Genomic DNA, 44860 nt, shown 5'->3' on the forward strand with positions numbered 1-44860 from the left:
ATTTCGCTCACGAGCGAAATCGGGTCGATGACCATCCCGTTGCCTAAGACGCATTCTTTCTCCCGCCGAAGGATTCCCGAAGGAATTAAGTGGAGAACGAATTTTTCGCCTTCCACTTTCACCGTATGGCCGGCGTTGTCTCCCCCTTGGCAACGGACGACCACGTTGGCGTCCCGGGTAAGAAAATCGATGATCTTCCCTTTCCCTTCGTCTCCCCATTGGGCTCCGACAAGAACCGTGTTCACTCTGCTCACCCATCCGCGCTAGCGGCCGATGCCCCAATAAGAGAATCCCCAAGCGGCCATTCTGCCGCGATCCAGAAGGTTGCGCCCGTCGAAAACGAGCGGGCTGACCATTCGCTTTTTCATGGCCAGCCAATCCAGATCGCGAAACTCTTCCCATTCCGTAGCTACGACGACGCAGTCCGCTCCGTGAGCCACTTCTTCTCCAGACGCGCAGAGATGGAGCTTGGGGAGGGCCTGCTCGGCCTTCGCCATCGCCTTGGGATCGAAGGCGCGAACCACTGCTCCCTCCTGGAGGAAAGACTCGGCCAAGGACATGGCCACGCTTTGCCGGATATCGTCGGTATTATTCTTAAACGCCAGCCCAAGCAAGCCGATCGTCTTGTCCCGGAGGAGCCAGAGCTCCCCGCGAATCTTCTTCAAGAAATGCTCCCGCTGCTGCTCATTGATCGATGCGGCTTCCCGAAGCAGACGAAAATCGCATCCCAACTCCTCGGCGATCCGAATGAACGCGGAGACATCCTTCGGAAAGCACGATCCGCCCCATCCTACCCCTGCCTGAAGAAAGGAACGACCGATTCGTCGATCCAAGCCCATCCCTTCGGCGACGAGGAGCACGTCGGCCTTCGAAGCCTCGCAGATTTGAGCAATCATATTGATGTAGGAGATCTTGAGGGCCAGGAAGCTGTTCGACGCGTGCTTGATCAGCTCGGCGGAGTTCAAGTCAGTGATGAGCATCGGCGTCCGAAATGGTTCGTAGATCTTCTTCATGATCTCGATCGCGCGCTCCGAAGAAGCCCCGATGACGATGCGATCGGGATTCATCAGGTCGGCGATCGCGGAGCCTTCCCTGAGAAATTCAGGATTGCTCACCACGTCGAACTCGGCCCTTTGCTTGCTGTACCGCTCGATCGTCTGGGCCACCTTTTCTCCCGTCCTTACGGGAACCGTACTCTTGTCTACGACCACCCGATACTCCTGGAGCGTTCCAGCGATCTCGCGAGCCACTTTCTCGACGTAATGCAGGTCGACGCTGCCATCCGCATGGGGCGGAGTCGGCACGGCGATAAAGAGGGCAAGGCAGCTCTCCACTGCTTCCGCTACGGACTCCCCGAAGCGAAGCCGACCCGAGGCTACGTTCCGAGAAATCATGGCTTCCAGGCCTGGTTCATAGAAGGGGACGTTGCCTCCTCGCAAGCTCTTCACCTTCGCCTGATCGCTGTCCACGCAAAGCACGTCGTGGCCCACCTCCGCAAAGCAAGCTCCTGTCGTCAGGCCCACATACCCGGAACCGATAATTGCAATTTTCATTATGGAAAGCGGAAGGCCCGACAAGCCGCCGGCTTGGCTCTCGGACGCAGTTGCTCCTCTAGTTTCTTCCCTTCATCCCGATTCTCACGATCGGCGAACGTCAGCCCCACCCCGGCGATCCCCTTCTCCCGCGGGAAACCGCGCGCCCCGAGACGCTGGAAGAGAGCCTATTTCTCTTAATTGGTGCTCCAATCCAACATCCGCTCGATCGGAATGCGGGCCCGTTCCGCAATCTCCCGAGGTACGACGACTTCCGGCTCGCCAGATTGCAAGCTTCGATAGACCTTTTCCAGCGTAATCTTTTTCATGAATAGGCAGTTGGCGCAGGCACACCGTTCGGTCGGCGCTGGCAAAAACTCCTTCTCTGGAATCTCTCGACGGAGTCGGTGGAGCATCCCCGCCTCCGTGGCAATGATGAAGCTCTCGGCGGGACTCTTTCGGCAAAAGCCGACCATCTTCTCGGTCGAGCAGATCTCGTCGGCCAACATTCGAACGGCAGCATCACATTCCGGGTGGGCGACGATCGGAGCGCCCGGATGGAGCTGCCGCATCCGGGAGAGGCTCGCATGAGTAAACTCCACATGGACGTAGCACCGCCCTTCCCAGAGGCGGATCTTCCTTCCGGTCTGCTGTCTGACCCATTCTCCCAAGTTTTGATCCGGGACGAAGAGGATCTCGTATTCGGACGGAATGCGATTGACGATCGCGACCGCGTTGCTCGAAGTACAGATCACGTCGCTTAGGGCCTTCACCGAGGCCGTGGAATTCACGTAGGTGACCACGAAAAGACGATCGGAAGCTCTCCGCGCCTCGGCCAACTCCTCCGCGCTACAGGAATCTGCAAGGGAGCAGCCCGCCTCCAAATCGGGAAGAAGCACCTTCTTCTCCGGATTGAGGATCTTCGCGGTTTCCGCCATAAAATGAACCCCGCAGAAGACGATCCAGTCGGCGCCGGTCCTATTGGCCTGGTAGGCGAGGCCGAGGGAATCGCCTACGTAATCGGCGATCTCCTGAATTTCCCGAAGTTGATAATTATGCGCCAGAATGACTGCATTCCTCTCCTTTTTGAGGCGCAGGATCTCTTCCTGGAATTGGCTCGCTTCCATCGCAAAAGAGCAACCTATTGTTTCCTTTTACTCTGTCTGCTCCGGGAAAGCTTGTCTAGCGCGTCGTCGCAGCGGGGAGGCAGGGGCTCCCCGCTCGGCGACGAAGAGATGAAAAAACTTTCATCCAACATTTGTCTTCTTTTCATGCTTCTGCGCGAAGATCGGGCAAAACGAAGAGAACCATCTCGAAAAAACGTTGCCCGACGGTTTTTCGCTTTCGGTTATGCATCTTCCCTCAAAGATCCTGGAGATACGAGAGAACCTTCAAAGTCGAGGCATCCGATACTTTCTCCCCGCCTTTGTCGATATCCATGGCATCCCGAAGGGGAAGCTCGTACCTCTTTCCCACATCCAGCGCTCCGTCCATCGTCGAGAGCTTTTTTCCGGCCATGCTCTCGATGGCTTAGGCTCTCATCCCGAAGACGGCGAAGTAGCCGTTGATCCGGACTGGGATCGTGCTTTCCCGCTTCCCTGGAGACCGGATTTGGCCTGGATCCCCTCGCACCTCACCTTTGCAGACGCGCCCTTTCCGGCTTGCACCCGCGCCGCCCTGAAACGATCGCTGGAAAAGGCACGGGATCGGGGCTTCCAACTGCGCCTCGGGATCGAATGCGAGCTCTACTTTCTCCAAAGGAGCGTTTCCGGCCGGCTCCTCTTTCCCAATCCCCGGGAAACTCTTCCCAAAGGGTCTTATGATGCGGGGAGGCTGCTCGACGCGTCGAGCGTCATCGATCCCATCTTGGAGGCGATCGAGAGACTCGGATGGGCGATCTCATCGATGCAGCATGAAGACGGCCGATCCCAATTCGAATTTGTCTTCGACCACTGCGAAGCGCTCGAAATGGCCGACCGATTCGTCTTCTTCCGCTCTCTGGCAAGCAGGATCGCTTCGCAGCACGGGCTCGTAGCCGTCTTCATGCCGAAGCCCTTTGCCGACCAGCCTGGAAATGCCGCCCACTTTCACCTGTCGCTGGCAGATTCCACGACCGGCGCAAATCTCTTCCAAGCGGAACCGGAAGAAGATCCTCACGGCCTCGGCCTTTCTCCCCTCGGATACGCTTTTCTCGCGGGCTTGCTGAGACACGGTCGATCCCTCTGCGCGGCATTCGCCCCCACGGTAAACAGCTACAAGCGGTTGATCAAGAAAGGCGCCATGCAATTCTTCTCCTGGGCACCCGTCTTCAACTCGCTGGGACGGAACAATCGGACCCATGCCTTTCGTATTCCCTTCGGAGGTGGGCGGTGCGAGCTCCGGATTCCGGACTCCTCCTGCAATCCCTATCTCGCGGCAGCCCTTGCCCTCGAAGCCGGAATGGAAGGAATCCAGCAACACCTCGATCCCGGGCCACCGGAGCGGGAAAGCATTTATTTCTGGAAGGAACGCCGGGAAGACTGGCTGCCGCAGGAAGATCTCCTTCCCCGTACGCTCGGTGAGGCCCTGACGGAATTCGCCGCGGATCCTTTAGTGGAAACGGCCCTCGGCCGCACTCTGCGCGAGGAGTTCCTTCGGTGCAAATTTGCGGAGTGGGACGAGTACAACATCGAGATCACGAATTGGGAGTTAGCCCGCTATGGAACTCTGTTCTAAGAAGAGCCGAAGCGACGATCCGTCCCGGAAGAGTTTCCCTCCCCTTCCGCCTCCGAACCCCTGGATCCGGAAAATCCATTTTTCTTCCTACCGGGAGCTCTTACCGATCCAAGATCTTTTGCCCCGTCATCTCTCTCTTGTCCGTCTCGACGCGAACGAAAACGGCCTGGGACCTTCCCCGCTCGCGCTGGAGGCGATTCGGGAGGCTGCGGCCGAAGCACATCGCTACCCTGAGATCGCGGGAGAAGCTTTGCGGGAATCCCTCGCCTCCGAATTCCACGTCACCCCCAAACAGATCGTCTTGGGCAACGGCTCGACCGAGCTTCTCGAACTTCTCTTTCACGCCTTTCTTCGCAACCGACGGGAAGAGATCGTAGTTCCGCGTTACTCATTTCCGCTCTATGAAATGCTCGCTCAGCGCTTCGGATGCCGCGTCCGCGTCGCAGCCGATCGGAACTTCGCCGTTGACTTGGAGAGCCTCCGTCGCACCATCAGCCCGCGTACCCGACTCGTTTTCCTTGCCAATCCGAACAACCCGACGGGAAGCCGGGTGGAAAACGGCGAGCTGCTCGCATTCGTCAAGAGCCTTCCGCCGGGCGTCCTGCTGGCTATCGATGAGGCGTACGCCGATTTCCTGGAGGATCCGCCTCCTCTTGGCGCCGCCATCCGAGACGGCGCTCCCATCGTCGCTCTTCGTACCTTTTCCAAGCTGCACTCTCTGGCAAGCCTCCGCATCGGCTATGCCCTTGCCCCGCAGGAAATCGCCCGCGCGATCCAAAAAGTCTCACTTCCTACCAACACCAACGGGCTTGCGCAGAGAGCCGCCGCCGCTGCGCTGAAGGACCGGCATCACCAGCGACAGTCCAAAGAAGCCGTTTGGATTGGTCGCCTACGCCTCCAGCGCTGCTTCCGAGAGCTCGGGCTCGACTGCATCCCCTCATCCGCCAATTTCGTCATGGTCCGAATTCCGCACGCGGAAAATGTCTGGAAGGGGTTGGTTCAGCAAGGGGTCCTCGTGCGCAGCTTGAAAAGTTGGAAGCTCTCCGGGTGGCTTCGCGTCACAGTCGGTCGTGCCGAGGAATTGCAAAGATTCGAAGAAGCGCTTCAGACCGCGCTTTGCGCGACCCGGGCCCAAGAGACTCTCTTGGTATGACAGGCGCTGCTTCTCGTGGGGAGCGTGGCCCGCGCGGCTTCCTCGGGAAGCGCTCCCTAGCTGCTTTCGGGGCACTCCTGCGCTTTCGTGCATCCTTTTTTGCCTTTGGGCTCATCCTCGTTGCCTTACCCTGTTTGGCGGCGGACGGCTGGGAAGATCAGCGTCTCTTCCTTCCCGAGGAGGGTACCGATACGCATGGCCGGAAACGCTGGTACGACTACGCACTGGATCCCGATCCCGGCTTCTGCACCGTTCGTATCAGTCCGGACTTCGCCGAGTCGGCTCCCAGCCGGATCGCCGTCCTTCCCTTTCTCGATCAAGGAACGGGAAATTATGTGCTCAACGAGATTCGATGGCCGGGACGAAAGGGAGAGGCGTTGGACATATGGCGGTGGACGCACTCCCAACGGCTTCGGCGAATGGTTCACGGATATCTGGCAGCTCGTGAATTCGACCTCATTCCGGTTGCACTGATCGACGCCGCTCTCGCCGTGCACCAAATCACCTCCGACCGACTCCTCCAGAAAGCGGAGCCTCAGGTTCTGGGCCGCATCCTGGATGCGGATGCCCTCGTTTACGGCGAGCTCTCCGTCTATCGCAGCTACTATGCGTTTCTGGCAGCCGGCTGGCGGGTAAAGTTGGCAATCCGGATTGTGTCCGCGATCACCGGTCGCGAAATCTTTTCCGGCACCGCCACCCGAAACATCCTCGGACTCCGAATCGCGACCAACCCGATTGATCTTGCCCTCGCCTCGATCGCCAATCTGGTCCATTTGCGGGATGTGACCCTGCGACGAGGAGAAGACGAGGCCTGCCGCGAACTCGTTCTCCGCGTGCCGCATCCTCCGCGCGCAGCCCGCTCCTTGGCCGATATGGCCCAGAAGGCCCTCCCCATCGCCACCGCTCCCGCGCTCCCCTTGGATTCCGCGTCGGTTCCATCTGCGGCCTTCACCGTTCCCTTGCGCCCATGGAGTCCATCCGCCGCTTCGCCTAGATTGCCTCCTCAGCGTTTCTTTCTCCCCGAGCAGCAGCAATCCACCCATGGGAAGAAGAATCCCATCGATTTTCTGATCGATTTGGATCCTTCCCGATTCCAAACTGTGGCCTCACCTTCTTTGGCGACCGAGCGCCCGTTCCAGCTTTCCATTCTTCCGTTCGTCGACAAGGCGACCCGAGGTCACTTTCTCCTTAATGGAGTCCCGGCAAAAGCGCGTTCCCGAGAGAAGCGGGAGATGTGGCGGTGGACTACGGCGAACCGCCTCCGGCGAGGCATGGCGACCTATTTGGCCCAGAGAGACTTCTGGGTGCAAAGTCCGGTACTGACGGACAAGGTGCTCCAGGGGATGGGTTGGCGGACGGCCGGAGACATCTTCCACGAGAAGCCGGAACAGATCGCGGACTGGCTCGGCGCCGATGCCCTGGTTTACGGCGAGGTCCAGACCTCGGTAGCCATTTACGCCTTTTTATATTCCGCTTGGCGAGTAGGACTTCGGATGAAGATCGTGTCGGGGCGCACCGGACGCACCTTGATCGAGGTCAGCGGTCAGCGGCAAGATTCGACGCTTCTCCCGGCCATCTTTCCGATCGATATTGCAATCTCGTCGGTTCAGGCAGCCGGGTTCCTTCGGGATATCACTCTCAAAAGAGCGGAGGACGAACTCTGCCGAGAGATTGCGCTCCGGATCCCCATCCCCGCCGCTCCTCCGTTTTCCCCTTCCCTCGAAAAGCCGCAAACCGCCTCTTATCCGGCCCCGTCCGAGGCGCATTGAGGAAAAGCATGAAAGAGAGGGAAGCGGCTTGGATACCGTCGGATAGAATGGAAATTTCCTTATACCGCCATGGGACAAGGCGAGGACGCGGCGTCGCCGCTTTTTCTGGAAGGCTGGCGATCGGGCGCATCGGGCGGCCTTTTCTGGAGCCAGACGGTGAAGCGATTCCAATGTTCGGCGGGACTGTCATACCGAATTTCGCCTCCGTGGGCCAAAACGATCTCTCGGCAGAGGCTCAAGCCGAGTCCGCTTCCTGCCGCCTGCGTCCCTCTCACGCTCCTCGCTCGGTAAAACCGTTGAAAGATTGCGTTCTGATCCTCCGCTTCGATGGTCGGACCGGTGTTCGCAACGCTCAATGCGAGCCACGGGCCATCCTCCAGAAGCGTAATCCAAACGGAGCCGCCGGCGGTGCTATACTTCACCGCGTTATCTACCAGATTCCAAAGCAGACGAAGGAGAAGCTCACCATCTCCGTCGACCCTCTGATTCGGAATGATGGAGGTCGCCACAGCGAGCCCTCGCGGACCCGCAAGAATCCGGGCATCTTCCGCGACTTCCTCTACCATTCCGCTCCAATCCAGAGGTTGGAACCGCAGTTGCAGCTGGCCGCTATCGGCATAGGAGAGGAAGAGAAGATTTTCGGTGATCGTCGTCAGCCGTCTTACCTGCTCCAAGAGCGAAAGGAACACTTCCTCTCCCGGATCTTGCCGGCTTCTGGACTTGGCGAGAGCCTCCTCCAGCTCATTCCGAAGAATCGTCAGGGGAGTTCGAAGTTCGTGGGAAGCGTCGGCCGTCAATCGTGCCTCTTGGGCAAATGCCCGTTCGAGCCTCTCCCACATCGCATTGAGAATTTGAGCCAAACGCGCTAGATCTGGATCTTCCGTAGGGATTTCGACTCGCCCCTGCAAGGCGTGCGGACCGATCTTCTCCGCAGCCGCCGCGATCGCTTGAACCGGGCGCAAGGCGTAACCGGAGAGAAACCACCCTCCCCATATAGCAACCGCAAGGGCTAGTGGGAAGGAAAGCAGATAGGCGATTTCCGCCTTTTGCAAGATCGCGTTCAGCTCCCGCATATCTCTCCCGAGCGTCAGGCGATATCCGTCCTGGGTCTTGACCAGAACACGAAAGGTTCGATTTCGCGACGAAACGCATCGAAACCCGTCTCTCGTGAAACGATCTTGCGCCTGGAGAAAGGGCGCTCGATAAAGGACCGTGCCCCCATGATCGATTTCCCAGACGCTGCTCTCCTCGTTTTCCAGATTCTCGGGAAGCCCGCCCCCGGAGAGAGGGCCGGTCTTCCGTAAGGCAAGAGCCAATTCCCGCGCGTCTGAAGCCATTTGGAGATCGGTCTCCTGGACGAGCTTACGGGAGAGTGTCCAGTCGGCTACCGCACCGACCAGTCCGAGCGCAACCCCGACCGTCGCCCCGGTGAGGAGAGCAACCCTCCAGAGCAAAGGGAGTTTTTTCAAGAGCATTCCTCGATCTTATACCCGATTCCTCGGACCGTTTGAATCAGCTTCCGGTTTTCGCCTTCATCGATCTTCTTTCTCAATTTCTGAATATAGACATCGACCAAGTTCGTCCCCGGATCGAAATGGAAGTTCCAGACGTGCTCGCAAATTTCGGTCCTCGTAAAAACCTTGCCGGGAGACCGCATCAAGAGCTCCAAGAGAGAAAACTCCCGGCCCGTCAGCTCGATCTTCCGCTCGTTCCTCATAGCCACCCTGCTGACCAAGTTCAAAGTCAGGTCGCCTACTTGGTAAAGAGAAAGTCCCACTCCGGCCGCTCTTCGAAGGAGAGCGCGCAAACGAGCGACAAGTTCCTCCATGGAAAATGGCTTCGAGAGATAATCATCGGCTCCGCTCTCCAATCCTTCCACCCGTTCGTAAATCTCGCCCCGGGCGGTGAGCAAAAGCACCGGGAGATGGATGCCCCTGCGTCGAATTGCGCGCAGCACGCTTAGACCGTCCCGACCGGGCAGGAGAACATCCATCACGGCCGCGTCGTATGGCTGCGTCGTCAGCGCGATGAGCGCTTCGTCTCCCCGTCCAAGCGTATCGACCACAAAACCACGCTCCTCCAATCCCTTGCGGAGGAACGCAGCGATCTTTTCCTCGTCTTCGACGATCAGTACGCGCATGGGAGGGCGGTTCGCCTCGACCTGTTTCGACGCATTTCGTTACCGTTCCTGCCTCCACCATTCCCCGGAGCTTGCGAGATCGATCGAGTCGAACCCATAGGCGCTGGCGCGACATCCTGCCAATAGGCAAAGATGCGCTCGCTTCCGTTCGAAGAATAGCCCGGCGCCACCTCCCCGTCCAAGCCGAGAAAGGAACGGCTCAACGAGCTCGAGCGAGGGCGAATCGAAAAATCATCCAGAGGGAGGCGATGCAAAGGCAGCTATCGGCCACGTTGAAGCTCGGCCAGTGCCAGGAGCCGACGTAGACATCGATGAAGTCGACGACGAATCCATGCGCAATGCGGTCGCTGATATTTCCAGCGGCACCGGCTGTGAGAAGAGCCGCGATCACGTTTGTCTCCCTACTACTCCAGTCCACGCTTCGGCTCGCCCAGAGACCGGCAAGAAGAATGAAGCTGCCTATTCCGATCCACAGCCAGTTCTGACCTGCGAAAAGACCAAAGATGATCCCGGTATTTTGGACGGACACCAGGTTCAGAAATCCAGGAAGAAGGGAGAGCGGAAAATTCTCCCCCTGCCGCAGAATCAATGTCTTCGTTCCTTGATCGAGCAGGAACAGTCCAAGGAGAAGCCCCCAATAGAGAGGTCCGGGCAATCGTCGACAGGAAGCGTCCGGTCCGGAAGAGGGAGTCCGGCGTTCTCGGCCCTCGGGGAAGAGAACGTTGGAGGAACTCTGCTTGGAGCGAAGCAGGGGAATCATAAAATTCCTTCCCTCTCCAACTCGTTGAGCCGCGCCTCATCCTTTTCATCGATGATCTCGCAAACTCTCGGCAGCTCGAGAAGGACCTCCAGGGAGAGAGGAATCCCGGACGTAGAAAAGCCGGTCGTCTCGACGCTTTTTCGACGCATGGAAAGATAGACCCAGGCGAAGGTCTCCCCTTCCGCGATTCGAAATTGCGGATGTTCCTCCCAAAAAATATCCGACACGGCGCGAATTTCCATTGTCGCCGCTCCTCCGCCGGCTCCTCCCGGGAGCGCCTGCTCCACCCTCTCGAATCGAGCAATCCAGTGAGCAACCAATCTCTCGACCTTCTCCCGGTCGAGAGGTTCCTCGAAAAGCGCGACGAATCCAGACTTCTCAAGCATTGCGCATCGGCATGACGACGTAAAGAAAAGCCTCTTCGTCTTTGAAGACACAGGGACCGGACGCTTCTCTCAGCTGAAGCGCGATTTCGTCCGCCGAACTTTCCCGTAGCGGCTCCATCAGGTACACGACGTTGAACGCAGCACGGATTTGCTCTCCCCCGTAACGGATCGGAACTGTCTCCTTCGCCTCTCCGATTTCCGCGGAACTGCACAGGAGTTCGAGCTCGTCCTTTTGAAAGTGGAGGCGAACCGGAACGAGCTTTTCCCCCGCGACGATGGAAACCCGGCGCAGCGCTGACAAGAATGTCTCCCGCGGAATGTAGATCTTTTCCGAGCCCTCTTGGGGAATTGCCGCGCGGTAGTTGGGATATTTTCCGTCCACGAGCTTCGAAGAAAACACGATCCGTTCGGATTGCAAAAGAAGCCGATTCGATTCGAGCCAGATAGCAACCTTCTTTTCTTCCTCCTCGCTGAGAATCCGCAAAAGTTCGGTGATCGATCGTGCGGGAACGACGCCCTGAATCTCCTCTTCCGCCTCCTCGGAAACGGGACTTTCCATCAGTGCCAAACGCTTCCCGTCGGTCGCAACCACGGTCAATCTTGCCCCTTTCCAACAAATTAGCTCTCCGTGAAGGACGTAGCGCATCTCATCGTTGGACATCGCATAAGCCGTGCGCCGGAGCAGCCTCACGAAAACAGATTCGGGAATGCAAAACGAGGGAGAGTCGCTCAAGGCTGGCGGCGTCGGATAGTCGTTAGCCGGCATCCCGAAGAGCCGGAACGAAGAACGGCCGCCGATGAGGGTGCTTTCTTCCTTCTCATTGGTAGTCAACGTAAGTTCCTTAGCGGCCACCTCCTTGGCAATAGCGAAGAGTCGGCGGGCGGGCAGGGTAGTCCGTCCCGCTTCCTTAACTTCCGCATCAATACGAAGCTGCAAGGTCGTCTGCAGATCGCTCGCAAAGAGAGAGAGCTTTCCTGAGGGATCCGCATCGAGGAGCACGTTGTTGAGGATCGGCAGCGTGGTTCGGCTACCCACAACGCTCTGGGCGAGGTTGAGCGCTTCTAAAAAGGAAGTTCGAACGATTTCACATTGCATGGAGGAACTTGAGTTAAAAGGAAAAGGAATGGCTCTTCATCATCTTCTTCTTACGCCTTCGAAAAGTGAATAACGTAAAAATGCACTCGCGGCGAATGGTTTGCAGATTTGGGGAACTGTGAAGAAGAGACGTCAGATTTTGGGAACTACCATAGAGGAGTTCATTTCCTTCCGCCAAATCGCTGGAGTTGTTCACCGATTTTCTCTGTTTGTTTACGCGGGGTTCTGGAATTTTTCAATCAGCTCGCGTACGAGCGCTTCAAAATGAGGGTCGCTTTGCAATTTTTCCGCCACGACGCGCTGCGCGTGGAGAACGGTTCCGTGATCTCTGCCTCCAAAGTTTTGACCGATTTCGGCAAGGGAGCAGGTGGTGAGCTTTCGGCTTAAGTACATGGCAACCATCCTGGGCAATGTGATGTGCGCCAAGCGTCGTTTGCTCGTCATGTCGGCGAGCCGGATGTCGAAGGTTTCGGCGACCTGCTTCTGGATCAGCTCGACGCTTACCCCTTGAGAAGTCCTGTTGCTGAAGAGATCCTTGAGGAGGATTTGCGCTTTTTCGGCCGTCAGCTTGTCCGGATGGAGAGCGGCAAAGGCGGCGACTCGATTCAGCGCACCCTCAAGCTGTCGGACATTATTTTGAATGCGTTCCGCGATCGTCGAAAGAATTTCGTCAGGTATCGCGATCGACAGGATTCGCATCTTATGGCGGAGGATCGCCAGGCGAGTCTCCAACTGGGGAGGGAGGAGTTCGGCGGTCAATCCCCATTCGAATCGGGAGGTGAGCCGTTTTTCCAGAGTCTGCATGGCGCTCGGAACGGCATCGCTTGTCAGGACGATCTGCTTGCTCCCATCGAAGAGGCAATTGAAAGTGTGAAAAAACTCTTCCTGGGAACGCTCTTTTCCCGCAAGGAACTGGACGTCATCCAGAAGGAGAACGTCTACCTCGCGATACTTTTTGCGGAAGCGGAGGAGTGCCCCCTTTTGAATTGCGTCGATGAACTCGTTGGTAAACTGCTCACAGGTCACATATTGCACTCGGAGGGAGCGATGAAGACGGCGAAGTTCGTTGCCGATCGCCTGCATCAGATGCGTTTTTCCGAGTCCGACCCTACCGTAAAAGAAGAGGGGGTTGTAGGCACGGGCGGGCGCATTTGCCACTGCGCGAGCGGCGGCATAGGCAAATTCGCTGTTGGCTCCCACGATGAAGGTCTCAAACGTATATCGCGGATTTAATCCGGTGGAGGAGAGAGTGGTGCTGCTGCCGTTCGCCCCGACCTCCGTCTTCTCTCCTTTCCTGGGAGCTTCCGAATGGACCGCCTTCTCCGCGGAGGGTGCCGCAGGGAAGGAGACCCGCACCTGCCGTCCGAGAATTTTTGCCAGGGCGGTCGAGAGTTGGGGAAGATAGTTCTCTTCGATCCAATATCGGTAAATGGAATCCGGCGCTTCCAAGATCACTTGGTCATCGGAGAGAGAGAGGATTCGAAGGGGGGAAAACCAGCGGTCTACCGCATCTCGAGAAGCAATTGTTTGCATCTCGGCGCAGACTTTTTCCCAAACCCAATCCAGTTCTGGAGAAGCCTTATTCACAAGTTATTCACAAAAGCGCTTCTTTTTTGCTGCGCTCCTGGGTTCAGATCGTTAAACATTCAGCAGGAATAAGTTAAGTTCCACTGAAAAGGAAGAAGCATCCCGAAGACATCGAAGTAATTCCATTGGTTAGCAAAGTTATTCACGGGATCTTCCAACACGCGGATCGGCTTGTTGTCTGTGGAAGAAAGGATCGTAAGAGCTGGGGAGGATTCGGACAAGGGAATCTCCTAACCTGAAAACTTTTTTTCGTTTCCGTTGACGAATGAAATTTTGGTGCTCCACCTTTCGAAGAAAAGAAGGAGAATCTTCGGATCGGAAGTCGAAGGGAATCGGAGCCCGTTTTAGGAGGAATCTCCTTCTGCATCTCGGCTCGAGAGGGAGGCGAAGAGGGCTTTGCGCATCACGGGAAGAGGGGGCGCATTGCCTGTCCAGAGCTCGAAAGCCAAGGCGGCTTGATGGAGGAGCATGCCAAGCCCATTCGACGCATGGGCGCCTCTCTCCCGCGCTGCTTCGAGCAGCGGGAGTGTCGGAGGCCAATAGCGAAGGTCGAAAACGAAAAGATTCGGCCGAAGGAGTCGGTCGAGAAAGTCACGGTCCTTCAAGAAAAGGGGATCTTCGGTCAGGCAGGAGACAAGGAGGTCGACGTCGGAGGCCGCTCGAAGAAGCGCAGCCTCTTCCCACGGTACGACATCGACTCGGGAACGAACTTTTATCTCTTCGGCGAGCGAGAGAGAGCGGGATGCCGTGCGGTTTGCGAGGCGAAGGAGAGGGCAACCCTCCCAGGAGGCTTGTCGAGCGACGGCAGCGCCTGCACCGCCGAGGCCTAGGAAGAGGATTCGCAACTGGGGAAGTGCCACGGAAAACGCCTCCTCCACGGCAAGCACCCACCCCTTACCATCCGTATTGTGCCCTTCCAGGGTTCCCTTCCGGTGAACGACCGTGTTGACGGCGCCGAGCCGTATCGCGGTGGTCGCTCGTCGATCGCAGAGCCGAAACATTTCCTGTTTGAGGGGAGCCGTGCAGTTCCATCCCGAAAAACCGATCGTTTTGAGCCGATGGACGACCGGCTCGAGCTCGGCGGTGTCGACTTCCACCCGCCCATAGCCCCCGGGCCAGCCGATGGCGGCAAAGGCAGCTTGATGGATTGCCGGAGAGAGGGAGTGTGCGATCGGAAAGCCCAGAACGGCGTACGATTTCGGCCACGGGAGAAGCTTCGGCAGGGTGGAGAGGCGCCAAATTGCGCTTGCGACGTCGGTCATATGGGGGAATGCTCTGAATTTAGAGGGGAAAAGGGAGAGCGACAACGAGATCTCTCGGGAGCGCGCGGCTTTGTCCTCGAGCTTGGTTTGGCAAAAGGAAGCGGAAAACGTAGGGATCACGGGGAGGAACGAGAAGAGGCTCGTTCACTAAGCGATGGCACTTCCGGGAATTTCCCAGGCGCTGCTCCAGTCCTACGAAAGGGATGGAGGAATCAACCGGGCGGATCGGGCGAACCTTCCTTCCAAGCCGGCGGTCGCTCGGCTGATGGAAGACCTGTTGGCTCTGCTTTTCCCCGGCTTCCACTCTCCTCCTCCCGGCTCCCACCGAGAATTGATCGATTTTGTCGAAGAGCGGCTGGCGCGACTCCATCGCGGCTTGACAGAGGAACTCCGGAAGACTTTGGGAGCGAATGAGGAATCCGAGCAAGCCGAGGAAGAGGTCGCTCAATGGTTTTTGGCGCGCCTTCCCGAGACGAGGGAGCGGCTCGCGACCGATGTCGACGCCACATTTTCCGGGGACCCCGCAGCCGAGAGTACAGAAGAGGTCTTGCTCGCCTATCCGGGAGTGGAAGCGATCGCTACTTATCGGTTGGCACATCTTCTCTATCGACGGGGCGTGCCGTTGCTGCCGCGTATGATGACGGAATGGGCTCACAGCCGAACCGGGATCGATATTCATCCCGGAGCCGAGATCGGACCCTACTTCTTCATCGACCACGGAACAGGGATCGTCATCGGGGAGACCTGTCGGATTGGAAGGGCGGTCAAGATCTATCATGGCGTGACACTGGGAGCTCGTTCGACCGCCGGGGGAAGAAAACTTCGAGGAAGCAAGCGCCATCCGACGATCGAGGATTACGTGACGATTTATCCGGGAGCGACGATCCTCGGAGGAGAGACTGTCATCGGCGCGCATAGCGTGATCGGAGGAAACGTCTGGCTCACGGAGCCCGTGCCCCCCTACTCCGTGGTGACATTGGCGCAACAGGAAGCCGAAGTACGCAAACGCGGATCGGATCCTGGACGAAGCATAGGTGCATGAGTCGAATCTACCTCGACTACAATGCAACCTCCCCACTGGATCCCAGGGTCCGGGCGGCAATGGAGCCGTATCTGGATCCTGGAGGCAATCCGTCGAGCTTGCATGCGGAAGGAAGAAGGGCCCGCGCCGTAATGGATCTTGCTCGAGAGAAGATTGCGCGCCTCCTACGGATTCAACCCAGAGAGATCGTCTTCACCGCCAGCGGCAGCCAAAGCGACACCTTGGCCGTCGTCGGTCTGGCGCGAGGCTTGGAGAAAAGAGGAAAGCATTTGATCTGCTCGAAGATCGAGCATCCGGCTGTCGCCAGATCGATGGCATTTCTCGAAAGCGTGGGTTTTTCCGTATCGAGGGTGCCGGTCGATCGTTTCGGGGTAATCCACCTTGAGTCTCTGGAGAGAAGCTTCCGGCCCGACACGACGCTCGTTTCGATCCTATCGGCCAGCAACGAGATCGGCACCAAGCAGCCAATACGAGCGATTGGGGAGCTCTGTAGCGAGCGTGGAATCGTCTTCCACAGCGATGTCGTCCAGAGCGCCGGAAAGGAGGAGCTGCGCCTTGCGGAGTGGGGCGTTTCATCTGCGAGCCTTGCCGCCCATAAATTCGGAGGGCCGCTCGGTGCGGCCTTCTTGTATGTTCGTTCCGGGCTACCGATCGATCGAGTCATTTTCGGAGGAGAGCAGGAGGGCGGTCGATGGGCGGGAACGGAGAACGTCGCCTCGATCGTCGGCATGTCGGAAGCGTTGGAGATCGCCGAGAAAGAAAGGCTCGGCGAGGCCGTCCGGCAGCGCGAGTTGATCGAGACGCTCTGGCAGGGGATCGCCGACCTGCCGGGAGTGGTGCGATGGGGTCATCCGGTGGAAAGGCTCCCGAACACCCTTGCGGTGAGTTGTCCGGAGGTGGACGGGGAAAGCCTGTTGATTGGATTGGACTTAGAAGGCCTCGCGGTCTCGGGGGGTTCGGCCTGCTCTTCCGGCGTCTTGAAGCCCTCCCCCGTTCTTTTGGCGTTAGGAGCGAGCAAGGCGGAAGCCCGTTCCATGGTCCGGTTCTCTATCGGCAAAGGAATCGGGCGGCCGGAAATCGAAGAATGCATCCGTCGATTTCGGAAGGTCTTTCTCAGACAGTGGAGTGGGTAATCTGTTCGCTTCTCGTCGACTGGTTCTGCAAGGAGGAACGACTGCGGTTCGGGAAGAGTGTCGAAAGGCCGTCCCGGAAGGGAAGAAACTCTAAGCCGAGATCCTTTGCGGCGACGGATGGATCGCCGGTATTTCCTTCCTCCAGCATGAGGAGCGGTTCGCGTCCAATGGGGAGGCTCGAGCGGATCCCTTCCACGCAACAAGCCAGGGTGTGAGCAACGGGCCAGGGTATCGGAAGAAAGAGCACGGGACGCGGCCGGACGCTCGCCAAACTTAAGGCGATCCAGCCTGACAGCAGGAGGCTCCACGCCTCCGGACTGAAGCCGCCCAGGATTCCGGCCAGAGCGGCTACAGGGAAGAGCAGGAAGAGGGTTGTAAAGAGAAGGAGGCGCAAGCAAAGACGGGTTCGGGAAGGGATTTGGAAGACCGATAGATGGCTATTCTCCAGGAGAAGCCCACAAATTTCCGCGAGACTCATCCGGTCGGGGCCGCAAAGCACGTATTCTTTTCTGATCGTCTCCGGTAGGACCAATGCTCGGGTGAACGCGGCGACGACGTCTTGAACGGCGATCGGTTGCAGCGGGCTCGCTCCCCCTCCGGGGAGAGGGAGGAGTCCGAAGTAGCGAAAGAGAGGTTGAGAGAAGAGGTCGCGAAAGACCGTCAGAAAATGGTCATCCGGCCCGTAAATGATCGAAGGCCGGAAGATCGTCCAGTGGAGATCGCTCGATCGGACCAATTCTTCGGCGGTCCATTTGGTCTGATGATAGCGGGAGGGAGCGTAGGGCCGGGCACCGAGGGCACTCATATGGAGCCAGCGGCGTACCCCATTTTCCTTTGCGGCGGTAAGCAGCAGCCGGGTTGCCTGGACGTGGGCCTCCCGGTAAGTGGCCTCACGCTGTTCCGTCAAGATCCCAACGAGGTGAACGACCGCATCGACTCCTTGACAGGCCCGTCGGCAGACGTTGGGGTCGAGCGGACTCCCTTCCACGAAGGCGGTATGTTCCGGGAGGCGCGCTGCTGCGCGCTTGGCATCGCGCGTGAGGACTCGGACTCGATAACCGAGCTCCACGAGTCGGCGGACAAGATGCCGCCCTACAAAGCCGGTGCCCCCGGTGACGAGAACGGTTGCCATCTTCTTCCCTCCGCAGCTGTTTCTTATGGGAAGGCCCTTCCTTTCTCCGCAGATTCGATTCCGCGGAGGCGTGGTGGGCCAATGAGCTTGGGTACTCTCGGAGCCGCATCGGTGGCAAGCGAGAAGACTCGTTCCCGCAAGGAGACGGAAAGGAGATTTGCGAAGCGTCGCGAATTCGGCTATTGGGCAGTTTCCATGAAACGACGGCTCGTCCCGATCGCGGTTTGTATCCTCTTTGCGCCTCTGCTCTCTTTTGCCAAAACTCCGCAAACGCGGGGTAGGGAAAGGCCGCCGACGGCGTTTTCGGCGTTAGCGGTGGCGCAGCAATATGCGCCCGATGGATCCCAGGCGAAGATGCTCGCCATCATCGGCCCGCGCAGCAAGACCGCCCTTACTCCGACGGCTTGGGAGTTTGTCTACTGGAATCCAGGCGGTTGGAAACATCTGAAGCGGATTACCGTCGTCGGGGGCCAAGTCCGCGAGGTACGGGAGGGAATCATTGATGTCGCGCGGCGAGGCATCGTGCGCTATAAGGAATCTCAAGCGTTCGACCCGAGCCGGTTAAAGGTTGACTCAGACCGTGCGCTCCAAGTTATTCTGAAGACAGGAGCCGTAGGAAACGCGCGGTTGAGCACCGTCCTCTTCGAGCTGGCGCGAATGGGGGAAGAAGGAGAGCCGTGCTGGGAATTGCGCTTTTATGCGGACCGGCGGGGTATAGAGGCGGACATTGGGGTGGCGCGAGTGGGAGCGATTTCGGGGAAGATTCTTGAGCTGAGGCTCAACCCAAGCCGCGCGACGAACGACTCGTAGTCGCTCCCCGGAAGAAACGAAGGACGGTTTTCCGAGACTGTCGTCTGGGGGAGCGTGGAAAAGTGAACTTATTCCTGCGAGGGTTTTCGCTGGCCGGCACCATCGGCGCTCTTCTCCTTCTTCCGGTTTCTTCGCATGCGGAATTGAGTCCTCTGGCCCCGGAGCCCGATTGGAGTGCATTGGATGCATTCCAAGAGACCATGACGCGGGAGGAGTTTGTTCACTGGGTGAACACGCTCTTCTGTCCGGAGGGCTCGTTTTGGAAGTTCACGGTCATCAACGGTAACGAGGTCACGCTCTTTGGCGACAAGGAGCACACGAGATTGCTCTACCGTCTTCGGCTCGCCCCGGATTTGGAATCACAGCTCCCGCTCCGGGCAACGACCGTGAGCGGCTGGAAGGCCTCCAAGACTGGGGCATCGAACTCGAAGCCGCTGCGAGGTCTGGTGATCTGTCTCGACCCGGGGCATATCGGCGGTCGTTGGGCCAAGATGGAGGAGCGGTTCTTCCAGATCGGATCGGATCCTCCGGTCGTCGAGGCGGAGCTGAATATCCTGGCTGCTCGGCACGCCGCCAAGCTTTTGGAAGCGGTCGGTGCGACGGTAGTGTGGACGAAGCGATTGTTCGAGCCGGTTACCTCTCTGCGTCCCGCCGGGCTTCGCGAGGAGGCCCTCGCCTCTCTCTATCCCGCCGGAGGAGGAGCGGTCGTTCCAGCAAGCTTTTCCGCCGAGATCGAGCGTCGCATCGTCCGGGAAGAGGAGCTTCTCTTTTATCGGAACGCGGAGATCCGAGCCCGTGCGGAGATCATCGCGAAGCTCAACCCCGACCTGACCCTCTGCATTCATTTCAACGCCGACAAGTGGTCGAGTCACCCGACCCGCACGGAGCTCGTCCCTCAGAGCCGGCTGGTCGCGTTTGTCCACGGCAACTATTCCGAAGAAGAGCTGATGTATGATGACCAGAAGTGGGATCTGCTTTATAAGCTCCTCTCGCGCACCAGTATTCCCGAGCAGGAGGCCGCTGAATCGATCGCGCAGCAGATGGCTGCCACTTGGAGCTATCCGCCGGAGAGCTATACCAATTGGAATGCGGCTCGACGGGTGGGTCCAAGTCCCTACGTATTTGCGCGGAATCTCTTGGCCAACCGCATCTATCGCGGACCGGTCGTTTTCGTCGAAGGGCCGTACATGAATGCCCAGGACGCTTACGACCGGATCATTGCGGGAGATTATGTGGGGAGCCGAGTCATTGGGGGTCGAGCCTATCGGAGCATTTTCGCCGAATATGGCGAGATCCTAGCGCGCGGCGTGACCGCCTGGGCGGGAGGAACGACGTCGACGGTAGTTCGCCATTAGGCTGCGTCGCTTAGGATAGGGAGCAGTGGAGGAGAACAATCCGATACCGCTCCCCACCGGGAATCCTTCCCTTCCGGAAAAAGAGGATTCGCTTTCTGTGGGTATCGGGAGAAGGTCCAGCGATTAAACCAGCCCGAGCTGCATCTTCCCCTGCTCGCTGATCATGCTGGGGTTCCAGGGTGGATCCCAGACGAGATCGACGCGAGCATCTGCGACGTTGGGGATTTGCCGAATGCGGGATTGGGCGTCCTGGGCGATGATGACGCCCATGCCGCAGCCGGGAGCGGTGAGCGTCATCTTGACGACTACCTCGAAGGTCCCTCCCTCCCGAGGCAGAACTTGGCAATCGTAGATTAGCCCCAGATCAACGATGTTCACCGGAATTTCCGGATCGAATACTTCTCGGAGCCGATCGTAGACCATTTCCTCGTCGACGTGCGTTCCAGGCTGCGGCTGTTCGGAAGATACCTTTGGAGGAGAGGCTTGACCGATCGCGTCGGCGTCCTTCGCATCCAAGCGCACCAAGCAGCGCGAGTCGTACAAAAGAGTATAGGATCCGCCAAGGGATTGGGTGATCACCACCGGCTTGTCTTTTTGAAGCTGGATGGGAGCGCCGCTAGGAATCTGGACCGCATCGACGGTGCGGGTTAAGAAGACCGACTCTGGTGCCATGCTTTCCCTCTTGCTTCCGTTATTGATTCCGACGGGACGAAAGACTCCATACCGCTTCCGATCGTCGATCGCTTCCCGAGGCGGGCTTGGATGCCGTCCGATCTTGCTTCACCGTAACGTTTCTTTCCCTTCGAGGCAATAGCCGAAAAAGCGTGCCGAACGACCTTTCCGGGACGGCAGCAGAGAGATGCGCTACCGGAGCGAGCACTCGAGTTCCTCTACCATTGCGCTTTTGGCTTCCTCGTCTTCGATCCGGTCGACCACATCGGTCAAGAAACCCAGGACGAAAAGGCGCTGAGCCGTCTCGAGGGGGATGCCGCGTTGGAGGCAATAGAAAAGCTCTTCCGGGTCGACTTGTCCGATCGTCGATCCATGGGTGCATCGAACGTCGTTGGCCAGGATCTCGAGACCCGGCAGAGAATTCGCTTCCGCCTCCGGACTCAAGATGAGATTCCGGTTGCTCTGGTAGGCGTCGGTCTGTTGTGCCTGGGGATCGACATCGATCATGCCGGCGAAGATCGTGCGAGAAGAACCGTAGAGGGCGCTCTTGTAGAGAAGGTCGCTTTTCGTCCTTGGCGCTGCGTGTTCCTGAAACGAGCGCTGGTCGAATTCCTCTCGATCGCGCGCCAGCGTTGCGGAGAGCATGACGCTTTGAGCCCCGGGGCCGAGAAGGCGACTCCGACTCTCGGTGCGCGTGTAGCTGCCGCCTAGATTGAGTTGGAAAGTGGTGGAAGCCGCATCCCGGGAAAGCCGAATCGAGGCGAGATCGAACGAGCAGACACCCTCGGCCCATTTGCGATGGGTGAAAAGATCCAGCTTGGCTCCTGCCCCGAGAAAAAGCTCCTCGACCGAACAGGCGAAGCCGCCCTTGGGGTTTGTGGAACCAAATCGGAGATGCAGCCGCGCATGAGCGTTCTCCTCCAGAATGACTAAGAGGTGCGGAAAGGTCGCCGCATTTGCTTCGGTTAACCAGAAGGAAAGCTCCAAGGGCTCTTTGAGTTCGATCCCGCGCGGGACGTAAAGGAAGGCCCCAGCGGTGGCACAAGCGCGATGGAGGGATTCGAGCTTTTCAGCACCCAGAGCGACTCGTTCCTCGAAAAGGTAGCTTTTCACGAGGTCTGCGGAGCCGACCGCCGCGTCGAGGAGAGGAGCAAAAATGACGCCTCTTTCTCGTGCCTCAGGCGAGAGCGGCCTGGAAAAAAGAAGCGAATCGTTGGCGAAAAGAAACGCGGCTGCCTTTCCCGGAAGAAAGAGCTTCTGCAGACTCGCAAAGGCATCTCCGGAGATGGGGGTCCCTACCGTGCAACCGTTCACAGCAATTTTGTTTAAGTCGGTGAAGCGCCATCGCTCGTCCTTTCGGTTGGGCATTGGTAAGCGTTCGTAGTCGGCCCATGCCGCGTCTTGCAGTTCTTTCCACCATGCGGGAAGTCGCGCCGGCTTGCTCTCTCCGCGGGCAACTTCCGTGATTACTCGTTTGGGCAGATCCACGTCTCCTCCTCGATCCCTAATCAGCCGACGGAGCCTTCCATTTCCAAATCGATCAATCGCTTCAGCTCGACGCTGTACTCCATGGGAAATTCGCGCACTAGGTCATTTACGAATCCATTGACGCTTAAGCTCATAGCTTCGCTCTCCGGAAGGCCGCGTTGCCGCATGTAAAAGATCTGTTCCGCACTGATCTTGCTCACGCTCGCCTCATGTTGGACCGCGCTTCGATTGCCGCGGAGAGTGATCGCAGGATAGGTGTCGGTGCGGGAACTCGTGTTGATCAAGAGGGCGTCGCATTCCGTGTTGTTCTTGCAGCCCTTGAGGTGGTTGGGAATCCGCACCATGCCCCGGTAACTCGACCGGCCTTCGCCGATGCTGATACTTTTCGCGATGATGTTGCTGGTGGTTTCGTCAGCCAAGTGAATCATCTTTGCTCCCGTATCCTGATGCTGGCCGCTATTCGCCAGCGCGATGCTGAGCACCTCTCCCCGCGCCTTACGGCCCCGGAGGATCACGGCGGGATACTTCATCGTCAGGCGCGAACCGATGTTGCAATCGATCCAACGAACCTCGGCATTTTCCATCGCCATTCCCCGCTTCGTGACCAAGTTGAAGACGTTGGGGCTCCAGTTTTGGACCGTGATATACTGGATTTTGGCTCCCGGAAGGGCGACGAGTTCGACGACGGCGCTATGAAGCGTCGCCGTGTCGAAGCGAGGCGCGGTGCATCCCTCCATGTAGGTCACTTCGGAGCCTTCGTCGGCGATGATGAGAGTACGCTCGAATTGGCCGAAGCTTTCCGCATTGATCCGGAAATAGGCTTGCAGCGGATGGCTGACTTTCACTCCCGGAGGGACGTAGATGAAGCTTCCGCCGCTGAAGACGGCGCTGTTCAAGGCGGCGAATTTGTTATCGCCCGGCGGAATGACCTTGCCGAACCATTTGCGGAAGAGTTCCGGATGCTTGTGGAGTCCCTCGGTACTACCGACGAAGATGACCCCTTGGGCGCGAAGCGCCTCCTTCATGTTGGAATAGGCTGCCTCGCTGTCGAATTGGGCTTCGACTCCCGCGAGGAACTTGCGCTCTTGCTCCGGCACGCCGAGGCGTTCGAAAGTGCGTTTCACCTCTTCTGGAACCTCATCCCAGCTCCGGCCGGCCCGTTGTCCATGGGCCAGGTAGTAACGGATTTGCGAGAAGTCGATTTCTGCAAGCTGCTCGCTCGCCCAGTGCGTCGGGAGGGGCTCTCGAAGGAAGATCTCCAGGGCCCGCTTGCGGAAATCGCGCAGCCATGTCGGGTCGTTTTTGGCATCGCAAATGTAATCGACCGTCTCTTCGGAAAGACCAACGCCTGCGTCGTAGGCATACTTCACATCGTAATGGAAGTCCCCCGCGCTCCGATCGAGCTGGAGCAAATCTTCTCCGGCGATTCCTTGTTCTTCGGCCATAATCGAGCCTCCTTGTGTTACAGGAACATTAGCCCTGAGTACCGGTCTCCGCCAGCGGAGAAAGTTTGGAGGAGCCGTATCGTTCTTCCAGAGAACCGTATCCGTGCCGCTCAAGCTCCAGGGCGAGTTCCGGACCCCCGCTCTGGACGATCCGTCCCTCGACCATGACGTGGACGAAATCGGGGGTAATATAGTCGAGGAGCCTCTGGTAATGGGTGATGATCAAAAAGCCCACTTCCGGTCCCCGCAGTCGATTTACCCCATTGGCGACCACCTTGAGTGCATCGATGTCGAGGCCACTATCCGTCTCATCCAATATACCGTAACGAGGACGGAGCATGGCCATTTGCAAGATCTCCGCGCGCTTCTTCTCCCCCCCGGAGAAACCGGCGTTGAGGGGACGCGAACTAAAGTTGCGCTGCATGCCCAGCGCGTCCATCTCTCGGTAGAGTTTCTGATAAAAGTCGGTTACGGATAGCGATTCCCCCTCGGGCAGACGTGCTTGCGCCGCCGCCCGCAGGAAGTTGGCGATGCTTACGCCGGGGATTTCGCAGGGGTATTGGAAAGCAAGGAAGACCCCCATCCTTGCGCGCTCGTCCGGCTCCCGTTCAAGAAGCGGGACGCCATCCAGGAGCACGGAGCCTTGCGTAACTTCATAATCGGGGTGACCCGAAATGACCTTGGCCAGCGTGCTCTTCCCCGAGCCGTTCGGGCCCATGATGGCATGGGTCTGGCCCAAGCGGATTTCGAGGGAGATGCCGCGGAGAATCTCCCGGTCGGCAATCCTTGCATGCAAATCGCAAATTTGGAGGCTCATGAATCGAATGATTTATTTTCTCCCGTTTCGTTGAGCAGAAAGCGTGCCAGTTCATTTCTCCCGGAAATGCCTAGCCATGTCGGAAAACGTGCTACGGTTTGTCAGGACTTTAACATTGCAAAAAGGCGTACAAGCAGCAATTTGTCTTTTTCAATACCAATCATAGGGCGTTCCTAGAGGGGGCGCATCCCGAGGCGCGAGGCGCTTGCAGGGGAAAACGGAGTGTAGCTCAGTCTGGTCAGAGCGCTTGCTTTGGGAGCAAGAAGTCGCAGGTTCGAATCCTGCCACTCCGAGAGCAACGTTGCGATCGATCCTCCGAGGCGAGACGCCTCCCGCGCGGTGAGAAACGGCGCAGGAGGAATCCAGGTTAGCCGTTGGGGGAGCTTCCCTGTCGCGGAACTTCTTCGAAGTGGGCAAGGAGGCGCTCTTTCTCTCTGGCGTGACGAAAGGCAACCTCGCTGCGGATCATCCCCGCCTTCCAGAGTTGGAGGATCGCGTCGTCGACGCGCTTCCCTCCGTCCGGAGCTACTTGGAGATACTCCTCGAGGGAACCAAACGACCGAGCACGGATGGCCGCTGCGACCGCAGGAAGACCGGGAAGAACTTCGAGGAGTACGAAAAAGCCATCGCCGTCCTTGCGTGGCAGGACGATCGGACAAAGAGTCAGACGCAGCGTTGCGGCCAACCGATCGATTTCCAGACCCTTGCCGTTCCGCTCAAGCTCGTGGATTACATTGGCGACCGCGGCAGTGGCTCCCTCGGACTCGTGAGTGGCGAGCACTAGTTTCCCCGACGCCGCCAAGGCGAGGGCCGCCGCGATCTCCTCGGCTCGCCGCAATGGGTCGATTGCGACCATTTCTCCGTCCAGCGCAACGGCCGCGTCGAGAGCGGCGGTCAGTGTGGGGAAGTCCCGGGGAATCTCCCATCGACAGATCCAGCTTGGTCCGAAAGGAAAGGAAAAGCGCGCGGGTTCGACCTCCAATACGAGAATTCGCCAAAACTGAACGCTGCCCAGCCATGCAACCAGACTTCCCAAGAGGCTTGTCTTCCCGGTAGCAATTCCGCCCGCGACCAAGACGAGGCCGCGGATGTCTGCCAAATGACGAAGGGCGGGAGGAAGAAGCCGTTGGTCGATCGGTGGCGGAGGAAGGATCGGCAGAAGGACGGCACCCGACCCCTCTTTCGACTCGAAAAAGTGGCCGCGAAAGAGAATCCCGTCCGGACCGCGGTAGAGAATCCGGCCTGTCGCCGCTCGTTTTGCCTCGCTCGATTGGCGGGGGCCGGCCAAGGCCTGGAGCCAAAGGTCCAGTTGCGGACGCGAAACGGGAGGAAAGCTCAATGGAAGGAGTTTTCCCTCCACGCGCGCCGCAGGTGCTTCCCCCGCGAAGAGATGGACCGCGGTCGCCCTTGCCTCAAGGGCCGAAATCAAAATCTCGTCGAGATGGTTCACGGGCGCTCGCAGCCCTTTCCCGCAAAGGTTCCCCAGCGACCGGCAAACGAGGCCGGCGGATCCGCTCGAGTCGGTCGTCGATCCGGGCGGCATGCGTTCCTATGGCTCCCGGGGAAAGCCGGCCTCCTCCTCATATCCGTCCTAACTGTAGTGCCTCGAGTAGGACCTTTGTGAGAAATCATCGCTCGGGCGCATTCGGCGGATGCATTCTTTCCACCCATTGGGGACGATATCGACAACGGGCATAAGCGGCCTCCATGCCGACGAGACCCTGTTGAAAGAGCCGCCAGAGGGAGTCGTCGATCGGCTGAAAGTGCTTTCCCCCTCCCGCGCGTAGGACGCTCTCCATTTGCTCAGGTTCGGCGTTCCTCAAGGCGACTGCGGCCGCGGGAACGTTCCAAAAGAGCTCGATTGCCGCCACTCGGCCTCTGCCCGTCGCGTTCGGGATGAGCTCTTGGGCCAGGATGGCCCGGAGCGTGCGCACGAGCAAGGAGCGGCTCGCTCCTTTCGGCAGCTGTGCGCAGAGCTCCCGGAGCGCCTCCCCGACACCTCGAGCTCCCAGCGTGGCAATCACGAGCGCGTCGGTGCGCGCCGTTTCCTCGACGAGCAGGCGGAGGTTTCGTCGAAAGGCGCCACTGTCCAGAAGCAGGACATCGACGTCAAGGCCGAATGCCGCCCGGAGCAGCTCATCGCTTTCCGTCGAGAATTCGGACAAGGGGAGACGGACGACACGAAGGCCTTCTTCCTTCCATGGGTGTTCCGGATGGTCTTCCATGAGTACGACTCTCCCGGCACCCGAGCGGTGGATTCGCCGGGCGAGAGCCGCAAAAAGAGTGGACTTCCCTTGGCCGGGACCACCGGTCAAGACGACGAGGCCCGATGAGAAAGTCGTCAGAGCGGCCGCCTCTTCGACTCCAAGCGCGCCAAGCTCGAGAGGGCCGCGAAAGGGCAAGCGAAAGCTGAGAAAATAGCTCTCCCCGTCCCGACCGATGGTGAGCCGGGCCCTCCACTCGTCGGGTCCGTAGAGTAGAGAAATCCCCTTCCCTCGTGCCGCGGCCCCGGAGGGGAGCATCCTCTCGACAATCCGATCGAGCTGCTGGGGCGAAAGAGTACGCCAGTTTGGTCCGAGAATTCGAAGCGACCCGTGGCAACGGCAAAGCGGAGGATGATACGGAGCCAAATGCAGGTCAGAGGCTCCCTGCCTGGTCGCTTCCGTCAGCCATTGATCGACAAATCGCTCCGGAACTGCTTCGCCTGGAGGCGGCGTATTTTGGCGTTGCAGCCAGCTCCTCTTTTCCTCGTCGATGATGCCTTGCTCGTAGAGGAGATCGGCCGCGTTCGCTTGGGGGAGGACGGCCAGGGCAGCTTGAATCGCAGGAAGGCGAGACTCCTCAAGCCAATGGCGGGCTGTGGCAATCGCGAGCATTCTCTCATTTCCCGAAGGTTCCACGGAGAGCGTCCTATTTCCCGGACTGTACGGAAGGAGAGGACCGATTCCAAGCCCGTGCGCGTCCGCCGGAAGAGGGCAGATTCCGAAACCGGAAGGAGCCGCTGCCGACATTCTTTCCTCGGAACCAATCTTCTTTGCGGGCGAAGCGGTTTTTGCTAGGGGTAATGGGCTATGCTTTCCCGAACGGCGATCGTCGAACGTTCGACGAATGAGACGGAGATCTTTCTTTCGCTCGACTTGGATGGCTCCGGGAAAGCGGTGGTGCAGACGGGGATTCCATTTTTCGACCATATGCTCTGCCTTTTTGCCAGGCACGGGCTCATGGATCTCGAAGTGAACGCACGCGGCGATCGAGAGGTCGACTTTCACCACACCGTCGAGGACGTGGGTATCTGTCTAGGGCGGGCTCTGGAGAAGGCTCTTGGCGACAAGAAGGGCATTCGTCGCTATGGATTTGCGCTCATGCCGATGGATGAGGCCTTGGCGCAGGTGGCGATCGACCTGAGCGGCAGGCCGTTCTTTGCCTTGCGGACTCCGAATCTTCCCCCTCTGTCCCTCCTCTACGCCGGCACCTTCCCGGCGCAGCTGCTCGAGGAATTTTTCCGAGCCTTCTCCATGCACGGGATGCTGACTCTCCATCTGGAGATTCGAGCGGCCAGGGACACTCACCATTTGTTGGAGGCGTCGTTCAAAGGAGTGGCACGCGCACTCGCCGCGAGCGTGGAGAAAGACGAGCGGGTCTCGGAGGTCCCGAGCACGAAGGGAGTTTTGTAGCGAGCCCTTGGAAAGGACAAGCCCGTGCTTTCGTTGCGTGATTTGGGCGAACTCGCCGATCGTTACGCTTCGCTGCTTGATCGGGCGCCCAGAGAGTTCGAGCTCCGCGGTCGCCTCTTTGGCGGGCGCGATCCTGACTCTTTCCCTCGGCTTATGGGGGTGATCAATCTTTCGGCCGACTCATGGTATCGGGAGAGCGTCGCGCTGACGTCCGAGGCCGCGATTCGCCGGGGACAGCTTCTCGCGGATGCGGGCGCGGCCATTGTGGACGTCGGGTCGGAGTCATCCTTGGATTATGCGTCGCGCGTCGAACCGGAAGAGCAGATTCGCAAGTTGATGCCCGTCATCGAGGGCTTGGTCGCCCGGCAGCTCCTTGTCTCGGTCGAAACGTACTATCCCTGGGTGGCAGAAGCCGCTCTTCGAGCGGGGGCCGCGGTCATCAACTTCACGGGCAGGGAAGGACTCGACGAGCTCCTTCCCCGGATCGCGCGAGAGGATGCGGGGTTGATCCTGAATTTCGTGGAGGGTGCGCATGTGCGGGATCCGCATGCGGTTCGCCTTTCGCACGATGCGATCGGCGATCTGCTCCCCTATTTCGAAGCACGGTGTCGTCTGGCCGAAAGGGCCGGAGTGCGTAAGCTCTGGATCGATCCCGGGCTCGGGTTCTATTACCCAAACCTTCAGGATGGCGCGGTCCGCATCGAACGGCAGATGGAAATTTTCCTTGGAAGCTTTCGCTTGCATGCGTTGGGTTGGCCGGTTTGCCATGCCCTCCCTCATGCTTTCGAATGTTTCGAGGACGAAGTCCGCTGCGCGGAACCGTTTTTCGCGGTGCTCGCCCTTCTTGGGCGGACCGACTTGCTGCGAACGCACGAAGTCAGCCGAGTCCTGGGGGTGGTCCGGACTATGAGGCTCTTCCACGCTCGGCGGATGCCGGGTCGTCCTCGGGAAGAAATCCCAGGATGATGTCGCGAACGGTCATGCCCGCCGGGATCATCGGCAACACATGCTCCGTGTAGGGAACGTGGACGTCGACGACGTAGGGGGTTTCTGCCGCCAGGAGGCGTTCCAGCGCAGGACGCAGCTCTTCGGAACGCCGAACCTCTTCCGCGGGAACACCAAAACCCTCACAGATCGTTCGGTAGGAGGGGTAATAGCGAGACGCGTTCCGCGGGTCGCCCAGAAAGGTATGGGCGCGGTTCCCTGCGAAGAAGCGATCCTCCCATTGCACAACCATTCCCAAGTGCTGGTTGTTGAGGATGATCGCCTTTGCCGGAATTCTCTCGGTCACTGCGGTGGCAAGCTCTTGAATGTTCATCAGGAAGCTTCCGTCGCCGTCGATATCGATGACCTGCCGATTCGGAAACGCCACTTTGGCCCCTAAAGCCGCGGGATAACCGAATCCCATCGTTCCCAAACCCGAGGAGGAGAGGAAACTCCGCGGCTGCGTGAATTGATAAAACTGGGCCGCCCACATCTGATGTTGTCCCACCCCCGTGGTGACGATCGCCTCGCCTTTCGTCAGACGGAAAAGCTCCTCGACGACCTGCTGCGGGAGGATCGCTCCCGGCACCGGACGGTAGGAGAAAGGATAACGCGCCTTCCACTGGGCTAATTGCGCATGCCAAGCTTTGAAATCTTTCCGAGGACGCCGCTCGGACTCGAGCATCCCGTTCAACCGGTCCAGCGTGTCATGGATATCGCCGAGAATCGGCAGGTGGGCCCTCTTGTTTTTATTGAGCTCGGAGCTGTCGACGTCGACATGAATGATCTTCGCACCTTTGGCAAATTCATCGACGTTGCCGGTCACGCGGTCATCAAAACGAACTCCCATGGCTAAGAGAAGATCGCATGCATCGGCCGCGTAATTCGCGTAGACCGTTCCGTGCATGCCCAGCCAGCGGAGGGAGAGCTCGTGAGTTTCCGGGAAGCAGCCGATTCCCATGAGCGTCGTCGTTACCGGCACGCGGGTCTTTTCCGCGAAGCGCCGCAGGGCTTCCCAAGCCTCGCCGGCGAGGATCCCCCCTCCGACGTAGAGCAAGGGGCGCTCCGCCATTTCCAGAGAGACAAGAATCGCTTCCAACTCCTCGTCGGAAGCTCGTGGCACCGGCTTGTGCCTTCCAAACGACCCCTCCGAGCGTCTGGGATGGACAGGAGCCTGCTGAACATCTTTAGGGATATCGAGGAGTACCGGCCCGGGCCTTCCGGATCGCGCGAGGAGAACTGCTTCTTGCACGATCGAAGGGATGTCATCCGGAGATATGACCAAGTAGCTATGCTTGACGATCGGGAGAGTGAGACCGAAGACGTCTGTCTCCTGAAAGGCGCCCCGGCCAATCATCTCCCGCTTCACTTGGCCCGTAATCGCGACGAGGGGCACGGAATCCATGTAGGCATCGGCGATGCCGGTGACCAGGTTGGTTGCGCCGGGTCCGCTCGTAGCCATGCAGACCCCCACTTTGCCGCTGGCTCGGGCATATCCTTCGGCCATGAAGGCTCCTCCCTGCTCATGGCGGGGCAAAACGGTGCGAATCTTTCGAGAGCGGGTCAGCGATTGGTGGAGGACCATGCTCGCTCCGCCGGGGTAGGCGAAAACGGTATCGACTCCCGCTCTTTCCAGCGCCGCCACGACGGCGTCTGCGCCATTTTTGTAGCTCTCCTCGACGAACTCAACGGATGAGGAAACCGATGAGTCGTACGCGGATGCCTTCGGCGAATCCTTGCAGCTCATGATTCGTTCCTGCCGGGAGAATTCTTTTTTAATAGAAGTCCTTTTCCTCTCCCGGAAGAGGAAAGTTAAACTATAAAGGCAAGAGTGGCATCCGTCGAGGGGGACTTTCGGAGCCGGAGCGCCCGAGCCGACAGATGTAAATCATGAGATCCCAAAACCAAGGCGGTCATGAAGAGAAGGCAACGACCGTTTTTCGCCCCTTTCCACCGACTCGCCTTCGGTGTCAAAAGTTCAGGGCCGACTCGCTTTCCGGCGACGACAGATAGCCTTGACAAGCTTGGGAATCTTCTCTAATGTCTGCCCTCCCGTGAAAAGCTTTAGTGCAAAACCCGCCGAGGTTCGGCGAACTTGGTATGTAATTGATGCGGCCGGTCAACCCGTCGGTCGGGTCGCCGCGCGCGCGGCTGTATTGCTTCGCGGAAAGCACAAGCCCGACTATACGCCCCACGTCGATACCGGCGACCATGTCGTCGTGATCAATGCCCAAGGGGCTGTCTTCACCGGGAAGAAGGATACGACGAAGACCTACATGCGGTATTCCGGCTTCATCGGCGGCCACCATTCCGACACGGTTCGGGAGGTTCGAGCGAAGAAACCCGCCTTTCTGATCGAGCATGCCGTGAAAGGGATGATTCCTCACAACCGGCTTGGGCGAAGGATCTTTCAGAAGCTTCATGTCTATGCGGGGCCGGATCACCCACACTCCGCGCAGCAGCCCAGAGTCGCCCCCAACCGCTGAGAACGTTATGACCACGCAAAGTGAATGGCAGGCAACGGGCCGACGAAAGACGGCGGTCGCCTCGGTAAAGTTGCTCGTCGGGACGGGAACTTTTCATGTGAATCAGCGACTGCTCGAGGAATATTTTCCGGAAGCCTCTCAGCGGTTGGCGGTCTACAAGGCGCTGGAGGTGAGCGAAACGCTGAAGAAATTCGATTTCGTCGCCCGGGTGCGGGGAGGCGGTTTAAGCGGTCAGGCGGATGCTTTGAGCCTGGCGCTGAGTCGAGCCCTCGTTCGCTGGCAGCCGGAGTTGCGCCCCAAGCTTCGGGAGGCTTCGCTCCTCACCCGAGATCCTCGGATGAAGGAGCGCAAGAAGTCCGGTCAACCCGGGGCCCGGAAGCGGTTTCAATTCTCGAAGCGGTAGCGCAGGCTGGTTTTTTGAGGCCGGACCGTACGGAGAGCTGTCCTCTCCGCCTTTCCGAAAACGGGTGGAATCATGGGCTTGTACCGAGTTGCCGTGGTCGGCGGGGCGGGCTATGCCGGTGAGGAGCTCGTGCGGATTCTTTCTCGGCACCCCGGAGTTGCCCTGACTCAGCTGACTTCTCGTATGCATCGGGGAGAGCGGGTGCGGGAGGTGATTTCGGGTCTTCCGGGCGCTGCCGAGAATCTTGTCTTCGAGGAGCCCGATCCCTCTCGATTGTGCGAGGCCGACGTGATTTTTTTGGCCCTGCCCCATGGCGCTGCCGCCGAATATGTCGTGCCGCTTCGAGAAGCGGGTAAGATCGTCGTCGACCTGAGCGCGGATTTCCGTCTGCGGAATCCGCGTCACTACGAAGCCGACTATGGCTGGGAGCACCCTGCCCCGGCTCTTCTTTCTAAGGCGGTCTATGCTCTTCCGGAGCTCCATCGGGCGGAGATTCGTCACGGAGATCTGCTGGCGGCTCCGGGATGCTATCCCACCAGCATTCTTTTGGGTCTCTCTCCCGCGCTTGGCGCGGATTGGCTCCGCGAGGAGGAGATCGTGGCGAATTCGCTCAGCGGAACCTCCGGAGCGGGCAGACGTCCGGAGGTGCCTCTGCTCTTCAGCGAAATGTGCGAAAATGCGCGTCCTTATGGGATCCCGCGCCACCGCCATATGGCCGAGATGGAACAAGAGCTCGATCGGTTGGCCGGTCGAAAAATAGATCTCGTATTCATTCCTCATCTGATCCCGCTCGCCCGAGGCATTCTTTCGACCATCGTCTGTCCTCTGCGAACCGAGATCGGCTTGGAAGAGATGCATGCGCATTACGTCTCCTTCTATCGAAACGACGCTTTCGTGCGCGTTTTACGCCTCGGAGAGCTTCCTGCCGTTCGGGACGTGGTTCGGACGAATCGTGCCGATATTGGCCTGCAATGGGATGGGACGCACCGCCGCCTTTTGGTCTTTTGCGCGATCGACAACCTCGGGAAGGGTGCAGCGGGCCAAGCCGTGCAGGCCATGAACCTTCGCCTCGGGCTTCCCGAAGAAGAAGGCCTCCTCCGGTGAAGGAAGAGATTACTCCGATCGAAGAGGGGAGTGTAACCACCCCACGCGGGTTTCTCGCTTCCGGGGTTGCTTGCGGGATCAAGGCACGCGGAGAGATGGACCTCGCTCTGGTCTGTTCGGAGCGGTCTGGGCGCGTAGTGGGCCTCTTTACCGAAAACCGAGTGGCCGCGGCTCCCGTGCTGCTTTCGCGACGCCACGCCGCTCTAGGAGTCGGCCGCGCGGTGATCCTGAACTCGGGCAATGCGAACGCCTGCACCGGCGCTACCGGAATGGCCGATGCTACCGAGATGGCCGAACGAGTCGCGTCGGGAATCGGGTGCCCGACCGAAGAGGTTTTCGTCTGCTCGACCGGCCGGATTGGAGTCCCCCTGCCGATGGGAAAGGTGCGAAAGGGCATCGATCAGGCGCTCGGGCGGCTCAGCCCGCAGGGAGGGAGCGACGCGGCTCTCGGGATTCTGACGACGGATACCTATCCGAAGAAGATGGGTCTCAAGGTCGGTTTGGGGGAGCAGGAAATCTTTCTCGGAGGGATCGCGAAGGGCGCCGGCATGATCGACCCTCATCTTGCGACGATGCTTTGCGTGATCACGACTGATGCCGATCTTTCGAGCGAAGCCTTGCAGGTCGCCGCCCGGCGGGCTGTCGCCGAGAGCTTCAACCGCATCAGCATCGACGGGGATTGTTCGACCAATGATACGGTGCTGGTTCTTGCCAATGGCTTGGCCCGCAACCCGACGGTAACCTTGGAGAGCGGAGAGTTCCGCCTCTTCCAATCCGCTCTCTCCCTTCTCATGGGACGCTTGGCCCGCATGATCGTGGAGGACGGAGAGGGAATCTCCAAAGTCGTGGAGATTTTGATCGAGGGGGCGTCTGACGAAGGCGACGCAGAACGGGCAGCCCGGGCCGTAGCCCATTCTCTCCTGGTGAAGTGCTCCTGGCACGGAGAAGATCCCAATTGGGGGCGTCTTATGGCTGCCATCGGGTATTCGGGCGCGGCGGTGGACAAAGACCGCGTGGATATTTTTTACAATGGGGTCCAAGCGGTCTCCCGCGGGGAGCGTGCGGGGACCGCGGGGCGGCTTCTACGGGAGGTGGTCCGCCTACCGCAGTTTACCATTCTCATTGATCTGGGAATCGGCTCCGGCCATTTCCGACTGCTGACCACCGATCTCACGGAGCGGTATGTTCGGCTGAACAAGGGAGAATAACCGTTGCTTTTTCTTGTGAGGCGTGGGTTCGCTTTACTACCGTAAAGCCCGCCGGTCTGCGATCGATCCTATGACAGCTGCGGATAAGGCTAAGATTTTCCTTGAGGCGTTGCCCTACGTTCAGCGATTCCGCGATGCACGCTTTGTGATCAAGTATGGTGGCGCCGTCATGGACGATGCCGAACTCGTGCGCCATACCCTCCGGGATGTGGTGTTGTTGGAGGCCGTAGGGATCCAAGTGGTTTTGATCCATGGGGGCGGCCCTGCGATCGGTCGTGCTCTGAAAGAGGCGGGAATCTCCTCATCGTTCGTAGACGGCCTGCGGATCACGGATGCGGCCACTATGCAGGTGATTGAGCGGGTGCTCTGCGGAGAAGTCGGGCCGTCTATCGTAGCCCTGCTCGAAAGCCTGGGCGGGAGGGCGCGGCAGGTGCTGGGACAGCGGATGTTTCAGGTGAAACCGTTTCGGAAGGCTGCTCCCGAGGAGGGCGGGCACTCTTTGGGATTCGTTGGGGAGCCGACTTCCGTGGATACAAACCCGATTCTTTCCCTCTTGGCCGAGCGGGTGATTCCCGTTGTTTCTCCCCTCGGTCTTGGAGAGGATGGCCAGCTGTATAATATCAACGCCGATACCGCGGCCGGCTGCTTGGCCGGCGTCCTGCGAGCGGAAAAGCTGGTCTACTTGACCGATGTCAATGGCGTGCTTCGAGACCCGCAAGACCCCAGATCGACGATTTCGGTCTTGAATCCGAAGGAGGTGGCTGTCCTGCAGGAGCGCGGAGTGCTGCGCGGTGGCATGTTGCCCAAGGTGCGGTCGGCGTTGTGGGCCCTCCAGGCGGGGGTGGGGAAAGTCCATCTTTTGGATGGACGAATTCCGCATGCGCTCCTCTTGGAGGTATTCACCGATTCCGGCGTCGGTACGGAACTTGTCCCGTGAACCGAGGCGTCCGAGTCCGGTGTTTGAGTCGACCCGATTTCTTCCCATGAACAATCCGATACCCAATCTGGGAACCGCCGAAATCTTGGAGGGCTATCAGCAATTCGTCGTTCCCTCCTATGCCCGTTTCCCCGTGGCGTTCGTGCGGGGGAAAGGTTCCTACGTTTGGGACGCGGAAGATCGACGTTACCTCGATTTTTGCGGCGGGATCGCCGTGAACGTCTTGGGACATGCGAGTTCGGTTGTGGGGAAGGCGCTGGGAGAGGCCGCTGGCCGGCTCATTCATTGCTCCAATCTCTATTACCATCCGGCGGGAGCGCAGCTGGCGGAAGCCCTCGTGCGGCGAATTGGTGCCGGAAAAATGTTTTTCTCGAACAGCGGGGCGGAAGCAAATGAATGCTTGTTCAAGTTGGCGAGGCGGTATGGCGCGTCTCGCGGCGCTTTCGAAATTCTGACGGCGCAGGGTTCGTTTCATGGGCGGACGTTGGCAGCGATGGCGGCAACCGGCCAAGAAAAGGTGAGGGAGGGATTCGGCCCGCCGGTGCCCGGCTTTCGACACGTCCCGTTCCTCGACTTGGCGGCGGCGGAGAGGGCGATCGGGCCGGCGACAGCGGCGATCCTCGTCGAACCGATTCAAGGAGAAGGCGGGGTACGCCCGGCTACCGCAGCCTATCTGCAAGGTCTACGTCGGATTTGCGACCGGCATGGGCTTCTCCTGCTTCTCGACGAGGTCCAAACGGGCTCTTTTCGTTCCGGCCGATTTTTGGCCTTTCAGCGAATTTTGGAAAGCTTCGAAAAGGGAAATGATTTCCTTCCGGACGGGATCGCAATGGCGAAGGGGCTGGCGGGAGGCTACCCCATGGGAGCTACTTGGATTCGGGAGCCCTATGCCGAGTTGCTGGGGCCCGGTTCTCACGCATCGACTTTCGGTGGATCCCCTCTGGCTTGTGCGGTTGCCCTCGCGGTTCTCCGCCATATGGAAGAGCAAGACCTCGGCAGGCAGATCCGGGAGAAAGGGGAACGACTGCGCGCCGAGTTGGAAGCGCTCGCTTCCCCGGAGCGAAGACTCATCCGTTCCGTTTCTGGAGTAGGCGGTCTTTGGGGCCTCCATGTCCGGCGGGACGCCCGGTCGGTGGCTTTGGAGCTGATGGACCGGGGCCTTCTGGTTGCACCGGCCGCGGGAAACATCGTCCGCCTTCTGCCGCCGCTTACCGTCTCGGAAGACGAAATTTCCGAGGCGGTGGCGATCCTTCGCGCCGCCAGCCGAGACGAGGAGGCAATGAGTTGATCCGCGCCTTCAAGAAACGGTCCCTGTTCCCAGTTCGGAACGCGGATTCGTCCGGAAGGACGAACTATGGGCCGCGGACGACGGTCCGCCTGCGGGAGGCGGAGGACGTTGGCAATCCATCCCCCGCAACGTGAAGCGACTATGGCTCAATCCCCCCTTCCCCATCATTTTCTTTCCGTCACCGATACGAGCGAGGACGAAGCGCGCGCGATTTTTGAAGGGGTGGCTCGGCAGAAGCGCGCCGGCAACACGAATAACGAGGAGGATCTTCCATTGCTCGGCCAATCCTGGGCGCTTCTTTTCCGGAAGCCTTCGACGCGGACTCGTGTCTCCTTCGAGCTGGCGATCCGTCAGCTCGGCGGATCCACCCTCTTCCTCAGCGCAGCGGAGCTTCAGTTGAGTCGGGGGGAGCCGATGGAAGATACGGCGCGCGTGTTGGGTCGGATGGTTCAGGGAGCCGTAATCCGGACATTTGCGCAAGAAGAGATCGTGGCTTTTGCGAAGAGCAGCGGCATCCCTACCGTCAATGCGCTCACCGACCAGGAGCATCCCTGCCAAGTGCTGGCCGACATTTTTACCTTTGAGGAGAAGCGGGGCCCGATTGCGGGGAAAACGGTGGCTTTCTTGGGCGACGCCTCGTGCAATGTCGCGAGGTCCTGGGCTCTCGCAGCGCCACTCTTCCGATTTCACCTCCGCTTCGGGGCTCCCCGCGCCTTCTTTTGCGACGTTGAGAACCCATGGGTGACGCAAACCGAATCGCCCGAGGAAGCCGTGCGGGGCGCGGATCTTCTCTACACCGATGTCTGGATTTCGATGGGCAAGGAGGAAGAAAGCGCTGTGCGCGAGAAGGCCTTCTCTGCTTATCAACTCAATAGTCGGCTGCTGCGGCGAGCAAAGGCGGAGGCCTTGGTTCTCCACTGCCTACCCGCCCATCGGGGCAAAGAGATCGAAGGGGAGCTCTTCGAAGAAAGGGCCGGGGACATTTTCGACCAGGCGGAAAATCGGCTCCACGTGCAAAAAGGACTCTTGCGGTGGCTCGTGGGACGATCAGAGAGAGTCCAATAGCGGCTTGCCCAACTGGGCGGCAACATAGCGCACGAGAATATCCATTTCCGCGTTGAGCGGATCTCCCGGGCGTTTCTCCGGAAGATTGGTCGCATGCCAAGTGAAGGGAGTGATCCAGACAGAAAAACGGTCGTCCGTAAGGATGCCGATCGTCAGGCTGATCCCGTCGAGCGCGATGCTCCCCTTCGGGATGATTCCTCTCTCCCATTCCTTCGGCCGCTCGATCCAAAGTTCCTGTTCCGAGCCTCGTCTGCGAATTTCGAGTAGGTGCAACCTCCCATCCACATGCCCGGTAACGAAGTGGCCGTCGATTCGGGAGCCGACCATAACGGGGCGTTCAAGGTTTACGAGATCCCCGTCCTCCAGCATGCCCAGATTGGTTCGCCGCCGGGTTTCCTCCAAAATGTCGAAGCGGAGCGATCTTCCTTCCTTTTCGGTCACCGTGAGACAACAGCCATTGACAGCCAGACTGTCTCCAGGCTTTAGGGTCTCCGTTACCTTTCCGCCGTCAATCCAGAGGATGGGGCGGTCGGCCGTGGGCGGCTCTCGAACGGTTCCCAATGCTTCGACGATGCCCGTGAACATGAGTCGGTCTAGCGGAGATTCCATCCGCCGCTGACGACGATATGGGCGCCGGTTACATAGCCGTTTTGCTCGTCGATTAAAAACCGGATCGCGCGCCAAATATCATCGTACGTTGCGAAACGGCCTGCGGGGATCTTCGAGGGCGGAGGGAGGTTAATGCTCTCCTCGAGATAACCGGGGGAGACGACGTTGACGGTAAGACCATGCCGGGCCTCTTCTCGGGCAAAGGAGCGAGAGAGCAGGTAGACCCCGACTTTCCCGATATGGTAGCCCAAGGCCATCTCTCGTGCTCCGAGCCGGTCGCAGGCCGAATCGCCGATATTGACGATTCGACCGACGCCGGAAGCGCGCAAAAGAGGAAGGGCGGCAAGGGTGGTGAAGAGCATTGCCGTTGCCGTCGACCGCCACCCGAGCATCCAGTCTTCCTCACTCGTTTCGAGGAGGCCGACGGGCCGGTAGACCCCGGAATTATTGATCAAGAGCCGCAAGCCGCCGAAGCGCTCTTCTACCCGGCTTACGAGGCTTTGTGCTTCCGTCTGGGATCCCAAATCCGCGCCGAAAGCCTCGGCATCTCCGCCGTCCGTCCGGATCCGTTTCGCAATTTCCTCGCCGCCTTCTTTGCTCGAGTGGTAGTGGACGCCGACGGACCAGCCGTCCTCGCTGAGCTTTCGGGCGAGTGCCGCCCCGAGACCGCGTCCGGCTCCGGTCACGAGCGCCACCTTTTTCCGTTGCGATTGTTCCATTCTCCTGCGCAGCTTCTTATAGGAGAAGCCGGGAAAGCGCGATGAAAAAGGAATTCTTCTATGTAGAGGTTGCGGAGTCGCATCTTCCCGCGGTTTGGATGGCCGCGAAGCGGACTTCCCTGGAGCAGGGCGAGATTGCCCCGTTTTTCCATTATGCAACGGCAAGACAAGCAAACCTCTGGATGGCGCTCTTCCGGCGCTACTCCCCCTTTTCCCAGGAGGAAGGCAGGGGTCTCTATTCGCGTGCCGCGAAGGAATCCGTGGCTACTCTCTGCGAGCGGCCCGGCCAACTCGTCTCTCTGGGTTGCGGGACTGCGGAAAAGGAGTCGCTCGTCTATGATGCGCTTCTCGGGCGTTCGTGGAAAGCGGATTGGGTCTGTATAGATGGGAGCCTCTCCCTGCTTCTGGAAGCAGATCGGCTTGCCCGAAGTCGCGGAGAAGGAGTTCGGCTCGTTTTGGCCGATATAGTCGTTCCGGATCTTCTTGACCGGCTGCTTCCGGAAGGAGCGGTGTCGCGTCTCATCACCGCGTTTGGATTGATTCCGAATTTGCGGCCCGACACCTTTTTGGAGAAGTTGCGGGTGCAAGTGGCTCGGCAAGACCGTCTCTTGCTGGGGGTAAATCTTGCGCCCGCGCCGGAGGAGAGCCCGGAGAGCTATCGCGCCTCTGCGGAAGAGATCTTGCCGCAGTATGCAAACCGCTCGACCCGTCTCTGGTTGACGGAGCTTCTTCGGGATTGGGGATTGCGGGAAATGGTAGAGAGCTACGAAGTGAAGGGCGTGGAAAACGAGGGGTGGATTCGATTCGAGGCGACGGTTCGGTGGAAGAGGGATCGGGAGATCCTGTTGGAGGATGGCTCTTCGGTCGCCGTTCAGAGGGGATCGTCTCTTCGGCTTTTTTCGAGCTATCGCTTCACCCGGGAGGGATTTGCGCGACTTCTGCGGGCGACCGGATTTGAGCCGGTCGCATCCTGGACGGTATCGTCGGGAGAGGAGGGAGTTTGGCTTGCGGCTCCCTCCGACTCTTGCTCGAAGCCGACGGTGTAGGAAACGGGGGAGCGGCGATAGGGGCGAAACTCAATGCGGTTCGCTTCGAGTACGACTTCGACCGCCGTCCTGCCCAAGCTGCGGCCTTTTCCGATTCTCCCTTGCGGGTCGAGTTCCCGAAGGCAGGCACCGCTCGGTGCCAGAGAAAGCCACAACTGGTTCGTGGGTGCAGACCGATGCATCGTCGGATCGGAGACCGCTTTGGTCCGCTCGACAAAGAGGCTGAGGTGCTTGGAGGGGAAAGGCGCGGTCTTTTCTTCCGGCGAAGATTCCAGAGCGAGAGCAAAGGAAGGAATCCCCGGTCCTTCGAAGAGCAACGGGGGAGCCACGGCCGAGTCCGAGCGTTGGCGGAGGCGATAGGAAGCGGGCCGTACGCAAAGGGGAGCCGCTCGGGAAAAGCGCTCGAAGGGGGCGAAGGGTTTGAGGACCCCCCAGGGGCTCGGGTCGGCAACCGCCCACTGGTCACCTTCCGGTCGAAAGGTGCCGGCGAGCCAGTTCCACCCGTAGAAGCGTCGAATCGGTTCCATTCTCGCCAAGGAAAGCGTGCCTTCGCCTCCTTCGATAAGGAGCTGCTTTCCTTTCCATCGTGCGATGCAGGCCGATCCGAGGGGGATTGCGGGAAAGAGGAGGCGGAGATTGCGTGACTCGGAAAGCAGGGTTGCGGGGTCGCCTACGGCGATGCCCGCGCCGGGAAGGTGGGAGGCAAAGGCGACGGTGAGGAGCAAGCCATGGGCGAAAAGCCAGTTTGCGTTATTGAGGAGAATTCCGAGGAGTCCCCAGAGGCTGCCGAGGAAGAGCGAGAGCACTCCGACCGTGACGATGAGATCCGCCAGCGGAACCACGAGTAGGTTGACGAGGGGAGCGACGAGGCTGACGAAGTGAAAGTGGGCGATTTCGAACGGGAGAGCCCCTAATGATGCCGCGACGGAGGAGCCCAAGAGAAAGCCAAGAGCTTTGCCGAAGCGTTCCCGGAAACGGCTTTGGGGAGGAAGGAGGCTTCGAGGAATGAGGGGATCGGGCAAAAAAGGCGTGGTAAGCCATCGCGCGAGGGGAGCACTGAGCAGAAGGAGCGCCAGGAGGACACCGAAGGAGAGTTGGAGGCTTACATCTCTGACGGCAAGGGGTTCGACCCCAAGGAAGAGGAGGAGGCAAGCTCCCCAAAGGTTTAGGAGGCGGACCGGCCGGCGCAGGAACCAAGCGGCCAAGACCAAGGAAGAGAGCAAGGCTGCTCTGCCGACGCTTGCGGAACCTCCCGAGACGAAGGCGTAGAAGGTGATAAGCGGCAAAAGCGCCCAACCCCATCTCCATCGGGAAACTCTTCCCGCCTCAAGCAAGGCGAGCCCTACGGCTAAGAAAGCAGCGATATTTTGCCCGCTGACTGCAAAGATGTGGTAGGCTCCCGCGAGGCGAAAATCTTCTTCGACTTTTGCGGGCAGCCCTCCGGTCTGGCCGTAAAGCATACCGGTAAGGAGGGAGACGGCTTCACGATCGCTTTCGATTCCGGTTTGCAAGAGCCGGGAAGCCCACCGTCTCGCGGCGGTAATTTGGCGGCCGAGCCGGCTGCCGGCGTCCAGCGGTCGAATCTCTCTCCAAGTGGAGGTCAGGCGGTATGCGATGCGGCGAGAGGCGAAAATCTCCGTCCAGTCGGGATCGCCCGGATTTTGCGGCTTTCCGGGGCGTTGCAGAGCTCCCCGGACCCAGAGGTGTTGGGAGAAAACGAGAGCGCCGGGCGGAGCGGAGCGAACATCGAGGAGGATCCTGCCCGAGACGGATCGACAACTCCCCGCAATTCGCGCTCGATGGACGGCGAAGATGGCCGTAGTGGCGCGGTCGACGGGGCGATCTTTTTCGATGGGCACGCTCTCGATGGTGCCTCCCCACCAGCAGTCGGCAGCAAACTTTGCCTTTGGAAGATGGCGCAGGTGATCCGGAGTGCTCCATCCTTTGTGGAAGGAAGCGCTTGCGGCGCCGGAAAAGAAGATGGCCGAGAGAAAGGGCAGGAGTGCGCTCCGGGGCCCATTCGATCGAAACCAGAGAGCGCCCATGAGAGCGACCGTGGCGAGAGCCGGCAAAAACAGGTGCGGAAATCCGGAGCCCAAGGCGCAGCCGGCGGCAAAGACCAAGGCGGGAGCTAGGAGGGGGCAGCGGGCGGAAGCGGAAGGACGGCTGGATGGCTCGAAGAGAGCGGAGTCGGGCTGCCGATGGGTCCACATTTGGCGTCGGCTCCGTAGTCGAGGAAGCTTCCGGCAACGGAAACGGATAGGTTGGCTCCGAACACGTACTTACTGCTCCTCCACCGTTTCCGGAGGTTTGCGGCGGTGGAGGATCCGATCATTGAACTCGCGGATCGCGTGATCGCTCGGCCAGGAGGGCCCGAGCTCTTCCCGGAGACGGCTGATGACTTCTTCGTCGGAGTCGGTGGCAAGGACGATCTGTTCCATGGCTTTGGAGTCGACGCAGAGAAATTCGAGGACTGCACGATCTTCTTTCCGCAGAAAGGGCCCTACGGAAGGGAGAAATCCTGAGGAAAGACGACGGATCGAGTCAATGAGGTGGGGGAGCTGGGCGAGCCCGGCCAAACGCTGATCGGGGGGGCGACAGGGGGGGAAAGCGCCGATTTCGATGGGCAGGGCCGCCTTCCGCCAAGCCTCCCAGCCTCCGGCAAGGGAGTAGACGGTCGGGAAGCCCATTTGGCGGAGAAGGTCTGCCGCGATGAGCGAGCGCTCTCCGATCCCGCTGTAGCAGAGGAGTGGAATTTCAGAGCTCGAGATCTTCGACTCGATTGCAGGGGGCAATTGTCCAAACTCGATGTGGATTGCTTTCGGTAAGTGGCCGGCGACCCATTGGCGGGGTTGGCGAAGATCGATGCACCCTCCCTTGTCTTCGCGGATCCAATGGAATGCTTCGGCCGGGGAAAGCTCACGGACGCGCTGCCGCAAGGAATCGAGGAAGAGCCGGTAGCGGTGGGGCGTTGTCATTGCTGGGCCTCTTGGAAAGATGGACTTTCGCCCACTGGTCGGTCGGGAGCGCCTTTTTTGAGGGCGACTAGGAGCACCGCGAGATCGGCCGGGTTTACTCCAGGGATTCGCGCGGCTTGGCCCAGGGTCGAGGGCCGGATCTGCTGGAGCTTTTCCCGCGCTTCGTTCTTCAGCCCCACAACCTTTTGAAAATCGATCCAAGGAGGAAGAGCAACCCCTTCCATTCGCCTGGCTCGCTCGATCTGCTCCTGTTCCCGGGCGATATACCCCGCATATTTCACTTCGCATTCGATATGGGCGGCGATCTCCGGCTCGACATTGCGGAACGGTTCCGGAAGATCCCCCCAATGAAAATCGGGTCGGCGAAGCCATGCCAGGAGCGAGCAGCCCTCCTTTTTCGCCTCTGTCAAAGTTCTCCGAACTTCTTCGAGCCGGCGCTTTTTTTCGAGCCACCTCTTCTGTCGTGGTTGTAGCACCGATCCGACCGCGCAACCAATTTCGGCAAGGCGGACATCGGCATTATCGTGACGCAGGACGAGACGGTGTTCTGCTCGTGCGGTGAACATCCGATAAGGCTCTCGGATAGGGCGAGTCACTAGATCGTCGATCAAGACGCCGATATAGGCTTGATCTCGGCGCAGGACCAGCGGGGGGGCTCCGCGGACGATGCGAGCGGCGTTGATTCCCGCAATCAATCCTTGCGCCGCCGCTTCCTCATAGCCGGAAGTTCCATTAATCTGGCCTGCGAGGAAAAGGCGGGCGACCCGCTTTGTCTCCAGGGTGGGAAGGAGTTGAATGGCGGGACAATAGTCGTATTCAACGGCATAGCCGGGCCGCAGGATATGGGCTTTCTCGAGGCCGGGGATTGTCCGGAGGAAGGCGCATTGAGCCGAAAAAGGGAGGCTCGTGGAGCAGCCGTTGACATAAAACTCTTGGGTGTGTCTGCCTTCGGGCTCAAGAAAGATCTGGTGGCGTTCGCGATCGGCGAACCGGACCACCTTGTCCTCGATCGAGGGACAATAGCGCGGTCCGATTCCTTCGATCTTCCCCGAGTACATCGCGGAGAGATGGAGATTTTCTCGGATAATCCGATGCGTTTCCTGAGTCGTATAGGTGGTCCAACAGGGCATTTGTTCCACGTGGAACATCTGGCCGTTCCATCGATTGAGCGTGAACAGCTCCTTCCCTTCCCCGGACAATTCGTCGGGAAACAGAGAAAATGTCGGAGGGGGCGTTTCGCCCGGCTGCAGCTCGCAGGAGCCGAAATCGATCGTCCGCCCGTTGATCCTCGGCGGAGTTCCCGTTTTCAGTCGCCCGATCTCGAAGCCCAACCGCTTCAGCTCCAACGATAAACCGCTGCTCCCTTCGCCCGCCCTACCGCCCGGTCGCTGCTCCGATCCGACGTGGATCAATCCGCGGAGGAATGTTCCAGTGGTTATGACAAGACTCTTCCCAAGATATTCGACCCCTAAATCGGTGACGATCCCCTCCACGGCGTCGTCTTTCACGGAGAGCTTCGAGACCGAGCCCTGCTGAAGATCGAGATTGGGCGTTGATTCGCAGATCGCTTTGAGCCGAAACTGATAGGCCTTCTTGTCGCATTGCGCTCTAGGCGCTTGAACGCTCGGACCCTTCCGGCGGTTGAGCATGCGGAATTGAATGCCGGTTGCATCGGCATTCTGGGCCATGACCCCCCCGAGGGCATCGATTTCTCGCACCAAAATGCCCTTCGCAACCCCACCGATCGACGGGTTGCAGGACATTTGACCGATCGAGTCGAGCTGGAGAGTCAAAAGCAGCACCTCGCAACCCATGCGAGCGGCAGCGAGGGCCGCCTCCACCCCCGCATGTCCTCCGCCAACCACGATCACATCATAACTTTTGGGCCAACGCATTTTTTTCGATCCGCTTTTGCTTTCCGAAACGACTTTCTTACTCGGTCTCCGCTTCCCTTTTCGTTATCTTCGCACCGTGCCTCGCGCCAAGAGCACCGCCAAAGAGCCTCCGACCGAAACGCCGCTACCCGCCGTCCTCTACAGCGCGGAAGCCGAGCGAGCCGTTCTCG

At 59.4% G+C, this 44860-nt stretch carries 39 protein-coding genes, 1 tRNA gene and 1 pseudogene; 18 read left to right on the forward strand and 23 right to left on the reverse strand.

Annotated features, from left to right (window positions below):
- The 3 genes from FN369_RS02530 to nadA form a co-directional block, all read right to left on the reverse strand.
- The coding region (locus tag FN369_RS02530; protein ID WP_142524678.1) for an adenylosuccinate synthetase at positions 1-245 on the reverse strand (245 nt) is incomplete at its 3' end.
- 18 nt (positions 246-263) lie between these two features.
- On the reverse strand, positions 264-1553 hold the full coding sequence (locus tag FN369_RS02535; protein ID WP_142524640.1) for a UDP-glucose dehydrogenase family protein: 1290 nt from the start codon (positions 1551-1553) through the stop codon (positions 264-266).
- Positions 1554-1729: 176 nt separating this feature from the next.
- Entirely contained in the window at positions 1730-2659 is a 930-nt protein-coding gene (nadA, locus tag FN369_RS02540; protein ID WP_142524641.1) for a quinolinate synthase NadA, read from the reverse strand.
- A gap of 223 nt (positions 2660-2882) precedes the next feature.
- On the opposite strand from nadA, the gene glnT reads away from it, so the two are divergent.
- From glnT to FN369_RS02555, 3 genes are read left to right on the forward strand one after another with little or no spacing between them, the layout of a single operon-like run.
- The gene (glnT, locus tag FN369_RS02545; protein WP_142524642.1) at positions 2883-4247 is read left to right on the forward strand and encodes a type III glutamate--ammonia ligase; all 1365 of its coding nucleotides are present in this window, start codon (positions 2883-2885) and stop codon (positions 4245-4247) included.
- On the forward strand, positions 4231-5400 hold the full coding sequence (hisC, locus tag FN369_RS02550; RefSeq protein WP_142524643.1) for a histidinol-phosphate transaminase: 1170 nt from the start codon (positions 4231-4233) through the stop codon (positions 5398-5400). Before glnT ends, hisC begins: the two co-directional genes overlap by 17 nt.
- Positions 5397-7169 (forward strand): GNA1162 family protein, encoded by a 1773-nt coding sequence (locus FN369_RS02555; RefSeq protein WP_142524644.1) that lies wholly within the window; start codon positions 5397-5399, stop codon positions 7167-7169. Before hisC ends, FN369_RS02555 begins: the two co-directional genes overlap by 4 nt.
- Positions 7170-7228: 59 nt before the next feature.
- On the opposite strand, the gene FN369_RS02560 is transcribed toward FN369_RS02555, so the two are convergent.
- The 7 genes from FN369_RS02560 to FN369_RS02590 form a co-directional block, all read right to left on the reverse strand.
- Positions 7229-8638, reverse strand: a complete 1410-nt coding sequence (locus tag FN369_RS02560) for a sensor histidine kinase (protein WP_178087624.1) — start codon at positions 8636-8638, stop codon at positions 7229-7231.
- Positions 8635-9309 carry a response regulator transcription factor gene (locus tag FN369_RS02565; RefSeq protein WP_142524646.1) on the reverse strand — a complete coding sequence of 225 codons (675 nt, stop codon included), beginning with the start codon at positions 9307-9309 and terminating at the stop codon, positions 8635-8637. The genes FN369_RS02560 and FN369_RS02565 overlap by 4 nt, the downstream gene beginning before the upstream one ends.
- Before the next feature lie 199 nt (positions 9310-9508).
- Positions 9509-10069, reverse strand: a complete 561-nt coding sequence (gene lspA, locus FN369_RS02570) for a signal peptidase II (protein ID WP_142524647.1) — start codon at positions 10067-10069, stop codon at positions 9509-9511.
- Positions 10066-10455 (reverse strand): hypothetical protein, encoded by a 390-nt coding sequence (locus FN369_RS02575; protein WP_142524648.1) that lies wholly within the window; start codon positions 10453-10455, stop codon positions 10066-10068. Before FN369_RS02575 ends, lspA begins: the two co-directional genes overlap by 4 nt.
- Complete coding sequence (gene dnaN / locus FN369_RS02580; protein WP_142524649.1) at positions 10448-11551, reverse strand: DNA polymerase III subunit beta; 1104 nt, start codon at positions 11549-11551, stop codon at positions 10448-10450. Before dnaN ends, FN369_RS02575 begins: the two co-directional genes overlap by 8 nt.
- Before the next feature lie 213 nt (positions 11552-11764).
- The gene (gene dnaA / locus FN369_RS02585; protein WP_142524650.1) at positions 11765-13138 is read right to left on the reverse strand and encodes a chromosomal replication initiator protein DnaA; all 1374 of its coding nucleotides are present in this window, start codon (positions 13136-13138) and stop codon (positions 11765-11767) included.
- Positions 13139-13482: 344 nt separating this feature from the next.
- A complete protein-coding gene (locus FN369_RS02590) occupies positions 13483-14400 on the reverse strand; it encodes a shikimate dehydrogenase family protein (protein WP_142524651.1) in 918 nt (305 codons plus the stop codon).
- Positions 14401-14554: 154 nt separating this feature from the next.
- Between FN369_RS02590 and epsC the strand changes: the two genes are divergently transcribed.
- Together epsC and FN369_RS02600 are read left to right on the forward strand one after the other, a co-directional pair.
- A complete protein-coding gene (gene epsC / locus FN369_RS02595; RefSeq protein WP_142524652.1) occupies positions 14555-15442 on the forward strand; it encodes a serine O-acetyltransferase EpsC in 888 nt (295 codons plus the stop codon).
- Positions 15439-16575, forward strand: a complete 1137-nt coding sequence (locus FN369_RS02600) for a cysteine desulfurase family protein (protein ID WP_142524653.1) — start codon at positions 15439-15441, stop codon at positions 16573-16575. The genes epsC and FN369_RS02600 overlap by 4 nt, the downstream gene beginning before the upstream one ends.
- Here FN369_RS02600 and FN369_RS02605 read toward each other — a convergent pair.
- The gene (locus tag FN369_RS02605) at positions 16556-17707 is read right to left on the reverse strand and encodes a complex I NDUFA9 subunit family protein (protein ID WP_142524654.1); all 1152 of its coding nucleotides are present in this window, start codon (positions 17705-17707) and stop codon (positions 16556-16558) included. The genes FN369_RS02600 and FN369_RS02605 overlap by 20 nt on opposite strands.
- Before the next feature lie 195 nt (positions 17708-17902).
- On the opposite strand from FN369_RS02605, the gene FN369_RS02610 reads away from it, so the two are divergent.
- Complete coding sequence (locus FN369_RS02610; protein ID WP_142524655.1) at positions 17903-18517, forward strand: hypothetical protein; 615 nt, start codon at positions 17903-17905, stop codon at positions 18515-18517.
- 62 nt (positions 18518-18579) lie between these two features.
- The gene (locus FN369_RS02615; protein WP_142524656.1) at positions 18580-19872 is read left to right on the forward strand and encodes an N-acetylmuramoyl-L-alanine amidase; all 1293 of its coding nucleotides are present in this window, start codon (positions 18580-18582) and stop codon (positions 19870-19872) included.
- A 123-nt stretch (positions 19873-19995) separates the two neighbouring features.
- On the opposite strand, the gene sufT is transcribed toward FN369_RS02615, so the two are convergent.
- The 4 genes from sufT to sufC form a co-directional block, all read right to left on the reverse strand.
- On the reverse strand, positions 19996-20544 hold the full coding sequence (sufT, locus tag FN369_RS02620) for a putative Fe-S cluster assembly protein SufT (RefSeq protein WP_142524657.1): 549 nt from the start codon (positions 20542-20544) through the stop codon (positions 19996-19998).
- Positions 20545-20736: 192 nt separating this feature from the next.
- Positions 20737-22032 (reverse strand): Fe-S cluster assembly protein SufD, encoded by a 1296-nt coding sequence (sufD, locus tag FN369_RS02625; protein WP_142524658.1) that lies wholly within the window; start codon positions 22030-22032, stop codon positions 20737-20739.
- Between the two features lie 20 nt (positions 22033-22052).
- Positions 22053-23477 carry a Fe-S cluster assembly protein SufB gene (sufB, locus tag FN369_RS02630; RefSeq protein WP_142524659.1) on the reverse strand — a complete coding sequence of 475 codons (1425 nt, stop codon included), beginning with the start codon at positions 23475-23477 and terminating at the stop codon, positions 22053-22055.
- Between the two features lie 28 nt (positions 23478-23505).
- Positions 23506-24294, reverse strand: coding sequence for a Fe-S cluster assembly ATPase SufC (gene sufC / locus FN369_RS02635; RefSeq protein WP_142524660.1), 789 nt, complete (start codon positions 24292-24294; stop codon positions 23506-23508).
- Positions 24295-24512: 218 nt separating this feature from the next.
- On the opposite strand from sufC, the gene FN369_RS02640 reads away from it, so the two are divergent.
- Positions 24513-24587 (forward strand) — tRNA-Pro (locus tag FN369_RS02640).
- Positions 24588-24661: 74 nt separating this feature from the next.
- On the opposite strand, the gene FN369_RS02645 is transcribed toward FN369_RS02640, so the two are convergent.
- Entirely contained in the window at positions 24662-25837 is a 1176-nt protein-coding gene (locus tag FN369_RS02645) for a hypothetical protein (protein ID WP_142524661.1), read from the reverse strand.
- A gap of 85 nt (positions 25838-25922) precedes the next feature.
- Positions 25923-27170 (reverse strand): ATPase, T2SS/T4P/T4SS family, encoded by a 1248-nt coding sequence (locus FN369_RS02650; protein WP_178087625.1) that lies wholly within the window; start codon positions 27168-27170, stop codon positions 25923-25925.
- 195 nt (positions 27171-27365) lie between these two features.
- On the opposite strand from FN369_RS02650, the gene hisB reads away from it, so the two are divergent.
- Together hisB and FN369_RS02660 are read left to right on the forward strand one after the other, a co-directional pair.
- A complete protein-coding gene (gene hisB, locus FN369_RS02655; RefSeq protein WP_142524663.1) occupies positions 27366-27968 on the forward strand; it encodes an imidazoleglycerol-phosphate dehydratase HisB in 603 nt (200 codons plus the stop codon).
- A 153-nt stretch (positions 27969-28121) separates the two neighbouring features.
- A complete protein-coding gene (locus FN369_RS02660; protein ID WP_246189498.1) occupies positions 28122-28934 on the forward strand; it encodes a dihydropteroate synthase in 813 nt (270 codons plus the stop codon).
- Here FN369_RS02660 and ilvB read toward each other — a convergent pair.
- Positions 28873-30699: a biosynthetic-type acetolactate synthase large subunit gene (gene ilvB / locus FN369_RS02665; RefSeq protein ID WP_142524665.1), complete on the reverse strand. Its 1827-nt coding sequence runs from the start codon at positions 30697-30699 to the stop codon at positions 28873-28875. The two genes, FN369_RS02660 and ilvB, sit on opposite strands and share 62 nt — an antisense overlap.
- 307 nt (positions 30700-31006) lie before the next feature.
- On the opposite strand from ilvB, the gene rplM reads away from it, so the two are divergent.
- The 7 genes from rplM to argF all read left to right on the forward strand — a co-directional run bounded on the left by rplM (position 31007) and on the right by argF (position 37443).
- Positions 31007-31438 (forward strand): 50S ribosomal protein L13, encoded by a 432-nt coding sequence (rplM, locus tag FN369_RS02670; protein WP_142524666.1) that lies wholly within the window; start codon positions 31007-31009, stop codon positions 31436-31438.
- Positions 31439-31445: 7 nt separating this feature from the next.
- Positions 31446-31841: a 30S ribosomal protein S9 gene (gene rpsI, locus FN369_RS02675; RefSeq protein WP_142524667.1), complete on the forward strand. Its 396-nt coding sequence runs from the start codon at positions 31446-31448 to the stop codon at positions 31839-31841.
- Between the two features lie 72 nt (positions 31842-31913).
- The gene (argC, locus tag FN369_RS02680) at positions 31914-32945 is read left to right on the forward strand and encodes an N-acetyl-gamma-glutamyl-phosphate reductase (protein WP_142524668.1); all 1032 of its coding nucleotides are present in this window, start codon (positions 31914-31916) and stop codon (positions 32943-32945) included.
- Positions 32942-34153, forward strand: a complete 1212-nt coding sequence (gene argJ, locus FN369_RS02685) for a bifunctional glutamate N-acetyltransferase/amino-acid acetyltransferase ArgJ (protein WP_142524669.1) — start codon at positions 32942-32944, stop codon at positions 34151-34153. The genes argC and argJ overlap by 4 nt, the downstream gene beginning before the upstream one ends.
- 70 nt (positions 34154-34223) lie before the next feature.
- Positions 34224-35090: an acetylglutamate kinase gene (gene argB / locus FN369_RS02690; RefSeq protein ID WP_142524670.1), complete on the forward strand. Its 867-nt coding sequence runs from the start codon at positions 34224-34226 to the stop codon at positions 35088-35090.
- A 46-nt stretch (positions 35091-35136) separates the two neighbouring features.
- Entirely contained in the window at positions 35137-36378 is a 1242-nt protein-coding gene (locus tag FN369_RS02695) for an aspartate aminotransferase family protein (RefSeq protein ID WP_142524671.1), read from the forward strand.
- A 141-nt stretch (positions 36379-36519) separates the two neighbouring features.
- Positions 36520-37443, forward strand: a complete 924-nt coding sequence (gene argF, locus FN369_RS02700; RefSeq protein WP_142524672.1) for an ornithine carbamoyltransferase — start codon at positions 36520-36522, stop codon at positions 37441-37443.
- Here the strand turns inward: argF and FN369_RS02705 are convergent.
- Both FN369_RS02705 and FN369_RS02710 read right to left on the reverse strand, forming a co-directional pair.
- Positions 37426-38052: a riboflavin synthase gene (locus tag FN369_RS02705; RefSeq protein WP_246189499.1), complete on the reverse strand. Its 627-nt coding sequence runs from the start codon at positions 38050-38052 to the stop codon at positions 37426-37428. The two genes, argF and FN369_RS02705, sit on opposite strands and share 18 nt — an antisense overlap.
- Positions 38037-38771 carry an SDR family NAD(P)-dependent oxidoreductase gene (locus FN369_RS02710; protein WP_142524673.1) on the reverse strand — a complete coding sequence of 245 codons (735 nt, stop codon included), beginning with the start codon at positions 38769-38771 and terminating at the stop codon, positions 38037-38039. Before FN369_RS02710 ends, FN369_RS02705 begins: the two co-directional genes overlap by 16 nt.
- Positions 38772-38812: 41 nt before the next feature.
- Between FN369_RS02710 and FN369_RS11395 the strand changes: the two genes are divergently transcribed.
- The gene (locus FN369_RS11395; protein WP_142524674.1) at positions 38813-39817 is read left to right on the forward strand and encodes an L-histidine N(alpha)-methyltransferase; all 1005 of its coding nucleotides are present in this window, start codon (positions 38813-38815) and stop codon (positions 39815-39817) included.
- A 668-nt stretch (positions 39818-40485) separates the two neighbouring features.
- Here the strand turns inward: FN369_RS11395 and FN369_RS11400 are convergent.
- The 3 genes and pseudogenes from FN369_RS11400 to mnmG all read right to left on the reverse strand — a co-directional run.
- A pseudogene (locus tag FN369_RS11400) lies at positions 40486-42030 on the reverse strand (ComEC/Rec2 family competence protein); the annotation flags it as partial.
- 69 nt (positions 42031-42099) lie between these two features.
- Complete coding sequence (locus FN369_RS02725) at positions 42100-42795, reverse strand: rhodanese-like domain-containing protein (RefSeq protein ID WP_142524676.1); 696 nt, start codon at positions 42793-42795, stop codon at positions 42100-42102.
- The gene (mnmG, locus tag FN369_RS02730) at positions 42792-44690 is read right to left on the reverse strand and encodes a tRNA uridine-5-carboxymethylaminomethyl(34) synthesis enzyme MnmG (RefSeq protein WP_142524677.1); all 1899 of its coding nucleotides are present in this window, start codon (positions 44688-44690) and stop codon (positions 42792-42794) included. Before mnmG ends, FN369_RS02725 begins: the two co-directional genes overlap by 4 nt.
- Positions 44691-44860 lie beyond the last annotated feature (170 nt).

This window comes from Methylacidimicrobium cyclopophantes (assembly GCF_902143385.2).
Taxonomy (GTDB): Bacteria; Verrucomicrobiota; Verrucomicrobiia; order Methylacidiphilales; family Methylacidiphilaceae; genus Methylacidimicrobium; species Methylacidimicrobium cyclopophantes.

Excerpts from the sequence above, each read along its gene's own strand:
- FN369_RS02590 (WP_142524651.1), bottom strand. The coding sequence starts at position 14,400 with ATGACCGACGTCGCAAGCGCAATTTGGCGCCTCTCCACCCTGCCGAAG.
- FN369_RS02575 (WP_142524648.1), bottom strand. The coding sequence starts at position 10,455 with ATGCTTGAGAAGTCTGGATTCGTCGCGCTTTTCGAGGAACCTCTCGAC.
- hisB (WP_142524663.1), top strand. The coding sequence starts at position 27,366 with ATGCTTTCCCGAACGGCGATCGTCGAACGTTCGACGAATGAGACGGAG.
- nadA (WP_142524641.1), bottom strand. The coding sequence starts at position 2,659 with ATGGAAGCGAGCCAATTCCAGGAAGAGATCCTGCGCCTCAAAAAGGAG.
- sufC (WP_142524660.1), bottom strand. The coding sequence starts at position 24,294 with ATGAGCCTCCAAATTTGCGATTTGCATGCAAGGATTGCCGACCGGGAG.
- glnT (WP_142524642.1), top strand. The coding sequence starts at position 2,883 with ATGCATCTTCCCTCAAAGATCCTGGAGATACGAGAGAACCTTCAAAGT.
- FN369_RS02610 (WP_142524655.1), top strand. The coding sequence starts at position 17,903 with ATGAAACGACGGCTCGTCCCGATCGCGGTTTGTATCCTCTTTGCGCCT.
- FN369_RS02650 (WP_178087625.1), bottom strand. The coding sequence starts at position 27,170 with ATGCTCGCGATTGCCACAGCCCGCCATTGGCTTGAGGAGTCTCGCCTT.
- dnaN (WP_142524649.1), bottom strand. The coding sequence starts at position 11,551 with ATGCAATGTGAAATCGTTCGAACTTCCTTTTTAGAAGCGCTCAACCTC.
- sufT (WP_142524657.1), bottom strand. The coding sequence starts at position 20,544 with ATGGCACCAGAGTCGGTCTTCTTAACCCGCACCGTCGATGCGGTCCAG.
- FN369_RS02535 (WP_142524640.1), bottom strand. The coding sequence starts at position 1,553 with ATGAAAATTGCAATTATCGGTTCCGGGTATGTGGGCCTGACGACAGGA.
- FN369_RS02565 (WP_142524646.1), bottom strand. The coding sequence starts at position 9,309 with ATGCGCGTACTGATCGTCGAAGACGAGGAAAAGATCGCTGCGTTCCTC.
- argF (WP_142524672.1), top strand. The coding sequence starts at position 36,520 with ATGGCTCAATCCCCCCTTCCCCATCATTTTCTTTCCGTCACCGATACG.
- FN369_RS02555 (WP_142524644.1), top strand. The coding sequence starts at position 5,397 with ATGACAGGCGCTGCTTCTCGTGGGGAGCGTGGCCCGCGCGGCTTCCTC.
- hisC (WP_142524643.1), top strand. The coding sequence starts at position 4,231 with ATGGAACTCTGTTCTAAGAAGAGCCGAAGCGACGATCCGTCCCGGAAG.
- FN369_RS02695 (WP_142524671.1), top strand. The coding sequence starts at position 35,137 with ATGAACAATCCGATACCCAATCTGGGAACCGCCGAAATCTTGGAGGGC.
- FN369_RS02660 (WP_246189498.1), top strand. The coding sequence starts at position 28,122 with ATGGGGGTGATCAATCTTTCGGCCGACTCATGGTATCGGGAGAGCGTC.
- FN369_RS02605 (WP_142524654.1), bottom strand. The coding sequence starts at position 17,707 with ATGGCAACCGTTCTCGTCACCGGGGGCACCGGCTTTGTAGGGCGGCAT.
- lspA (WP_142524647.1), bottom strand. The coding sequence starts at position 10,069 with ATGATTCCCCTGCTTCGCTCCAAGCAGAGTTCCTCCAACGTTCTCTTC.
- FN369_RS02725 (WP_142524676.1), bottom strand. The coding sequence starts at position 42,795 with ATGACAACGCCCCACCGCTACCGGCTCTTCCTCGATTCCTTGCGGCAG.
- argB (WP_142524670.1), top strand. The coding sequence starts at position 34,224 with ATGACAGCTGCGGATAAGGCTAAGATTTTCCTTGAGGCGTTGCCCTAC.
- argC (WP_142524668.1), top strand. The coding sequence starts at position 31,914 with ATGGGCTTGTACCGAGTTGCCGTGGTCGGCGGGGCGGGCTATGCCGGT.
- FN369_RS02705 (WP_246189499.1), bottom strand. The coding sequence starts at position 38,052 with ATGGAATCTCCGCTAGACCGACTCATGTTCACGGGCATCGTCGAAGCA.
- FN369_RS02600 (WP_142524653.1), top strand. The coding sequence starts at position 15,439 with ATGAGTCGAATCTACCTCGACTACAATGCAACCTCCCCACTGGATCCC.
- sufB (WP_142524659.1), bottom strand. The coding sequence starts at position 23,477 with ATGGCCGAAGAACAAGGAATCGCCGGAGAAGATTTGCTCCAGCTCGAT.
- ilvB (WP_142524665.1), bottom strand. The coding sequence starts at position 30,699 with ATGAGCTGCAAGGATTCGCCGAAGGCATCCGCGTACGACTCATCGGTT.
- FN369_RS02710 (WP_142524673.1), bottom strand. The coding sequence starts at position 38,771 with ATGGAACAATCGCAACGGAAAAAGGTGGCGCTCGTGACCGGAGCCGGA.
- FN369_RS02645 (WP_142524661.1), bottom strand. The coding sequence starts at position 25,837 with ATGCCGCCCGGATCGACGACCGACTCGAGCGGATCCGCCGGCCTCGTT.
- rpsI (WP_142524667.1), top strand. The coding sequence starts at position 31,446 with ATGACCACGCAAAGTGAATGGCAGGCAACGGGCCGACGAAAGACGGCG.
- epsC (WP_142524652.1), top strand. The coding sequence starts at position 14,555 with ATGGCACTTCCGGGAATTTCCCAGGCGCTGCTCCAGTCCTACGAAAGG.
- mnmG (WP_142524677.1), bottom strand. The coding sequence starts at position 44,690 with ATGCGTTGGCCCAAAAGTTATGATGTGATCGTGGTTGGCGGAGGACAT.
- FN369_RS11395 (WP_142524674.1), top strand. The coding sequence starts at position 38,813 with ATGAAAAAGGAATTCTTCTATGTAGAGGTTGCGGAGTCGCATCTTCCC.